Genomic DNA, 55,572 nt, shown 5'->3' on the forward strand with positions numbered 1-55,572 from the left:
TCACCCTGCGCGATATTACGCCGGGCCAGCCGGTTACGCTGATGATGGTCAGGCAGCCGTGGCGGGTGAAAGCCGGACAAAACGTCGTTGTTACCGCCAGCGGAGAGGGCTTTAATATTTCCAGCGAGGGGCGCGCCATGAATAACGCGACCGCCACGCAGCCCGTGCGGGTAAGAATGAACTCAGGGCAGATTGTCAGCGGAAAAGTCGCCCCGGATGGGAATATTCTTATATCGCTATAACCGCCTAAAGATGACCCTGTTTCTGCCGATAGTCTAGGTAACTGATACATTACACTTAGCCCATCAGGTTAATTAAGAATCTGAGCAGACAGGAGCGAAACATGAGCATCGACAGAACTCAACCGACTAAACCAGCCAGCACCGTGCAACAGCGTGAAGTTAACGAAACGGCGGCACCAAAGGTTCGTCAGGTCGAGCAGAAGCGTACCGAGTCAGGCACGCAGGTCGTATTAAGCGGCGCACAGGCGCAGTTAACCAAATCAAGCGCGCAGGACATTAATACCGCGCGCGTTGAACAATTGAAAACCGCTATTCGTAACGGCGAACTGAAGATGGACACAGGCAAAATTGCCGATGCCCTGATTCAACAGGCAAAAGATTCTTTAGAAGGTAATTAATCCCATGGAAAAGCTGCTGACCGCGCTGAACAAAATGCTTGAAGTTCTTACCAGCCTGGCCGACGTAATGACGGCAGAGCAACAACAGCTCTCAGGCGGTCACATCAACAGCAGCTTATTGCAACGGATTACGGAAGATAAAAGCTCGCTGCTCGCCACGCTCAACTTTATTGAGCAGATGCGTCGCGATGCAGAAAAAGAGTCCGGCCTGTTTGCGCCTTACAGTCGCCAGCCGGATATGGCGCGCCGTTGGGCCGCGATTCAGGAGCAGACCGTTAAGCTGCGCGATACCAACCTGCACAACGGCCTGTTGCTTAATCATCAAATTGGCTTTACCGAACAGGCGCTTGCGGTGTTGAAACCTCATCAGACGCAAAAGTTCTATGGCCCGGATGGACAGGCCCGCTCAAGCAGCTTTATCAGCCGTAAAATTTAACCACGCCCCGGCCCTGTGCCGGGGTCGTTGTTTCATTTCAGACCACGGTGCGGCGCGCGTAGTCCCGCAGACGGAATCCGAGCAGCGCCAGCACCGCAAAATAGACGGCACCGCCGGCGGCGCAAACCCCTGCCAGGCGTAGCAGGCGCCAGGCCATATTGCCCGTGGCCCAGTCTGGCATTACCATCATCAGCCCTGCCAGCGTCGCAGCCATCGCCAGCACTGCCAGCAACAGACGGAAAAGAAAACTGTACCAGCCCGGCTGCGGCTGAAAAATTTTCTGCTTGCGCAACTGCCAGTAGAGCAATCCGGCATTGAGACAGGCCGCCAGACCGATCGACAGCGCCAGTCCGGCGTGTTTTAACGGCCCGATAAACGCCAGATTCATTAACTGCGTCATAATCAGACTGACGATAGCGATTTTTACCGGCGTTTTGATGTTCTGCCGCGAGTAGAATCCCGGCGCCAGCACCTTAACCACAATCAAGCCCATCAGGCCGACCGAATAGGCGACCAGCGCGCGCTGGGTCATCGCGGCGTCAAACGCGGTAAATTTCCCGTACTGAAACAGCGCCACGGTGAGCGGTTTAGCCAGAATGCCCAGCGCTACCGCGCTCGGCAACGCCAGCAGGAAACAGAGCCGCAGCCCCCAATCCATCAGTCGTGAATACTCATCGTGATTGCCACTGGAAAAGCTTTTTGCCAGCGACGGCAGAAGGATAGTGCCCAGCGCCACGCCCAGCACGCCGGAGGGAAACTCCATCAGGCGGTCCGCGTAGTACATCCACGACACGGAACCGGACACCAGGAACGACGCAAAAATCGTGTTGATAATCAGCGAGATCTGGCTGACGGAAACGCCGAGGATCGCCGGCCCCATCTGTCGCATCACCCGCCAGACGCCAGCGTCTTTCAGGTTCAGGCGCGGCAGCACCAGCATGCCGAGCTTCTTCAGATGCGGCAGCTGATAGCCTAATTGCAACACGCCGCCCGCCACCACGGCCCAGGCAAGCGCCAGCACCGGTGGATGAAAGTACGGCGCGGCAAACAGCGCGAAACCGATCATGCTGATATTCAGCAGGGTGGGCGCAAAGGCCGGGACGGAAAAACGGTTCCAGGTATTCAGAATGGCACCCGCCAGCGACGCCAGCGAGATCAGCAGAATATAGGGAAAGGTGATGCGCAGCAGCGAGGAAGTCAGGTTAAATTTATCAGCCGCGTCGGCAAAACCGGGCGCGGTGAGCATGATCACCCACGGCGCGGCCAGCATGCCCAACACGGTCACCACGGCCAGCACCAGCGTCAGCAGACCGGAAACGTAAGCAATGAAGATGCGTGTCGCCTCCTCGCCCTGCTGATTTTTATACTCCGCCAGAATCGGTACAAAGGCCTGTGAGAAAGCGCCTTCAGCAAAAATACGGCGCAGCAAATTCGGCAGTTTAAACGCGACAAAAAAAGCATCCGTCGCCATACCTGCGCCAAAAATGCGCGCCACAATAGCGTCACGAGCAAAACCGAGCACGCGCGAAAACAGCGTCATGGAGCTGACCGCTGCTAACGATTTTAACAGGTTCATGTTTTTCCTGAGTTATTGGACAGAGGCCGCGCGGCACGCAATGGCGGCGCGGTCAGAAAACGGCATAGTCTACTGATGCTGCGGCAAATAACCACAGACGTTTAGTGTTGCAGATTATTCACGGTCGGCGTCCCGCCAGAGTTTCTCCACAATGCGCTGCGCCAGCAGCGCCTGTTCTCCGCTGGTCTGCGGCATAGTCTGATTTTGCACGCAGGCGATAAAATGCTGCGCCGCACCGGCAAATCCGCGCTGTTCAAGCATGGTTTGCCAGCCGGGTACCGCCTCCACAATCAGTTGGTTGGCCTTTTCCTGCCGGAATTCGCGCATCTCATCCACATGTAACACGTTCCCGTCGGCGACAGCCATCACCGATTCGCGCTGCGTACCCGCCCGGCGGTGCATGCTGGTGGTGATCAGCGCGTCGTCCACGCGGAAATGGTGCTCAGCGTAGAGCATCTCTCCCGCCTCGGTGGTAGTCAGCGTGCCGCTTTGCAACACGCCGCGTCCGCCGCCCAGCCACAGCGCCGTATCAATAACATGCAGGTAATCATCCAGCAGCGTAAAGAAAAGATCGTGCGGGCCGACACTGTTGCTGCGGTGCTTATCCATCCGCAGCGATGCCAGGCCCGCAAGCTGCGCCTTTAACTGCACATAGCGCGGCGCGAAGCGACGATTAAAAGCCACCATCAGTTTGCGGCCACGCCGGTGCGCCAGTTCAACCAGCTGTTCTGCTTCGTGGAGCGTGGCGGCCAGCGGCTTATCGACGCAGACATCCACATCCCTTTGCAGCAGTTGCCTGACCACCTCAAAATGCGTTGCGGTCGAGGTATGAACGAAAACCGCATCGCTGGCGGCGGCCAGAGCGTCAAGGCTGCTGTGGAGCGGAAGACGGTAGCTGTCGCAAACAATTTTTGCTTTTTGCTGGTCAGGCGAAAATGCGCCAGCCAGCACCCAGTCAGCGCTTCGGGTTATTACGGGCAGCCAGGCCTTTTGCGCAATACCTCCCAGCCCGACCAGTCCAATACGAGGTTTCTTCATCCGCGTCGCTCCGGTGTCCACTCTCTGGCCGTCAGCGCGGTCAGCACATGATCCTGCCACTGACCGTCAATCAGCAGATAATCTTTAGCATAGCCCTCTTTTTCAAAACCCAGGCGCGCCAGAAGATTACCGCTGCGCTGATTGTGCGGCATATAATTCGCCATAATACGATGAATGCGCTGCTGGCGCTGCATGTAGCGGATCGCCGGCTGGAGCGCTTCAAACATCATTCCCTGCCCCTGCCACTTCTCGCCCAGCGAATAGCCAAGGTAGCAGGCGTGAAACGATCCGCGTACCACATTGCTGAAGTTTGCCACGCCGCGAATCTCGTTCTCTTCCGGGTCCATCGCCGCAAAGTAGTAAGCATTGCCCTGTTTGTGCATCTCCACGATCATGCCAAGCCGCGCCTGCCAGCCTGAAGCATAACAGTGGCTCTCATCGCGTACCGGCTCCCAGGGCTTGAGGAAGGCACGATTTTCAGCGTAGTAATCAGCCAGCCGCCAGGCATCGCGCTCGTGTACAAGCCGCACTACCAGCCGGTCAGTCGTCAGGCGCACTTTAGGCGCGGCGGAACGATAGCCAAACATTTTTTCTCCTGATCCGACGAACGAAGACGGTCGCAGATTTCGCACATCGCGCTGTTTCGGGTAACCATTTTACTATAACCGTCTGAACGCCAACGGGTAAAACGGTGAAACAAAAAAAGGGCGTTTAGCCGAGAAATAGTGTCTGTCGGCGTGGTTTTGAACGGCCGCAGACCATCCCCGCTTCGCTTTGCCCTCTTGCCAAATCTCTTCCATACTCACTTAACGTCTTAAAAAAACTGGAAGTTTATTGCTATGAGGAGGTGCTTTTGAAACTTTTTATCTATGATCACTGCCCGTTCTGCGTCAAAGCCCGCATGATTTTTGGCATGAAGAACGTGCCGATTGAACTGGTCGTTATGCTCAATGATGATGAAGAGACGCCGAAGAAACTGATTGGACAGAAAATCGCGCCGATCCTGATGAGGGAAGACGGCAGTTGCATGGCCGAGAGTCTGGATATCGTGAAATATATCGATAATAAAGACGGCGAACCGCTGCTGACCGGAAAAACAAACCCGGCAATCAGCGACTGGCTACGCCACATTAACGGTTATGTGAACAAGCTTTTGCTACCGCGTATCGCCACCGCCTCCTTTGCCGAATTCGCCACGCCGGAAGCGCGAACGTACTTTAAAGAGAAAAAAGAAGCGAATGCAGGCAGCTTCGATGAACTTCGTCAGCACGCTGACGGTTTTATCAAAAACGTTAACGACGATCTGCGCAAACTCGACAAGCTGATTGTTAAACCGAATGCGGTGAACGGCGAGCCGTCGCTGGACGATATCAATCTCTTCCCTGTCCTGCGCTCGTTGAGCCTGATAAGCGGTATTGATTATCCGACGCGCGTCGCCGAATACCGCGACAATCTTGCCAAACAAACGCAGGTCAACCTGCTTTCCTCTATTGCTTCCTGATTGTTTCAGGGCCGTTTTTGTGCGGCCCTGCTTCTATTTTCCCCGACGATCTTCTTTCTCCTGGTGACTCGCACGTCAATGTCGGGCAAGCTTATGCCGTGCGCCAGAAGGGTTGCTGGCGATTTTTACACCATGAGGATAACAATGAAAAAAGGTTTTCTGACGCCGTGCGTCATCGTGCTGACATTTTTACTGAGCGCCTGTAATCAGCTTACGCAGTACACCATCAGCGAACAGGAAGTGAACCAGGCGCTGCAAAAACATAATAATTATGAAAAGCAGCTCAGCGTCGCCGGTCTGGCGGATGCCAAGATCACCCTGACAGAACTCACCAGCCAGATTGGCCGTCAGGAGCCGGGCGTGGTCACGCTTTCCGGCAAGGCAAACGTTAATATCAGCTCGCTGTTTGGCCCGCAGCAGGCTGAGATGTTTCTGACCATGAAGGCGCAGCCGTTTTTTGATAAGCAGCAGGGCGCGGTTTTTCTGCAAGATATGACGTTGGTTGACGCCCGGGTGCAGCCGGAGAAAATGCAGGGCGTGCTGAAAACGCTGACGCCCTGGCTGAATCAGTCGCTGAAAGAGTATTTCAATCAGAAACCCGCTTATGTGCTGAGCACCGATCGCAGCAAAGCCGAGTCGCTGGCTAAGCGTTTTGCCAAAGGTCTGGAAGTGAAGCCCGGCGAGCTGGTGATCCCTTTTACGGCGGGTTAACGGCAGAACCAAAGCCATTTTTTTACGCCTCGCGGATAAAGCGGGTGCAATTAAATGGCTTTGTCCCTATGCTTGATACCCGGCCAAATCCCCTTTCACCTCAGCCGGAGCATCACGATGACAGCACAATCTCAGCAACTGACTATTCGCCGCCCTGACGACTGGCATATCCATCTGCGCGATGATGATATGCTCAGGACGGTGCTGCCATTTACCAGCGAGGTTTGCGGACGGGCTATTGTGATGCCGAATCTGGTGCCGCCGGTCACCAGCGTTGCCGCAGCGATAGCCTACCGGGATCGCATTCTCGCCGCGCTCCCGCCGGAGCACCGCTTTACGCCGCTGATGACCTGTTACCTGACCGACTCGCTGAACGCCGATGAGGTGGAAAAAGGCTTCAGTGAAGGCGTCTTTACCGCCGCCAAACTCTATCCGGCGCACGCCACCACCAACTCCAGCCACGGCGTCACCAATATTGCCGCCATTGCCGGCGTGCTTGAACGCATGCAGAAAATCGGCATGCCGCTGCTGGTTCACGGCGAGGTGACCGACGCGCATATCGATATTTTTGACCGGGAAGCGCGCTTCATTGAAACGGTGATGACCCCGCTACGCAGGCAGTTTCCTGAACTGAAAATTGTTTGCGAGCATATCACCACGCGCGAAGCCACAGAGTGGGTGCTGGCAGCAGACTCTCATGTTGCGGCGACCATTACCCCCCAGCATCTGATGTTCAATCGCAACCACATGCTGGTTGGCGGCGTACGCCCGCACCTCTACTGCCTGCCGATATTGAAACGCAACGTGCATCAGCAGGCGCTGCGGGAGGTGATCGCCAGCGGCAATCCACGCTTCTTTTCAGGAACGGACACCGCGCCGCATCTGCGTCATCGTAAAGAGGCCAGCTGCGGCTGCGCAGGCGTATTTAACGCACCGTCCGCGTTGCCTGCTTACGCAACGGTCTTTGAAGAGATGAATGCGTTACAGCATCTTGAAGCGTTCTGCTCTGAAAATGGCCCGCGCTTTTATGGCCTGCCGCTGAATGACGGGACCATTACGCTGGAGCGCAAGCCGTGGACGGTGCCGGAGCGTGTCATGCTCGGCGATGATGAGCTGGTGCCGTTCCTGGCGGGCGAAATGCTGAACTGGTCCGTATCAGCAAACTGAAACTTCTCAGCCATATCAGCAAAAAAGATTGCCTCTGGCCAATATACTGTATATATTCACAGTAAATTAACCGGAGGTTTTTATGCGTGTTGAAGTCACGGTAGCCAAAACAACGTCTTTACCTGCCGGCGCTATTGATGCGTTAACAGGTGAACTCAGCAAACGTATTAATAAACACTTTCCCGAATCAATGAACAGCGTATCCGTTCGCTATGCTGGCGCAAATAATCTGACGGTGATGGGTGGTGGCAAAGAGGCCAAAGACCGCATTACCGAGATCCTACAGGAAACCTGGGAGAGCGCAGACGACTGGTTCATCACCGGGTAACGCATTGTTGTCCTTGCCGGATTTCGCCGTCCGGCTTTTTTCCATCGCACTTTTCCTCGCCGAATTTATCCTGCCGTTGTAGACTGACTCAGTCAGACCCTTCCCTGCTTTACAATGAGGTGTTGCGATGGTGAATGAGAACCCCGAAGAGACAATGACCTTTGGTGAACTGCTAACGTTGATTGCCGATCAGCAACGCCGCCTGACTGCCCTGGAGAGCGCTTTTTCGGCCCTCTCATTCTGCCTTGATGAAAAAGCGAGCGGCTTATTGATTCAGAGTTTACGGCTTGAAGCGCAGAATCAGGATCGTGACGAAAATATGCAGCAGCATTTTGCTCGTCTTGCGGAACATTTAGAACAGCGTCTCGCTGTGGTGAATATTTCGCCTTCTCAGTAGCGTTAATACTTAACTTTTCCCGTTTCGTGTCGATATATATAAATAGTTCAGCGGGACTTTTCATAGCAGAGAGTTGAGAAAGCGCACTTAACTCTGTTAAAAATTTCGTTCTGCGCGAATGATGAAGCCTGTTATAATTAGCGTGTTCTAAAGAAAATAAGACCGCATTGAACCTCGATAAATCACTTCGTTGGCATTTTAACACGAGTTATAAAGGGGGTTATAATGGACAGAAATAAAGATGTTATCCAGACACATCCCCTGATTGGGTGGGATATCAGCACCGTCGACAGCTACGACGCCATGATGATCCGTCTACATTCGCCATCAGCTGATGAGCAGCAAACCGATGAGGCCGAAGTGGGCCAGACTTACTGGCTGACCACTGACGTAGCCAGACAATTTATCTCTATTCTTGAAGCCGGCATTGCAAAGATTGAAGCAACTGATTATCTGGATCGGGATTTCAAAAAGCATTGATTTTTATTTAGTTTATCTTAAAGGCACCTTTCGGGGTGCCTTTTTCATTGGCGCTGGATTTTGCTATCCTCAGCTGATTAATACAAAAACGGAGCCGGTGAGAGATGGTGTACGATCTGATTGTAGTGGGCAGCGGTTCAGTGGGCGCTGCCGCAGGGCTTTATGCCACGCGGGCTGGCTTAAAGGTGCTGATGATTGACCGTGGTCACCCCCCGCATCAGGACGGCAGCCACCACGGTGAAACCCGCATTATTCGCCACGCCTACGGCGAAGGGCCGCATTACGTCGCGATGTTACTTCGCGCCCAGCAGCTCTGGGACGAATTAGAAAAAGAGTGCGGCGAACAGCTGATGCACCGCTGCGGCGTGATTAACCTTGCCCCCGCCGCTTCAGCGTTTATCCGTAACGTACGCCAGAGCGCCAGCCAGTTTGCACTTGAAGCCGAAACGCTTAGCGGCGAAGACGTTACGCGTCGCTGGCCGGAAATCAGCGTGCCTTCAGGCTACACGGGCATTTTCGAACCCCGCTCGGGCTACCTGAAATCAGAGATCGCCATTCGCCAGATGATACGCCTGAGTAAAGAGGCAGGCTGTGCGCAACTGTTTAACTGCGGTGTTGATTCTCTCACCGAAGAGAGCGGATTGCAGGTTGTGAATACCGCTGATGGCGCTTATCGAAGCCGTAAACTGCTGCTCAGCGCTGGCACCTGGGTTAAAACGCTGATGCCTGAACTGCCGGTAACGCCGGTCAGAAAAGTGTTCGCCTGGCATCAGGCCGATGGCCGATACAGTGAAAATAACAGATTTCCCGCTTTCACCGTCGAAACCCCGGACGGATCGCACTTTTATGGATTTCCGGCAGATAATAACGCGCTTAAAATTGGCAGACATGATGGCGGCCAGCCAATAAATGCACCTGAAGAACGCAAGCCTTTTGGCGCAGTTGCCGCCGACGGCAGCGAACTTTTCTCATTTTTACGTCAATTTTTGCCCGGCGTGGGCGTTTGCCTGCGCGGCGCGGCTTGTACCTATGATAATACCGCGGACGAAGACTTTATTATTGATACGTTCGGCTCGCCGAACCGGCTTATTATTAGCGGACTGAGTGGTCACGGATTTAAATTCGCCACGGTTTTGGGTGAAATTGCCGCCGCGTTTGCGCAAGATAAAGAAAGCCCGTTTGACCTCTCGCCCTTTATGCTTTCCCGTTTACAATAATTGATCCGGCCTTGCTCCAGGCCGATCTTTTTCATGTTGAGAAGCGGCCTCAATATAATAAGCAGGCTAATAGCGTCATTTCTGCCGCTTTTTAATTGCGACGAGCGGATAATAGTTTTACGCGCGCTAAATTAATCTGCGCTGATTCACCGCCCGTCCGAATACATGCATATCTTTTATGCTTTACCGTAAACGTAAAATGACAGTGTGCTGACAAATCTTTTAACTACAATCAAAAAAATCGATAAAAATACGTCTTTTTTTGTAGTCACATTCCCTTTAAATGCATCAACATAGCCAATAAACGCAATTAACAAGCAAATTATGAGAAGTAAATTTGCATGCTCAATCAATTAATTTGAACATAAATAACTTTTATTGCACAACGTAATTTAGTTGTTGATTTTAAGTATCCGCTTGTCCATTCTTTTCAAAAAGACCACAGGGTTTTCAACATGCTGCTAAAAAACACAACCCGCCGCTACGGCCACATCAGCGTGCTGCTGCATTGGGGAATGGCGCTGTTTATCTATGGTATGTTTGCGCTCGGGCTGTGGATGGTCACGCTGGGTTATTACGATAGCTGGTATCATCCTGCGCCGGAACTGCATAAAAGCATCGGCATTACGCTGTTCGCCATTATGATTTTCAGAACCGTCTGGCGTTTTCTCTCACCGCCACCGAAACCCCTCAGCAGCTATTCCGCCCTGACGCGTGTCAGCGCGGTTACCGTACATATTTTGCTGTATGGCATCCTGTTTGCCCTGTTTATCAGTGGCTATCTGATTTCTACCGCCGACGGCCAGCCTGTTGAGGTCTTCGGCCTGTTTAGCGTTCCTGCCACCTTTCAGGGGCTGGCCGAGCAGGCGGACGTGGCGGGCGAGGTTCATTTGTGGCTGGCGTGGAGCGTGGTGATCCTCTCCGTATTGCACGGTCTGGCCGCACTAAAGCACCACTTTATCGATCGTGACGTAACATTAAAACGGATGCTGGGTAGCCGCATCGATTAATCTCTAAGGGAGAAGACCATGTTTAAAAAAAGCCTGTTAAGCATTACCGCCGCCGCGATGTTGATGAGCGCCGGTGCCGCCTCCGCAGCGGATTATAAAATCGATAAACAGGGACAGCATGCCTTTGTGCAGTTCCGCATTCAGCACCTCGGCTATAGCTGGATTTACGGCTCGTTTAAAGACTTCGACGGTAATTTTACCTTTGACGAGGCCGATCCCGCCAAAGATAAAGTTAACGTCACCATTAATACCAACAGTATTGATACCAACCATGCCGAACGCGATAAGCACCTGCGCAGCGCCGAATTCCTGAACGTTGCTAAATTTCCGAAAGCCACCTTTGTTTCAACAGGCGTGAAAAAGGACGGCGACGAACTGGATATCACCGGTAACCTGACGCTGAATGGCGTGACCAAAGCGGTGACGCTGGAAGCGAAAAAACTGGGGGAAGGTAAAGATCCGTGGGGCGGCTACCGTGCAGGCTTTGAGGCAGAAGGAAAATTTGCCCTGAAGGACTTCAATATCACCACCGATCTCGGGCCGGCCTCGCAGAGCGTGGAGCTGATTATTTCACTTGAAGGCGTCCGCCAGTAAGCTACAACAAGGCCGATATCATCGGCCTTGTTTACTTTACCTGTCCGGCTCAGGAATTTTGAGGGTCATATTCAGCAGGCCGCGCGACTTGTTGAATACTTTATTGCCGTTTTCTCGTCCGGCGCGGCGGGCACGCTGCTCTTCCGGCGAAAGCGCCAGCTCCTCCATGCACAGCGGACTGCAACAGTGCTGATATTTCTCTGCACAGTCAGGACACTGTATGAACAGCAGATGGCAACCGTCGTTTTTACAATTCACATGGGTATCGCAGACCGCGCCACACTGATGGCAATGGGCAATCACGTCGTCGGAGATGCGCTCGCCCATCCGCTCGTCAAAGACAAAGTTTTTGCCCTTGAAACGCACCGGCAATCCCTGCTCCCGGGCGCGTCGCGCGTACTCAATAATGCCGCCCTCAACGTGATAAACATTGCTAAAACCGTTATGTCGCATCCAGGCGCTGGCCTTTTCACAGCGAATACCGCCGGTGCAGTACATTACGATTTTTTTGTCCCGTTTTTCCTGCAACATCTCAACGGCCATCGGCAGCTGATCGCGGAAGGTATCAGCCGGGATCTCCATCGCGTTTTCAAAATGGCCTACTTCGTACTCGTAGTGATTACGCATATCCACAAACACCGCATCGGGATCGTCGAGCATCGCATTGACGTCGCCTGCTTTCAGGTAAGCGCCCACGTCGCTGGCATCGAAACGCTCGTCGGTAATGCCATCGGCCACGATGCGATCGCGGACTTTTAAACGCAGCACCCAGAAGGATTTACCATCGTCATCCAGCGCGATATTCATTCGCAGCGCGTTGAGCGCCGGATGAAAACCATACAGCATCGACTTCATTGCCTCATACTGGCTGGCCGGCACGCTGATCTGCGCATTGATGCCTTCGCTGGCAATATAGATGCGGCCAAAGACTTTCAGGGCCGTCATCGCCACATAGAGCGCATCGCGAAAGGCTTTGGGATCGTCAATGGTGAAATATTTATAAAAAGAGACCGTCGTGCGCGGCTCGGTTTCGGCCAGCATGCGCGCTTTCAGCTCTTCATTGGAAACAAGGTTATGTAACACTGGCATGGTGTTTTTTCCTGCGTTTTTGAGAAGAATTTTGCGGCGGCTATGATACCCGATCCCATGAAAAATCAAACCGTCCTGATAAAAAGAATCTTTTCCGTCGAATTGAAAGCATAACCGGATCATCACGCCGGCAATTAGCGCCTATAGTTTCCCTGTTAATGAAATAAACGATCGCTACGGAGAACGCTGTATGAGTCACCTTTTCAACCCGATTACGCTGGGCAAGTTACACCTCGAGAACCGCATTGTCATCGCACCCATGTGTCAGTACTCCGCCGAGCAGGGCCGGGCGACCGCATGGCATCGCATTCATCTGGGTCATCTGGCGCTTTCCGGAGCAGGTCTGCTGATTATTGAAGCCGCCGCTGTTGAAGCGCAGGGACGGATCACGCCGCAGGATTTGGGCATCTGGAATGACGACACCGAACAGGCGCTGGCCGACGTGCTGAAAGACGTGCGCAGCTATTCCGCAATGCCGATTGGCATTCAGCTTGCGCACGCCGGGCGTAAAGCGTCCACCGACGTACCGTGGCGCGGCGGTGGTTTTCTGCAACCCGAACAGGGCGGCTGGCAGACCTCCGCACCTTCTGCCCTGCCCTTCAATGAGTCTGACGGCACGCCGCAGGCCCTGACGCTTGCGCGTATTGAGGAGATCAAACAAGCCTTCATTGACGCCGCGATCCGTGCCGACAGGCTGGGGCTGGATCTGATTGAGGTGCACGCGGCGCATGGCTATCTGCTGCATCAGTTCCTCTCACCGCTCGCAAATAAGCGCGATGACCAGTATGGCGGTTCGCTGGAGAACCGCATGCGCCTGACGCTGGAGGTGTTCCGTGAAGTACGCCGCGTGACGCCAGCCGACAAGCCGGTGGGCGTGCGCATTTCCGCCACGGACTGGGTTGAAGGCGGGTGGGATATTGCACAATCCATTGCGCTCAGCCAGGCGCTGGGTAAAGAAGGATGCAGCTATATCCACGTCTCAAGCGGCGGCCTCTCTCCTGCGCAGCAGATCGCCGTTGGCCCGAATTATCAGGTGCCCTTCGCCGCTGCGATCAAAGACGCCGTGGACATTCCGGTTATCGCCGTTGGCCTGATCACCGACGCGGAACAGGCGGAAACGCTGCTGGCGAACCAGCAAGCCGATATGGTGGCGTTGGCGCGCGGCATGCTCTACGATCCGCGCTGGCCGTGGCACGCCGCCGCCAAACTTGGCGAGAAAGTGCGCGCGCCGGAACAATACTGGCGCAGCGAACCGCACGAAGTAAAAGGTCTTTTTAAATCATAAGATGTCACCGTCCCGTCTGCCGGGGCGGTAAAATATGCTATCGATTCGGCAGCATGTTTCAGTTCATCCCCAAAAAATGGCACAATAAGCGATAATTCATACTTAGCGGGCAGCATAATGGTGCCCCTTTTTTTCGATCTGGAAACTCATGACTCAGCTTCCTCAATTCACCCGTGCGTTGCTGCATCCACGTTATTGGTTTACCTGGTTGGGCATCGGCGCGCTCTATCTGCTGGTGCTGCTGCCCTATCCCGTGCTTTATCACCTTGGCTGCGGACTTGGTCGTCTTTCAATGCGTTTTTTGCGACGCCGGCTGGAGGTGACGCAACGGAACCTCGAACTCTGCTTTCCCGATATGCCCGCCGCAGAGCGGGAAGCAATGGTCATGCGAAATTTTGAGTCCGTGGGAATGGGGCTGATTGAAACAGGCATGGCCTGGTTCTGGCCGGACTGGCGCATCAAAAAATGGTTTCACGTGAGCGGTCTGGAGCACATTGAGAAAGCGCGCACCGACAGCAAAGGCGTATTGCTGATTGGCATGCACTTTCTGACGCTCGAACTGGGCGCGCGTATTTTCGGCATCCACAATCCGGGAATTGGCGTTTACCGGCCAAACGATAACGCGCTGCTGGACTGGCTGCAAACGTGGGGCCGTATGCGCTCCAATAAGAGCATGCTCGATCGCAAAGACCTGAAAGGCATGATCCGCGCCCTGAAAAACGGCGACATCATCTGGTACGCGCCCGACCATGATTATGGCCCGAAAAGCAGCGTCTTCGTGCCTTTTTTCGCGGTGGACAAGGCGGCGTCAACCAAAGGTAGCTACCTGCTGATCCGCAGCGGCCAGCCAGCGGTGATCCCATTTGTCCCGCGCCGTCTGCCCCACGGTAAAGGCTATGAAATGGTTATTCTGCCGGAAGAGCAGGCGATGCCCGTTGACGATGAATCCGCCACCGCCGCGCGTATGAATAAAGTGGTTGAAAACGGAGTGCTGATGGCCCCTGAACAGTACATGTGGCTCCACCGCCGCTTCAAAACCCGCCCGCCCGGCGAACCCCCTCTCTATTAGTTGTATCAGCGGCAGCGCGTCTGCCGTATGCTCCTCCTCCTTTATACAAACAGCGCTGATTTCAGGTACTTAATTGGTTGATAAACAGGCTAAAAACCAGCAGATATTTTTTAGCCTTCGTGCTTTCTACCCGGATATCTTCGACTATCCTTTCTAAAAACCTGCAAAAACTTTTATGGAGAACGCGATGAGCATGTTTGCAACGCTGGAAGAGGCTATCGACGCCGCACGTGAAGAGTATCTGGCGGCTAATCCGGAGCTGAATGAAGAGGACGCATCGATCAGCCAGTTCAATCTGCAAAAGTACGTCATGCAGGATGGCGACATCATGTGGCAGGCTGAATTCTTTACCGATGAAGGCGACGAGGGCGAGTGCCTGTCGCTGCGCAGCGGTGAGGCGGCACAGGCGATTTTTGACGGCGACTTTGATGAAATCGAGCTTCGTCAGGAGTGGCAGCCGGAAAATACGCTGCATGAGTGGGACGAAGGCGAATTCCAGCTTGAACCGCCCGCAGACAGCGAAGAGGGCGCGGCGGCGGCGGAAGAGTGGGAAGATGACAATACCGATTCCGATCGCTGGGCGTAATTGCTAATCCCGATATCTGACCAAACGCACGCTTCTTCGGGTGCGTTATTCATAAGGGCCGTGATGCGCATCTACCGGCAGCAGTAGCGTATCCACCACCATCGACAGCGGTAGATCGATAATCGTCAGGAAACGCCACGGCGTATCGCGAATATCCCACTGTACGCCCGGATAGAACTGATTTCCGTGCCCCTGCCCTGGAACCGTGCGGCTGATAATACTACCGCAGCCAGTCAGCACCACCAGCGACGCCGACAGCGCTAATCCACATAGTATCCTCATTATCATTACGACTCCGTTACTGAGAAAAATGTCATCTTAGCGCATCGCTGTGCAGGCAATCGGACGAAAAGAGGTTATCCCGTGCCCGCCGCGTCAAACGAATACGACACACAAAAAAATGCCGGTCAGAATAACTGACCGGCATTGTATGACGGCATCAAACGCTTACTTCGCTGGCGGAAGCGCCAGTGGATTCAGCGTCAGCGTTTTGTAGTAATCAAACCAGTCGTGATACTTATCCGCATGCTGCCACAAGCGATAGTGCATTCGCGACAGCGTCACCGGATCGCTCATCAGCACCAGCCGCAGATCGCGATCGACCTTAACCGGTGAACGGCTCAGCGCCTGCTCAACGTGGCGATCGCGGGCAAATTCCAGGATGTCACTTTTCAGGTGACGGGAGGTCGCCATCGCGCTTGCCAGCGCATTAAAGGACGGATTAAGTACCGCGTGCATAAAGCCATCTTTTAACACGCGCTCACGATTCAGTTCCAGATAGCGGTCAGTATCCAGCAGCTCTTTCGGCGGATCGAACTCTTCCGGGATCAGGAACAATTTCGCACGCTTCGAGGCGTTACCGGTGGTTGATCGGCTGGAGAAGACCGAAACAAACGGCGAGAGGATCAGCGAGAAGACGATCGGCGCCAGCCACCACAGAAAGTTCAGATCCAGCCAGCCCATGCCGATAGCCCATACCAGGCCCAGCGCCATCTGCGAACCATGACGTTTAAAGGCCTCGCTCCACGGCGTGGCATCATCGTCACGCTGCGGCGAGTTCCAGACCACTTCCCAGCCGAGAAAAGCGCTGACCACGAAGACCGTATGGAACAGCATGCGCACCGGCGCCAGCAGCACCGAGAAGAGCATCTCCAGGAACAGCGAGGCGAATACCCGCAATGCGCCGCCGTAGGGTTTTGCGCCTTTACACCAGATCAGTATCACGCTCAGCAGCTTCGGCAGGAACAGCAGCACCAGCGTGGTGGAGAAGAGCGCAATGGCCAGTTCAGGACGCCACTGCGGCCAGACCGGGAAGAGCTGCCGCGGCTGAAGGAAGTACTGCGGTTCCATCAGCGTGTGCACCACCTGCAACGCCGTCGACAGCGCCAGAAACAGGAACCACAGCGGCGCGGAAAGGTAGGACATCACGCCGGTCAGGAACACCGCGCGGTGAACCGGATGCATGCCTTTCACCAGGAACAGGCGGAAGTTCATCAGGTTGCCGTGACACCAGCGGCGGTCGCGCTTCAGCTCGTCCAGCAGGTTTGGCGGCAGTTCTTCATAAGAACCGGGTAGATCATAAGCGATCCACACGCCCCATCCCGCACGACGCATCAGCGCCGCTTCCACAAAGTCATGTGAAAGAATGGAGCCGGCAAACGAGCCTTCACCCGGCAGCGGCGCCAGCGCACAGTGTTCAATAAACGGCTGCACGCGAATGATGGCGTTGTGCCCCCAGTAGTGCGACTCGCCCAGTTGCCAGAAGTGCAGACCAGCGGTGAACAGCGGCCCGTAAACGCGGGTAGCGAACTGCTGACAGCGCGCATAGAGCGTATCCATGCCTGACGCCTTCGGCGATGACTGGATAATACCCGCGTTCGGGTTGGCTTCCATCATGCGCACCAGGCCGGTCAGACACTCGCCGCTCATCACGCTGTCTGCGTCCAGCACCACCATATAGCTGTACTGGCTGCCCCAGCGGCGGCAGAAATCATCAATGTTACCGCTTTTACGTTTCACGCGGCGGCGACGGCGGCGATAGAAAATTCGCCCTTCCCCGCCGACATCACGCACCAGTTCCATCCAGGCTTTTTGTTCAGCTACGGCGATGTCCGGGTTGTAACTATCGCTAAGGATATACACATCAAAGTGCTGCTGCTCGCCGGTTCTGACCACCGATTCCCAGGTAGCGCGCAGCCCGGCGAAGACGCGCTCAACGTCTTCGTTGCAGATCGGCATGATCAGCGCCGTTCTGTGCGCCGGATCGATAGCCTCGTTACCGGATGTGCTGTAGGAAATACTGTATTTGTCTTTGCCTATCAGCAGTTGCAGGAAGCCCATCAGCGCCGTCCAGAACCCGGCGGAGACCCAACAGAACAGCACCGCGAACAGGAACAGTATTCCGGTTTGCAGGACATAAGGCAGGATCTGCAAAGCAGACTGTTGCCAGTTCTGATGGATCATATCCATGGGATCGATCAGCGCCCAGCCCTGATAAGGCAGGATGGTTTTCATATACCAGGTGGCGACGATGGTCTGCGCGATAGTCAGAATCAACAGAATATAGCGGCGAATCGATCCCACATGACGCCACTTCTCCTCCGCCCGACGCTCTTCCGCGCTGCTGTAGCGCGGAAGGCTTTTGCGGCCACGTACCGAGTCCCACGCACGCGCAACCGGGTTGGTGCGCCACGCTTCAGGGTACATGGAGGAGCGCTTATGCGGCGGCATCGCCTTCAGCGTGGTGCGATCGAGATGATCTTTATCGAACTGTTCGCCCTGCTCGCCGAGCGAGTCAGGCCAGCTCATCTCAATACGCGTTTTAACCGACTCAAGCGGCGCGTCGTCAGGCCGACACTCAATCGGCCCGCCGTCAGCCAGCGACTGATGCAGCTGGCTGAAAACCTCATCCGATTCGGCAGGTATCGAGGCCTGTAATCCACGCTTTCGATCGGGCGAAAGCGGGAGCACATCGATATAATCACTGGGTGTTGCAGTAGTCTTATTCATTGGCAGGCAACTGATAGCTCCAGGTTTCAGTCAGCGTTTTGTCGCCGTTGACCAGCGCAGCACGCATTTCCGTTGGCTGTTTCGCATCTTTGATACGCATACGCATCACCAGACGCCAGCCCTTGGTTACCGGGTTATAACGAACGCTGTTTTCCACCAGCTCACCGTTATCACCGATGCTTACCTGCGGCGTAACCGGGGTGTTTTCCGGTAACTGACTCATCTCCTGACCGGTAAAGTCAACGATAAAGGCCAGCGTGCCGTCCGGCTGGCGAACGAGGTTGGACTGCTTCACATCACCCGTTGAACGCAGCGTATTGCTGACCCAGGCCGTTTCCGGCGAATGCAGCTGGCTTTCATCGCGCGTAAAGTGCAGGCGATATTTGAAATTCATCTCTTTGCCGGGTTCCGGCAGGCTTTCCGGCGTCCAGAAAGCAACGATGTTGTCGTTGGTTTCATCGGCGGTAGGAATTTCGACCAGTTCAATGCGGCCTTTACCCCAGTCGCCCTGCGGTTCAATCCAGCCGCTTGGGCGCAGATCGTAGCGGTCATCAAGATCCTGGTACTGATTGAAATCACGACTGCGCTGAAGCAGACCAAAGCCTTTCGGATTCTCAACGGTAAAAGTGCTCACCGCCAGATGTTTTGGATTATTCAGCGGACGCCAGATCCACTCACCGTTGCCGGCATGAATAGAAAGACCGTTGGAGTCATGCAGCTGCGGACGGAAATTGGTTGTCGGGGATGGCTGATTCGGCCCAAACAGGAACATGCTGGTCAACGGCGCAACGCCCAGCTTGCCGACTTTATCACGCAGATAGACTTTGGACTGTACGTCTACGGTGGTCTCACTTCCCGGTTTAATCAGGAAGCGATAAGCGCCGGTTGCGCGCGGGGAGTCCAGCAGCGCATAAATGACAAGCTGCTTATCCGACGGTTTTGGCCGCTGCACCCAGAAGGTTTTAAAGCGCGGGAACTCTTCGCCGGAGGGTAAAGCAGTATCAATCGCCAGGCCACGTGCGGAAAGACCATACACCTGGCCGCCGCCGATAACACGGAAATAGCTGGCGCCGAGGAAACTGCTGATTTCATCGTCTTTTTTATTTTTGTTATTCAGCGGATAGAGCACTTTAAACCCGGCAAAGCCCAGGTTTTTGACCGTTTCCGGGTCATGCTTAACGTTGCCAAAATTAAAATAGTCGGGTGAATATTTAATCTGTCGAACCGTCGATGCAGAAACTTCATTAATTTGCACCGGCGTGTCGAAGTACATTCCCTGATGGTAAAACTCAAGTTTGAATGGGGACTTCAACTTACTCCACCAGGCCTTGTCGCGATTGAACTGAATCTGCTGATAGTCAGCATATTTCATTTCACGCAGTTGGGAAGGCAAATTGCTTTTCGGCGCCTCATACCCTTTCCCGGCCAAATCCTTCGCCTGTTTTGCAACGTCATCAATGCTGAATGCCCAACCTGCGCTGGCATACAGTGAAAGCAAAACCGTTATGCCGATCTGGCTCATCAGTTTTGGCGTGTTTTTCATTTTAATCAGCACATCCCCCCCTTTCGTGTGCTTAAATCAATCGCATCCATATTAATGGATAATTCAGCTTTCCGACAGCGTAACGCTCACTTTGTTCATGTTTATCACGCGGGTAACTGACATCCACCGTATACAGATTCCCCTGATAGTATATCTGTGTTTGATCACATAAAGTAAGCGTTACGCTTTAGCCTGGTTCAGGGTGAACTGTTTTAGCAACTTATTGAATTGCGGATAGATATGATAAAAAAGACCCAGCAAAGAGAATATTTCCTTGATTCTGTCAGGGCCTGGTTAATGCTGTTAGGTATTCCTTTTCACGTTTCCCTGATTTATTCCACGCAGATTTGGTCAGTAAACAGCCTTGCGCCCTCGGTGTGGTTGACCATTTTTAATGATTTCATTCATGCATTTCGTATGCAGGTGTTTTTTGTTATTTCCGGTTATTTTTCCTACATGCTTTTTTTACGCTACAGCCCGCAAGAATGGCTGAAGGTGAGGCTGGAGCGCGTCAGCATCCCAATGTTGGCGGCCGTGCCGCTGATTACCGTGCCACAGTTTTTTATGATCAAAGCCTGGACCACTAAAATTGGCGACTGGCACGGGCTGACGCTGTATCAAAAACTTAATGCGCTCTCCTGGGATCTCATCTCCCATCTCTGGTTCCTGCTGGTTCTTTCGGTGCTGACTCTTGCTGGCGTCTGGATGTTCAAACGGCTGCGCGACAGCGTGGCAAAAACAGACTATTCCGACCTGACGTGGGGCAAACTCAGCCTGATTATTCTACTGTGCAGCCTCGCCTGGGGAACGCTGCGTCGCATGCTGTTTATTTTCGAGCCGCAGCTATTAAGCGATGGCCTGTTTAATTATGCGGTAATGCAGTCGCTGTTTTTCCTGCCATTTTTCATCCTCGGCGCGATGTCGTGGAAATATCCGGCAATCAAAGCGCTGTTTATCAGGCCGGTTCCCTGGATATTTATCGGCGCGCTGGTGGCGTTTATCGGCTACGTCGCCAACCAGACGTGGAGCAAAGGCGAAGGCTGGCTGTACGAAATTGACGGGGTCATGTCGATGATGATGGGTTTATGGATGGTCAATGTGGTGTTTTCACTTGGACATCGGCTGCTCAACAGCCATTCGCCGCGGGTGACTTACCTGGTTAACGCATCGCTTTTCGTTTATCTGGTTCACCATCCGCTAACCATTCTTTACGGCATCTTTATCGTGCCGACCATCAGCAGCAACACGCTTGGCTTTTTCGTCGGGCTGGCGTTTGTGTTCGGCATCGCCTTTCTGCTCTATGAGATCCACCTGCGTATTCCGCTGCTGCGTTTTCTCTTTTCCGGCAAGCCGCAGCGCCCTGCGGCGGCCGCTACCGGAAAATCACTACAGCAGCCACTCGATCGGTAAACGCCATACCAGCCGTACCAGCAGCCGCTGTATAAAGCGGGTACGCGGCTCATGCTTGTGTACCCGCTCTTTATCACCCTCGCCGGGGAATTCCACCCAGTTGACGCGGCCCCATTTATCCAGCCGCAGTGTCCAGGCGCGATCGCGCATGCTGTTGATAAAACGCTGGTGAATATTATCCGCCAGCGCTTCGCTCTCGATCACAAATCCCATTTCTGTATTCAGCATCGCCGAGCGCGGATCAAAGTTAAACGAGCCGATAAAAACTTTTTTCCTGTCCACGCTGAACGTTTTGGCATGAAGGCTTGAGCCTGAGTTTCCGGTCAGGCCGCGATCGTGTGAAGGCTCGCGCGCGTGGTGAGGCTTGAGTTCATACAGCGTGATGCCGTGACGCAGCAGTTTTTTCCGCCACCTGGCGTAACCGGCATGCACCACCGAGACGTCATTCGCCGCCAGCGAGTTGGTCAGGATGGCGATTTTCACACCGTTTCTTACCAGCGACAGCAACTGCGCCACGCCCGCCCGGGTTGGCACAAAGTAGGCGGAGATGATATCAAACTGCGTCTGCGGCTTGCCGATCACCTCCATCATGCGCTGCGGCAGCATGGTTTTTGCGCGCGCGCGTCCCAGCCCTTTACGCGGATCGTCGCTGAGCAGGCGCGTCACCGCCCAGGTTAGCGACAGATCGCCGCTCTCCAGTTCCTGAACAAAAGCCGAGGCGTTAATTTTTTCCAGATAGCGCAGCACCTGCGGATCGTTGCGCCATGCCGTCGGCAGCGTGACCGCATCGCGCCCGTTTGCTTTATCCACCTCAACCACGCTGTTAAGCGGCTGCACCGCGCGGCTTTGCCAGTAGCCTTCAAAATCGCGCGTGACCTCCCCGACCACCGGCCCGACCGCCAGCACGTCAAGATCGGAAAAGAGCGGTTCATCGCCCGCGCCGAAATATTCATCGCCGACGTTGCGGCCGCCGACAATGGTCGCCTCGCCATCGACGGTGAAGCTTTTATTGTGCATACGGCGATTCAGCCGTGCGAAGTCGCTGAGGTAACCCAGCGCGCGCAGCGTGCGGAAGGAAAAGGGATTGAACAGCCGCACCTCAATATTTTCGTGACGGCACAGCTCGCTCAGCGTTTCGTCCAGCCCGAGCGTATTGTTGTCGTCCAGCAGCAGGCGCACCCTGACGCCACGATCGGCCGCCTCAAGCAGCGCGCTGAACAGCAACCGTCCGGACATATCGTTCTGCCAGATGTAGTACTGAATATCGAGCGTGAACTCAGCCATTGAGAGCAGCAGATAGCGGGCCGCGAACGCATCCAGCCCCTCTTCAAGCGGGTGAATACCGCTCAGGCCGGGGTGCTTTTTCACCCTTGGCGCAATGGCGCGCGTCAGTCGCGTCTGAGCGCCCACCTCTTCATCCGGTAGCAGAGCTTCTGCCATAGTTTGTCCTTAAATTTTATGACGGATAAACCAATATAGCCTGTGTCCAACAGCCTCAGGCGTTATTTATCGCTTCGCTGTCAAATTCAGCAGGTTGCCTGCTGCCTGCAACGGCCTTTAGTCTAGACTTAGCCGATAGATCCGCGTCAGTACGTGTAATGAGGAATCGCTATGATCGCACCAACGCAGGCTGTAAAAACGACGCCGCATCGCCCAACGCTGTTTAAAAGCTTTTTTCAGGGCAGTTTTGCCTGCTCAACCGCCTGCCGTGATGAGGGGCGCCGCGTTGACCTGGTCATTAACAGCGGCCACGATATGCTGTTGGACAAGGACTACGCCCGTCTGGCGGAAGCGCAGTTGCTGACCGCGCGCGACGGTGCGCGCTGGTATCTGATTGAGGAGAAACCTGGCGAATATGACTGGTCGACCTTCCTGCCGATGCTGCACGCGGCGGAGAACCAGGGGCTGGAAATCATCTGGGAGCTGGCGCACTTCGGCTGGCCGTCGCATCTTGATATCTGGCAACCCGCGTTTGTCGACAGCTTTGCCGCTTTTGCGCGCGCCATGGCGACCCTGATGCGCAACGAAGGCTATACGGCCCCTTTCTTCACGCCGGTGAATCAGATCTCCTTCTGGTCATGGGCCGGGGCGGATGTTGCCTGGTTCAATCCTGGCGTAAGCGGACGCGGGCACACGCTGAAGCAGCAACTGGTCAGAGCCTCCATTGCCGCCATGCAGGCGATCCGGGAAGAGCTGCCCGCCGCCCGCTTCGTATTAACCGATCCGCTGGTCTACGTCGCGCCCGTTAATGATTCCGCCGCCGCCAGTGAGGAGGCGAAACGTCAGCACAACGCGCAGTTCACCGCCTGGGATATGCTGGCCGGTCGCTGCGAACCAGAACTGGGCGGCGAGGCGTCTCTGCTGGATATCATCGGGCTGAACTACTATCCGGATAATCAGTGGTTCAGCAACGGCGATCCGCTGGATATCGATAACACCGCGAGGCGCAGTCTCGCCAGCCTGCTGGAGGACGTGTGGCAGCGCTATCAGCGTCCTCTGCTCCTGGCGGAAACGGGCGCAGAGGGCAACGCGCGCGTGGCCTGGCTGAACGGCGTGGTGGAACAGGTGACTCAGGCGATGGATCTCGGCGTGCAGGTGGAAGGCATATCCCTTTTTCCGGCGGTTGACTACCCGACATGGGCCGACGCGCGACGCTCGCCCGGCGGGCTGTTTGGCCTGCCCGATGCCAACGGCAATCGCACCCTGTATGAGCCCTATGCGCTGACCATTCGCAGCCAGCAAATCAGATTCAAAAACGGAGGACGTGGCGCTCAGGAAACATGAGTGTCCACTTTTATGCATTTTTCGGGGAGGGTTGCTTCTTCGGAAGTCAGGCGCATATCTGAGATCCATGTGAGGGTAAACATCACAATAATGGTGATCAGGCAGGCGGTCAGCAGTCCTACCAGCGCCAGCAGTTTATCGTCTTTCGCATCCATTCTTGTCTTGCTCCTTAAATGTGGCCTCTCTTCGGCAGTTCGTCAGCCGCATGCAAAGTATAAGAGCAAAACCTGTTACTGCAAACTGTACTAAAGGTCATGATAAAGCGTAGCGCGCGGGCAATAAAAAGGGCCGCATCTGCGGCCCGACAGCTTAAAAATCATAGGAGAGCGAGAGCTTCAGCTCGCGCGGGTCGCCCTGATAGATATAGGTGCCGTAGTTTTCAACGCCTGACCAGTACTTCTCGTTGGTTACGTTCTCCACCGCCAGGCGCCAGGTTAAATCGTTTTCCTTAACGCGCATCCGGTAGCGCATACCCAAATCCAGCGTGGTGTAACTGTCCAGCTTTTTGGTGTTGGCCTGATCCGCATATTGTGAGCCGGAGTGCGTAAGACGAGCCAGCGCGGTCAGCCCTTCAACTGGCTTGATATCATACTCCGCGCTCAGTACGGTGTAGAAATTCGCCACGCCCACGGCATCATTGCCATCGTACTGCCCGTCCTGGGTTTTGCTCATTTTCGGATCGAGCCAGGTGGCGCTGCCGTTGAGGCGCACGCCATAAACCGGCTCGCCAAAGACGTTCAGCTCCACGCCGCGGTTGCGCTGTTCGCCATACAGGCCAAAAATATTGGTTTGCGGATCAATAATCCCGGTCGGTTTTTTGATTTCAAACAGCGCCAGCGATCCGCCGACGCGGCCATAGTCGAGTTTCACGCCCACTTCATTCTGTTTGGAGAGCGAAATTCCCGTCACCTGACCGACGTTTACCGCGCCGCTTGACGCGCTTTCGCCCGGCTGGAGCGCCTCAATGTGGTTTGCATAAAGCGAGACGGACTCCCAGGGTTTGACCACCAGCCCATAGCCCGGCGTCCAGCGCGATTTAGTAAAGCGGGCATCGCTGTCTTCAATCTGCGTTCCGTACGCATAGTTGCGCACCACCACTTTCTGATGACGCGCGCCGACGGTCAGCAGGATTTTGTCGTCAACAAAGCCCAGCGTATCGGCCAGCAACACGCCCTGGGTTCTGATGCGGCTGGTAGCTCGCGGATCGTCCAGATCGCCGCCAAAGAAGGTGTTCGCCGGTTTCTCAACCGCGTCGGGCTGATAAATATTGGTGGCAACCGGCGACAGCGCCATGCCATAGGCGGTTTTTTCACGCTTCGTCTGCGCAGAGTAGCCGACGTTCACGCTGTGGCTGACCATGCCGGTGTCGAATTTCCCGCGCACGCCGGTCATGCCGCTGAAGGCATCGACAATTTTATTGGTATTCATGTTGCCGATAGTGGCGGCGCCCGTTTCATCAGTGACTTTTGGCGAGGCATAGGCGCCGGTTTCATGCGAATGCTGCCCACCCACGGCGCCGTAGAGCGTCCAGTCCGGCAGCAGATCGTACTCCACGCGCGCCATGCCGAATTCGCTTTCCAGATCGCTGTAGACCCAGTCCTGGCTGTAGTTGCTGGTGCCGCGCGGCACCTCAGGAATGAAGTCCACACCGCTGATGTTTACGCCAAGCCGCCCGCCGTGAAACGCCTGTTTCTGATAACCCATATCCAGCGACGTACGCAGTTTGTCGCCGCGGTAATCCAGCCCGAGCGACGCCAGCGTGGTGCGACGTTTCTCGTTATCCACCGCCGTTTCGCCTTCGCGATGCAGCAGATTGACGCGCGCGCCCCACTCGTTGTTGTCACCAAAACGACGTGCGCTGTCCAGCGAGGTGCCAACCTCAGACGCCGAGGTGTAATCCACGCCGAGGCGCGTTAACGGCGTGTCTTCCGCATGTTTTGGTTCGAGGTTGATCATACCGCCGACGCCGGAAACGGCCGCGCCGTTGATCAGCGCATTTGAACCCTTGAATACCTCAACGCGATCGATCATCTGGGTGGACACCACCTGGCGCGGCATAACGCCGGGCAGGCCGCCCAGGGTGATATCGTCACCGTCAAGCGTAAAGCCGCGAATGCGGTAAGTTTCCGCAAAGTTGCCATAACCCTGAACATTCTGTACGGACGCATCGTTAGCCACCACTTCTTTCAGCGTGTTGGCCTGCTGATCCTGGATCATTTTCGAGGTGTAGCCGACGACGTTGAAAGGTACGTTATGCGCATTCTGCTCGCCGAGCATGCCAAGACGGCCACCGTTAGCAATCTGCCCGTCCAGATAAGCAGGAACCAGCTCATCGCCGCCGGGCCTGAAATTTTCCGGCGTAGCTTCCACGGTCATGGTGTTGTCTGAAGTAGTCGCCGCCGGGGCGGCAAACGCAGGCGAGATCGCTGCGCCAATCAGCACCGACAGCAGCGTAAGGCTGAAGCCGGTGCAGGAGGTCGTGAGGTGTGCCATTTTGTTACCCTGATAATAATGCAATTGATAATAGTTTTTATTCGAATTGCGATTATCGTCAGAGTGTTTTTAATTGCAAGCAAAAATGACAACGAGTCATTTTGCTCGACCTCTCAGTCACGCCAGCGGCGGAAAATCAGTGAGGTATTGATACCGCCAAAGGCAAAATTGTTCGACTGAATGTAGTCGGTTTGCAGTACCCGCGGCTGATGCATGATGTAGTCGAGATCGCCGCAGTCGTCGGCCGGCTGGGTGAGGTTCAGGGTGGGCGCAAACCACCCTTCGCGCATCATTTCAATGCTCATCCACGCCTCCAGCGCACCGCAGGCGCCGAGCGTATGGCCGAAGTAGCTTTTCAGGGAGGAAATGGGCGTGCGGTTGCCAAACAACGCCGCCGTGGCAAGGCTTTCCGCCACGTCGCCGCGATCGGTCGCGGTGCCGTGCGCGCTGATATAGCCAATGTCCTGCGACGTCAGTCCGGCCATGCGTAACGCGCCTTCAATGCAAATCTGCATCGTCTCGCGCTGAGGCTGGGTGATGTGCGCAGCGTCGCAGTTGGTATAAAAGCCCACCACCTCTGCACAGATCGTTGCGCCGCGCGCGCGGGCATGCTCAAGCTCTTCCAGAATCAATGTGCCGGCCCCCTCGCCGATCACCAGACCGTCGCGGTTTTTGTCAAACGGCGAAGGCGTGCTCTCTGGCGCATCGTTACGCTGGCTGGTGGCAAACAGCGTGTCGAAAACGGCGGCTTCGGAGGGGCACAGCTCTTCCGCGCCGCCCGCCACCATCACGGTCTGATAACCATGGCGGATCGCTTCCCAGGCATAACCAATCGCCTGGCTGCCGGAGGTACAGGCGCTGGAGGTGGGGATCACCCGACCGCGCAGGCCAAAAAACAGCCCGGCGTTCACCGCTGCGGTGTGCGGCATCATCTGCACGTAGGTGGTGCCGGTAATATTATTGGTGTGCTTTTCGGTCAGCATGGTGGCGAATTCGCTGACCGGCCCGGTGCTGCCGGTTGACGATCCATAGGCGATGCCGGTTTCTCCGCCGGTAAGGACAGGATGCTCCAGCAGGCCTGCCTGGGCCAGCGCCAGTTCGGTGGCCCGCGTCGCCAGCAGCGAGACGCGGCCCATGGAACGGATGCGCTTGCGCGTATAGTGCTCAGGCAGAGTGAAATTCTCTACCGGCGCGCCAAGCAGCGTATTCAGTCCGTCGTAAACCTGCCATTCCGGCATTTTACGCACCGCGTTGCGTCCGGCGCGCAGCTTTTCGCTCACCTGTCCCCAGTCGTTGCCAAACGCGGTAACGCCCCCCATCCCGGTGACCACCACGCGCCGCATCACAGCATGCCTCCGTTGATGGAAATAACCTGTCGCGTGACGTAGCCCGCGATGTCCGACATCAGATAGCCTGCCAGTCCGGCCACTTCCTCCGCTTCGCCCATGCGCTTCATTGGGATCATGCGCATGGCCTCTTCCGCTGCGGCCGCCTCCATGTTGAGCATGCCGGTATCGATCAGTCCCGGCGCGATGCAGTTCACCGTGATCCTGCGCTTCGCCAGCTCAATCGCCAGCGCTTTCGTGGCGCCGATGATGCCTGCCTTGGCGGCGCTGTAGTTCACCTGCCCGCGATTGCCCATCAGGCCGGAAACGGAAGAGAGCGTGATGATCCTCCCGCCTTTGCGCAGGCCGATCATCGGCATGATGCAGGGCTGGATGACGTTGTAAAAGCCGTCGAGGTTGGTGCTGATGACGCTGTCCCAGTCCTCTTCGCTCAGCGCGGGAAACGCGCCGTCGCGGGCGATCCCGGCGTTGCTGACCACACCGTACCACGCGCCGTATTGCGCAATATGCGCCTCAAGACCTTCCCGGCAGGCTGCGCGATCGGCAATATCAAAACCGATACAGCGCGCCGTACCGCCCGCCTGTTCGATCAGCCCGCGCGTCTCTTCCGCGCCGGCCTCATCGCGATGATAATGCACGGTTATCTTAAAGCCGTCCGCCGCCAGCCGCAGCGCGATAGCCCGCCCGATGCCTTTACTACCGCCCGTCACCAAAACAGAACGCGTCATCCTTTTTTACCCTGTTGCAGAAGTTGTTGTAATTCGTTTTCGTCGGGCTGCCAGGTATTGAGCCTGCCGCTGGCCAGATGCTGCCCCTCAGCGTCGATCTCGCCCTCAAAGCTGCCGATTTTTTCATCGCGCATCAGCAAATGTACCGACACGGTGAGCATGGCGCCCGCCGGGAAAACAGCGCTGTCGCAGCGAAAGGCCCGCGCGCCAAGCAGCATACCCAGCGCGGGTTTGCCGCCGCCGTGCTGGCGATGGTGCCAGCCGGACCACACGCCAATGGTCTGGGCGATCATCTCCACGCCAAACCAGGCGGGAAGCGCGCCGTCCGCATCCAGGAACGGTGCCAGAACGCCATCTGGCGACACCGAAACCTGACAGGTTGCGCCTTCGTCGCTCACCGCCAGCACCCGCTCAAGCAGCACCATCGGCGTTTCATGCGGCAGATACTCCGCCGCCTTGTTAAATTCAGCCATCATGTTTCCCCAAAATCAAACAGGTGTTGTTACCGCCGAAGGCAAAGGAGTTGCTGAGAATGAACGGTCGCTGAAGCGGCTGCGGCGCAACCAGCAGGCCAAACGGCGCCAGCGTGTCGTCCGGATCGCGCACGCTGAAATCCTGCGGCGGCAGCGGCAGATCCTGCGTCAGCAGCAACCAGCACAGCGCAGCCTCGCAAATGCCCGCCGCGCCAAGCGTGTGCCCGGTCAGATGCTTGGTTGAGCTACAGGGCACGGCTTCACCAAAAATGGCGCGCACCACGTCGGCCTCAATGCGATCGTTGAGCGGCGTGGCGGTGCCATGCAGGTTAATGTAACCCAGCGCCTCCGGCGGTAAACGGGCCTGGCGAAGCGCCATATTGATGGCCTTAACAGCGCCTTCTCCCTGCGGATGCGGCGCCGACATGTGCCAGGCGTCCGACGATTCGCCCACGCCCAGCACCGCAATCTCCTGCGGCGTGCGCGTCAGCAGCATCAGCGCCGCGCCTTCGCCAATGGTGATGCCGTCTCGCCCTTTGCTGAACGGCGCACAGCGCAGCGGCGAGAGCGACTCCAGACTGTCAAAGCCGTTTATCGGCATGCGGCTCAGTGTATCCGCACCGCCGACGATAGCGACGTCCGCCAGCCCGGCCTCAATCAAACGTGCGCCGCTGATCAGCGCACGGGCGCTTGAGGAACAGGCGGTGGAGAGCGTATAGCAGGGGCCGTTCAGTCCAAGGTAATCGGCGACAAAGCGCGAGGGATCGCCCAGCTCCTGTTGAGCGTAGCGCCAGGTCGCGCGTGCTTCTGAGATATAGCAGTCCGCCTCATCCAGCCCGGAGGTGCTGGTGCCAAGCACCACCGCCACGCGATCTTCGCCATAAGCGGCTATCGCCTCGTCGATCTGCGGACGGATTTGCGCCAGCGCCGCCAGCAGCAGCTGATTGTTGCGGCTGTTGCTGGCGGCCAGCGCAGCGGGAACGGTCGGCAGATCCGCCGCTACCCGCCCGGTCCAGCACGGTTTCCCAGCCAGCAGCCAGCCGCTGTCGGCGCGCATGCCCGGCGCATTGCCGTGGCTGAGATTTTGCGCTATTTGCGCCATGTCGTTACCCAGCGCGTTAAGCATGGCGACGGCTGAAATGTAGATCATGGCGAATCCAGATCCTGAATAGTGATGTGATAGCCAAAGACAAACTGCTGAACAGAAACGGGCTCACGCGTTGCGCCGCGCTGCATGTAACGAATTTCCGTTACCGTTTTGCCGTTTTCATCGCGTAACAGGCGACGGTCGCCCTCATCAACCAGCGTCCAGCCTCCAGGCAATTGTGAACGCCAGGCGTCGATCGGCCAGTGGCTGAGCATGATATCAGCCAGCACCTGGCTGGCTGGCGGCAGCTCCGGCAGCACAACCGACTGTTCGCTCTGCACGCCGTGCCGATCGTAGCTGACCCTGAACAGACGAATGCCCAGCGCAGAGAGCCCTGCCAGCGTCAGACGCTGTCCGTCAGCGCTCAGCAGCACCATCAGCGACTGCTGTTTGCCTTTGAAGGTGCCGGTCAGCAACTGTTGACGACTGAATGGCGGGTCGATATCCGGCGCGGGCAGCGTTACGCGCACGCCCGGCTTCAGCCAGGCCTGCGGACGGGTACTTTCCTGCTTTCCGGCGCAACCGGCCAGCAGCAGCATGGCCAGTGCGGCCAGGGCAACGATCCTCATCTCTTTTTCCTTGTCGTCGGCATCGCCAGCGGCGCAAGCAGGAAGGCGGTAAAAATGCCGCTACAAAGCACAATACCAAAACTGGCGATGGCCTGGGTGCTGCTGAATACCAGCATGCCAAGCGTCAGCAGCGCGACGGTCATCGCCAGCGTCACCGCCAGTAAGGTGGTTATCGGCGTGCCGCGTGGATTACTGAAGAACAGCGTGTAATTAATACCGATGCCCAGCACCAGCACCAGCGCAAGCAGCGAAAACAGGTTCAGCGCATGGCCGCTCAGCGCCAGCGCCGCCAGGCCGCCGCCCAGCGACAGCAGCGAAGGCAGAAACGCCCGCACGCCCTGACGCAGGCCGAGCCGTATGATAAAGCTTAACGCAATCGCCAGCAGCGCCGCGCCCAGCAGCCAGCTCATCAGCCCCCGGTAAAAGGCAAACAGTTGGTCAAAAGTCGCTTTACGATCGATCCAACTGACGCCGGGGAGCGATGCCGCCAGTGATTTCATCGCCTGAGGATTTTTTACCTCTTCAACCGGCACCAGCACCGCGCTGCGGCCATCGCTGAGCGACATCCACAGCAGCCGCCAGCCTTCGCTGTTGGGGCTGGCGAGCCATGCCTCCGGCGTCAGCGTCATTGAAGAGAGATCCGCATCGCTTACCGTGACGCCCGCGTCACGCAGGCGACTCATCACCGTGGGCGCCGCCTGCTTCAGCAGCCGCAGGTCATTGGCCTGCTGCGCCTGCGATAAGAGCGGCAGCAGGCGATAATGCGCCACCCAGCCCTTTTCGCGCGCGGCGGCAAGCTGCGGCGCCAGCGCCTCAACACGTTCCAGCGTTTGCTGCGCGCTGTCGCCCCACACCGCCAGCCAGGTTTGATCTGCGCGCTGCCCGGTCAGTGCCGCGATCTGCTTCTCCTGCGCCAGCAGCGCGGGCGGGGGCGCTTGCAGTTGCGCAATATCATCATCAATGCGTAGCTGCATCAGGCCGGCGGCGGAGATGGCTGCCACCAGCAGCGGCAGCCCGACACGCAGCCATCGACGGCGACGCCAGCCGCTTAACCAGCGCCCCATCACCGCCAGCAGAGGCACCGGCCTGACCGGCAGCCCTTTTACCAGCAGCGGATACCAGCAGATAACCGTCAGGCACGAGGCCGAAAGCCCCGCCGCCGCAAACACGGCCAGCTGGCGAATGCCGGGAAACGGCGCCAGCATCATAATCAGATACGCAATGGCCGCCGTAGCCAGCGCCATCAATAAGGCGCGGATCACTTTGCGCAGGCTTTGCAACGGCGTGGCGTCAGCGCCGTGGATCATCCGCTCGGTCAGGTAATAGAGCGTGTAGTCCGCCGAAATGCCGACGATGCTCATGCTCATCACCAGCGTCATCAGGTGAAGCTCGCCAAAGCAGAGCAGCGTGACCACGGTGCCCGCCAGCGCGCCGATACTGACCGAAACGGCGCACAGCACCAGCGGTCGCGGCGAGCGGAACACGGCGAAGATCAGCAGCAGCACGCCGCAAACGGTCGCCGCGCCCAGCGTGGAAATATCGTGTTTCGCCTGCTGGCTGGCGTAATCGCTGAAAAAAACCGTACCGCGCGACAACAGCTGTGCGTCAGGGTAGCGCGCGATCAGCGCCGTTTTCAACGCCGCCATCTGTTCAACCAGCGCGTGGCTCTGCTGCATATCAAACGAATTGCCGTTAAGCTCGCCGTGCAGGAAATACCAGACGCGGCCCTGCGCATCGGTAGTGGTCAGCCAGCCGTCGCTGAGGCCAAGGCGGCCGCCGTTTTGCTGCATCGCCAGCTGCGCGCCGCGCACCAGCAGCAGCGGATCGTGATTCAGCTCCTGCGCGCCGACGCCCGCGAAAGCGGAATAGAGCTGCGCCAGCACCCAGTCGGCCTGCGCTGTACCGTCGTGTTGCAGCCTGGCGCGCGTCGCCGCATCCAGCATGGCATTGCGGTGCTGCCAGGCGAATTTTCCCCATGTCTGCTGCTGCTCCGCCGTCATCGGCCCCTTGATCCCTGTTAATGCGGGCAGCGCCATCAGCCGCTGCTGCCACCACTGCGCCACGCTCGCATCCGCCTGCCTGCCGGGACTGACCAGCCACACCATCTGGCGATCCAGACGCTGCATAAAGCCCTGTTGCAGCGCGGCGGGCATCTCACCCATCGCCTGCTGCGGCAGCAGAGCCAGCACGCTACTGTTTACTGCGGCGCGCGGCAGCATCACCGCCAGCGCCGCCGCCATCAGCAGACAGAGCGTCAGCCAGCCGAGCGCAAGGCGCTTGTGCGGTTCAGAAAACAAAGCGTTGCCGCTCTTCATCGGTGAGCGTTTCCGGCGTCGCGCGCTGGTTGCTGAGCAGGATCAGCGTGTTATCGCCCTGCCGATCCCGCAGTTGAATCGTCTCAAGCCAGGTCGCGCCGGTCAGCGTCAGCGAGGTAAACAGCTTGTCCAGCGGCGAAGTTTTCGGCGTCAGCGCCAGCCGCCACTTCTCCTGCCCTTCATCCTGAAAATCGAGCCGGAAGTTCTGCTCCAGCACCTCTCTGTCGGCCTGAAACAGCGCGCGCAGCAGATGATTAAACTGGAACATCTGCGGATTGCTCTCTTTAGTGACGATCTGCGGCGTCTGGCCGTTCATGACCTGTACCATGCGCGTGTCGTCGAGCACCAGCGTCATCGGGAAAGGCTTCGCCTGATGCCACCACAGGCCGTTGTCGCGCGCGATAAGCAGCTCACCGCTGGATTTCAGCGGCTGCGTCATGCCGTTGATCTCGCGGATCTGGCTGAAGTTTGCCCGCACCACCGGCTGGCCGGCGAAACGTTGCTGAAGTGCCTCCAGCGTCACCGCTGGCGCAGCGGCGCTGAACAGCAGCAGCGCGGCAAAAACAACTCTGAACATCATGCCACTCCCAGTCGTTCAAACAGGATGGGCGGAGAGACAAAGCTCAGCGCCTGGCTGTTTTCCTCTACCGCCACCTGGATGGTATAGCCGCTGGTGGTGCGCTGTCCGCTCGCCGCGTCAAAGATCTGATAACCAATACGAAGTCGGTTTTCATACTCTTCCAGCGTCGCCCGTACCCGAATGGCCTGCTCGAAGGTCAACGGCGCACGGTATTTCACCCGCGTATCCACCACGGGCCACAGGTAGCCGGAAGCTTTCATTTCCCGATAGCCGTAGTTAAAGCTTGCCAGCAGCGCCTCGCGGGCAATCTCAAAATAGCGAAAATAGTTGCCATGCCAGACAACGCCCATCGCATCCACATCGTGAAACGGAATGCTCAGTTCAACGTCAACGGTAAAACGCGCATCGTTTAACACTGTTACTCCTTATTTTCCGTGCGGGATTGGTCCGGCAACTGCCAGAAATCGAAAAAGTTAAACCAGTCGAGCGGCGCAAGGTAAGCATGCGCGGCCAGCCGGGACGCATAGCGATCCACCGTCTCCTGCAACGCCTGCTCGCGGCTGGCGCGGGGCAGCAGGAGCGGATCGGCAAAGTGTTCGCAGTGCAGCCGCAGTTTGCCCTGCTGGCGGATGGCGAACATCAGCAGCACCGGGCAGCGCAGCGCCGCCGCCAGCACAAACGGCCCCTGCGGGAAAGGCGCAGGCCGCCCTAAAAAATTGCTCCAGCAAACCCGCCGCACGCCGCCGCGCTGGCGATTCACCGCGGTGCGATCGCCGACGATGGCCACCCACTCCCCGGCGTCGAGCTTCTGCTTCAGCAGGATGGCGGTGTCCGGCCCGATCGACGACACCGGGATTACATGCTCGCTGGCCTCGGGAGCGATTTCGTCCATCACCTGACGGAAACGCTGCGCGTTATCGGTAAAGACCAGCGCATTGATAACCAGCCCGCTGACCTGCTGCGCCAGCGCCCGACAGGCTTCAATATCACCCAGGTGCGAGGCGAGGATCAGCCGACCGCCGGGCGCTTGCAGCAGCGCTTCAGCGCCCGGCGCGAAATCGATCTCTTTTCCCCAGCGCAGATCGCCGCGCCAGCTGGCAATCTTTTCAATCATCGCATCGCCAAAACGCAGGAAGTGGCGAAAACTGTTGAGGCGGCCGGGCAGCGCAATCTGCTGCGCCGCCGCATGCTGCTGTATGGTTTTCAGCCACTGCCGCGACGCCTGCCGCTGCTCGCCGCCGCTCAGCCAGTAAAAACCGGTGACCGGCCAGAGGAACAGCGTAAAGACGCGGCGTCCTGCCAGGCGGTAAATCCACAGCATAAACTTCATGCCAGCCAGCCCGCGACGCTCTTCAACGCCCGCCCAGTGCGTGCCGCGCCGCTTTTTAAGCAGCGCGGGAATGCGCGGCAGCATGCCGAAAAACAGCCGCGTGTGCATCCACGAAATACGCAGGTTATCGCGGAGCGCATCGAAATGCGAAAGGCCGTTCTGCGGATAGATGACGCGGGTAGCGATAAAGCGGCTGGGGGTGCCCGCCCAGTAAAGACGCACCATCACCTCGGTATCGAAGTCCATCCGCTGCCCCAGCGGATGCCGCGTCGCCAGCGCCAGCGTGGCGGGCAATGGATAGACGCGAAAACCGCACATGCTGTCTTTAATCGACAGCGACAGCGTCTCTATCCATACCCAAAAGTGGGTGACGTAGCGCCCGTACAGCCTGGATTTGGGAACTGAATCGTCATACAACGGCTGACCGGAAATCAGGCAGTCCGGATGCGCTTTGGCCTCCGCCAGCAGGCGCGGGCAGTCTTCGATCTGATGCTGGCCATCCGCATCCACCTGAAGCGCGTGGGTAAAGCCCGCCGCCGCCGCCGACTGCAATCCGCGCATCACCGCCGCGCCTTTTCCCTGGTTGCGCGGCAGGCGGATCAGCGTGACACGTTCATCACGCAGACTGTCCAATCGCGCGCGCGCAGGCGCGTCGCTGCCATCATCAATGATAAACACCGACAGCCCGAACGGCGAAAGCCTCTCCAGCACCTCCGCGATCGTTTCGCCATGGTTATAACAGGGGATCACCACGCAGGGGTTAAATTCAGTTAGCGACACAGGAGAATTTTCCCGCTGCTGGCGCGCTGCGGCGCGTCTGCGCCGGTTACCGCATACTCAAACAGCAACCGGTTGGTTTCAACCTGCCAGCGCAGCGTCAGGACAAGCGTCGCGCCAGGCAGCACCGGCTGCTGAAACTTGACGTTTTCTATGGCGCTGAAGCGGTACGCCGGCGCCAGCAGCGCCGTGCCGTAGTGCATCACCCAGTCGATCTGAGCCACGCCGGGCAGGATCGGCTGAGTGGGAAAATGGCCGCGAAACCAGAAGAGACAGGGATCGGCGCGCAGCGTGAGCTCGGCGGAATTCTCTTCCCGCTGGCGGGAGAGTTCAACGGGCAGCATAAAATAACTCCTGTATTTGCGGCCAGGCACGTTTGCTCTGACTGTTTTGTGGAATTGATTCCACCACCCGCCAGTAGCGCGGCATGGCAACCGGTTCCAGCCAGCGGTGCAGCGCCTGCCGCCACTGCTGGCGAAGGCTGAGTAACTGCCGCGCGGTGACCTCGCTGTCCAGCACCAGCACCACGCCGACGCCGCAGCGTTCAGGCCGCGTGATCACCAGCGCGGCGGCGTCCACCACGCCCGGCAGCGCCAGCAGGCGGCGTTCGATTTCGCTCAGCGACACGCGCTTGTCCTCAATTTTAACAATTCTGTCGTGACGACCGCAAAGCCGGAAGCCATCGGTGCTGAACCGGAGTTTATCATTCAGCAGCAGCCCGCCGGACTGCGGGATCAGCGGCGAACGTACCCGCCAGTTTTGGCGTGCGTCCTGCGAGAAGGCGACGCCGTCGAACGGCTGCCAGGGTTGCCCTTCATGGACAAAGCGCCGCGTCGCCAGCACGCCGGTTTCCGTGCTGCCGTATATTTCATCCACGGGCTGACCGAACCACTGCCCCGCCGCCTGCGCATGCTCCCAGGCCAGCGTGCCGCCTGCCGAGACGATGAGCTGACACGCGGGCGGGCGCAGCGAACGATCCAGACGACGCAAAAAGGCCGGGCTGCTGATAAAGACGTAGCGCTGATGAGCGTCCTGCGCGGCGAGCTGTTCGCTGTAAAGCACTTGGCGGCTGTCGAAGGGAATGCCGCAGGCCAGCGGCAGAATAATGCGAAAGGTCAGCCCGTAAAGATGCTGATGGCTGACCGAGGCGATCACGGTGGCGTCCTGCAACTGCGGCGACCAGCGTCTGGCCAGCCAGTCGGCCTCCCTGTCGAGGCAGTGCAGCGGTTTGATCACCTGCTCCGGCCTGCCGGTGGAACCGGAGGTGAAGAGGATCACCGCCGCATCGGGCGCGATGGCGGGCAGCGGCGGCAGCGGCCCGTTTTCCGCCAGCGGAAGCGCCACCACCGGGCAGTCGAGCGCGAAATCAAGATCGGTCAGCACGCCGTCAAAATCATCGCGCTGCTCCTGTAGCAGCGCTTCGCGGCAGTGGCCGGGTATCACCGGGGTTTTTCCCGCGTGCAACGCGGCGAGCAGCGCCACGCTGAAGAGATAGCTGTCGTCGAAGCACAACGCCCAGCGCCGCTGCGGCTCCGCCATCAGCCGGTGGCCGAGGGTGACGATATGCCGCTGCCATTCCGCGCGCAGCAGGGTCTGGCCTCCCCGGCGGGCGACGATGCCTGCGTGCTGCCGGGTCAGCCAGGCGTTGATCGGCTGCGTCAGCATTTTATGCCCGCGCCCTGTGACGCTGGCGCAGCAGCCATTCTCCGGCCATCAGCGATCCCATCAGCAAATAACTGAACAGCCCGTTCCACCATGTCCACCAGCGAAGATCGTCTGCCAGGCAGGTCATCAACGCGACACCGCCGTTAACGATAAAAAACAGACACCATACCTGCGTCACGCGCCGCGTCCAGCGGATCGCCGCTGTCGGCAGCGCAGGCTCTTTCAGTCTGGCGATGCGCTCCACCAGCGGCATGTCGCTGAGCAATGACGCGGCGAAAAGCAGCAGCATCAGAGCGTTAACCACCACCGGATACCACATCAGCAGCTGGCCTTTATTCAGCAACAGGCTGACAAGGCTCAGACCGGCGCCCGTAGCGGCAAGCCAGCGTCCCACCCGCGCCCTTTCTCCGGCGCGCCCGCGCAGCGCCAGCAGGCGCAAAAGAAAGAGCACGATCGCCAGCGGCAACAGCCAGCGCCATGCGGGATGAGTGAGCGTGAACCAGACCAGCAGCGGCCAGGCGGCCATCAGCAGCGCATTCAGCAACGGCATCACAGGGTGCGCCACAGCGATCAGCCTTCGTGGATCAGCTGTTCGACGGCGTCGACCACGTCCTGCACGGTACGCACCGACTTAAAGATTTCAGGCCTGATTTTACGCCCGATGCGCTTTTGCAGATGAACCACCATATCAACGGCGTCGATGCTGTCCAGCTCGAGATCTTCATAAAGGCGGGACGTCGGCTTGATGTCACCGGCATCCAGCTCAAACAGTTTCACCAGCAGATCGGTGATTTCCTGGTAAATTTCATTCTTATCCATAACTTACTCGCGATAGTGTGGTTCAGGCGCCCGACGCCGGGCGCTGGGTCTGAATAAACGCCGCCAGCGACGCAACGGAGTAAAAATGCAGGCGCATCTCTTCGCTTTCGGCGGACAGTATCACACCGTAGCGATTTTTCACCGCCAGCCCCAGCTCCAGCGCATCAATTGAATCGAGCCCCAACCCGTCGCCGAACAGCGGGGCGCTGCTGTCGATATCGTCCACCGACAGCTCTTCCAGATTGAGCGTGTCGATAATCATCTGTTTTATTTCAAGCGATAACTCTTCCATACCTGTTCCGATTCTTTATTGATGCTCTGGCGTAAGCGCATGCTGCAAAAAGTGGGTCAGACGACGCGCGGCCAGCGGCAGCGCCTCCTCGTTTCCCACGGTAAAAGGCACGCTGTCGATACGATCGCGGACGCTGACCGTGAACAGCGGTTTTGCCGCCGGCACCTGATACCAGCGGCTCTGTTTATCAAGAAATTTTTGCGTACAGCGAATATGCACAATACGCAAATCGCAGCGACTACGCACGGCGATATTGGCCGCGCCGCGCTGAAGCTTCAGCGCCTCGCCGTAGCGGGTGCGGGTGCCTTCGGGAAAAATCAAAATGGCATCGCCGTTATCCAGCCGTCTGCGACAGTCCGGCAGCAGCGTCTCCGCCTGGCTGTTCACCAGGTAATCGGCGGCGCGGATCACCCCGCAGACAAACGGATTGCGTTGCAGCTCCGCCTTGACCAGACAGTCCACGTCCGGCATGACCGAAGCCAGCAGCACGTAATCAATCAGCGTAGGGTGGTTTGCGACCACCAGACATCGCCGGTCGGTTTTAAGTTGTTCAGCGCCGTCAATACGATAATCCAGCACGCCCAGCGCGCGCGTGGTGCGTAAAAAACAGCGGAAGCTGAAGGAGATGCCGCGCCGCGCCAGACGTCGGCGGCGATGCGGATCGCGCTGAACCAGCAACAGCACGTTAAAGCAGAGCGATAACAGCAGCCCGCCCAGCCCGAACAGCGTAAAGCAGACCAGGGTCATCAGCAGCCGCCAGCAGGCGTTGAGCCGTGCGGCAGATGCGCCTCTTTCATTCATAGCGACACGCCCACCGCCATATCAGCCGCTCGCCGTTAATCGTAAAAGCGGCAACGCGGGCCAGCCATGCATGCAGGAAGAGCAGACTTTGCGGCATAACGTCAGGCGCATTTACCGACGTCGCGCTCTGACAGCAGAGGTTATCGCCCTGCCCCAGCAGCAGCGCAACCGCATAAGGGCTGCGCATGGCGCCTGCGGGTAAATGCGGCTGATAGAATTCAGGGATGGCACCTTCAGAATCGACCAGAAGCACCTGTTGATATCCCGCCGAATGCAGTGCGGTGACCTCAACCAGCGCCTGCTGAAAGGTATCGGCGCCCGCCGAGAGCGACGTGCTCATTACCGGCGCGGCGGCGGCGATGGTCAGGCTGCCGACGGCGGAATTGTGCACCGACATGGCGAAATCCGTTGGCGAGAGGCTCTCCTGTCGTTGCAGCGCGGTCAGGATGCGCAGGTTTCGCTCAAGCTCTCCGTGACGGCTGCTGAACACCACGGCGTCGACGCGCTGGCGCTGCATGATCGCCAGGCCGCTGTCGACGGCAGCGCGACTGCCGCCGGTCAGGCGACGCGCCGTCATCATTGGCAGATAGCGCGCCTTCCCCATCGGCAGCGATGCATCCATCTGCAATGGTCGCGACGCCCACTGCTGCCAGTCGGTTGTTTCGCTGAGCCCTGGCGCGCTGGCCTGCCAGTCGAGAAGTGTAAAAGCTAATTTCATACGTCGATCTTCTTCAGAGAGCAAGCCGGGTTGGCTGCGTTCAGCGCTTCCCGTTTGACTCTGCTCCGGCGGCTGATAATACCGCCGCGATCAACGGTTCTCGCAGAGAGACAGCGTAAATACGTTGTCGGCGGGCCGACCCATATCTTTATATGCTGCCGCTCATTTTTATTCTTTATGGCGTTCGATCGTTTAATTCACGCCCTGCGATGCTAACCGCAGTTGAATATCCTGATCGAGATTGGCGATCCAGCGATTGTAGTTACGATGGATTTGGCCGTTTTCAGCCAGCAAATTCTGACTGCTGACATAGTCAATCGCGTACTGCCCGGTGCCATAGGTGACGCGAATATCGGCACGGTGACCGCGCTGCATCAGGTGGCCGTTAATCACGCCCGGCCCTGCGGGCTGCATCACCCACTGACGCGCCAGGCCAGCTTCTGTAACGGCTTTCTTAATCTGCTCGCCGCTGTACTTTGCAGAAACGGTTTCTTTCACGTTTTTAACCGGCTCGGTGCGCGCGCAGCCCGCCAGCGCCATTATTGCTACGGCGCAACATAATAAGCGTTTCATCAAATTTTCCCTGTATTCGGGCTGACGCCCAGGAAATGCGGCGCCCGATTTTGTTCATCGTGAAGGCGCGCATAATAGCACTCGATGCTAAAAAGACGAAAGAATAAAGCGCAGGCAAAAGGAAACAACTTAAGGATTTTTCCAGCCGCCGCCCAGCGCGCGATAGAGATCGATTTGTGCCTGAAGCAGGTTGTTTTTGAGCTGTACCAGGTTTAACTGCGTACTGAACAGCGTTCGCTGCGCGTCCAGCTCGTCCAGGTAGGAGGCATAACCGTTTTGATAACGATTGCGCGCAATGCGCAGCGCTTCGCTCACCACCTCTTCCTGTTTTTGCAGCTCAACCAGCTGCTCCTGATAGCGCGAAATCGCATCCAGATCGTTGTTCACCTCGCTGAAGGCGTTGCGCACGGTTTTTTCATAGCCATAAAGCGCCTGATTGCGCGACGCCATCGCCACGTCAACCTGCGCCGTCAGCGCCTCGCGGTTGAGTAAGGGCGCCAGCACGCTGCCGCCGATGCTCCACAGGCGGAACGGATTATCCAGTAGCTGATGCAGGCTGGAACTTTGCAGCGTGCCGCTGGCGGTAAGGTTAAGCGACGGCAACAGCTTCGCGCGCGACGAAATCAGCGAGGCGTCGGCCGCCACCAGCGTTCTTTCGGCCTGAGCGATATCAGGACGGCGACGCAGCAGTTCCGACGGCAACAGTGAAGGCAGCGTCTGCGGCGCAACGCGGTCGAAACGGCGTGAACGGGCGATTTCACGTGGGTTCATGCCCGCCAGAATGCTGAGCGCGTTCTCCTGCTGAGCGATTTGATGTTTCAGCGCCGGGATCTGTCCTTTGGCGGTTTGATATTCTGATTCAGACTGCACCCATTCGAGCTTTGAGGTGTAGCCGGTTTCAAACTGGCGCTGCGCCAGACGCAGCGAGTCGGCACGCGTGGCCAGCGTGGCTTCGGTCACGCGTAGCTGCTCATCCAGCGCCACCAGCGTCATGTAGCCGGACGCGACCGAACTGGCGACCGTCAGCTCCGCCGCCGCCGCTGCGGCCTGCTGAGCGGCCAGCGAGCTTTCTGCGGCAGTAATGCTGCTGCGTCTTGAGCCCCAGAGATCGACATCGTAATTGCTCTGTAACAGCCCCTGGAACACGGCGGTTTCGTAAGGCTGGCCCGTCGCTGATGATAGCGAGCGCGAATGGGCGACGTTGACGCCCGCGTCGAGCGTGGGGAAATTATCGCCCTGCGCCGCGCGCAGTTCGGCACGGTACTGATCGACCCGTGAGCGGGCAGTGAGAATGTCCAGATTGTTACGCAGCGCCTGATCCACCAGTCGGTTTAAATCGGCATCGCCAAACGCCCGCCACCAGCCCATTTCTACCGGTGCCGACGGCCCGACCTGGCCGCGCCACTGTGCCGGGATCGGCAGCGCCTGCGGCGCTTTCTCAACGTGGGTCGCGCAGCCGACCAGCGTCGCGGTGCAGAGCGCGCTTAATAAAAAATTGCGATAGCGCATTACTTTTTCTCCCGGTTTTGCGGCTCTGCCGCCGTATCAATATTCACCTCCACCGACATGCCGGGACGCAGGCGCGCCGCATGGTCGCTGGTGATGTTGATACGCACCGGAATGCGCTGGGCGATTTTGACGAAGTTGCCGGTGGCGTTGTCCGGCGATATGGCGCTGAACTCTGAACCCGCCGCAGGCGAAATGTATTCGACGACGCCCTGATACTGTTCGCCATCCAGCGCATCGACCGTAAAGGTGACAGGCAGGCCGGGCCGGATACGCGCCATCTGCGTCTCTTTCATGTTAGCGACCACCCACAGCTGATCCGGCACCAGCGAGGTGAGACGTGTGCCCGCCGTCACATAAGCGCCCTGCCGCACGGCGATCTGCCCCAGTTGACCGTCGCGCGGCGCGATGATTTTGGTATTGTTGAGATCGATTTGCGCCAGCTCCAGCGAGGCCTGCTCGTTCGCGACGTCCGCCTCAAGCGAAGCCTGATTGACCACCGAGGTTTGCAGATCCTGACGTGAAACTTCCAGCGTGGCTTTCGCCTGCTGCACGTCGGCGTCGGTCTGGCTGTGGCTGGCGCGAGACGCGTCGCGCTCGCGGATCGACAGCGAACCGTCTGAGACAAGATTTTCCACGCGTTTCAGATCCAGGCCGCTTTTCACCGCCTGCGCTTTAGCATTATCAAGCGCGGCCTTGTTGCGCTCAATCACCGCCGCCGCGCTGCGTCGCTGCTGAATGTTGTTCGCCAGCGCGGCCTTTTTCATCGCCACCTGCGCCTGCGCCTGGTGAACGCGCTGCTTATAAATGCGATCGTCAATGGTCATCAGCACGTCGCCTTTGTGCACCGGCTGATAGTCCAGCGCATTGACCGCCGTTACATAGCCGCTAACCTGCGGGCTGATAAAGGTCACCTGACCGCGCACGTAGGCGTTTTCAGTAGATTGCGTCTGGCTGGTGAACGGCGGCAGCTGCCATGCGTACAAAATGACCAGTACGCCGACAACGGCGATCCCTGCACCGAACGCGATCGATAAAATGCGCAGTTTGTTGGTTCGTTCGCGTTCTGAAATCTGGCTTTGCTCCTGCTGGCTCATTGTTTCTCCATACTGAGTGAAGTAGTCGTTTGTTGCATTGCACGCCGTTCCGCTTCCGCCTCGCGTTTTGCCTGCTGCCAGTTAAGGTAGCGCAGCCGCGAAAGACGCCACAAAACCCAAATCAGGGTCACAAAGGCCATGCCGGCGGTAAGCATGTAGGTATCGTTCCATGCCAGCACGTTGGCCTGTAAGGTTGCCGCCGACTGAAGCTGTGCCGAGCCCTGGGCGCTGCGCAGCGTGCCGTCATCAAGAAAAGTAGCGTATAAGTTGGTGTACTGCGTCAGCCGCTCGGTGACAAACGGATTGAGGTATGAAAGCTGGTCGCCAAGCAGGCTGGAGTGATATTTTTCGCGCCAGATCTGAAAGGTGCCCAGCAGCGCCGAGCCCATCAGACCGCCCAGGTTCTGGCTCATGCCGAACAGCACCACCAGACTCACCAGGTTTTTTGGCTGCGTCACCACGCTGCCGATGTTCAGCAGCAGGGCGGGCGCAATAAAGAAGGTGCTGCTGAAACCGAGCAGAAACTGGCTGAAGTACATGTTGTTGGCGCGCGTCAGCGGGCTGGACTGCGAATCCATCAGCGACGCAATCATAATCAGCACCAGCGACACCACGATGGGCCAGCTGAGATGCTTAACGTTGATGGTCAGCGCGCTTACCACGATGCCGGTCGCCACGCCCGCCAGGATTGCCAGCGCCAGCCCCTGCATCTGATCGTTAAGCAGGCCGATTTGTTGCAGATAGCCAATCGCGCCGGTGTTCTGCTCCGCCAGGGTGACGCGCAGCATGATCATCACGATGCCAAAACGAAAAATCGCCCCGGTACGCAGCCAGCGCGTGTTGATCAGCGGATTGCTGCGGTTGTGTTCAAGCACCACCGCAGCCACGATCAGTACCAGCCCCAGCGCCAGGCAGACGCCCAGCCACGGCGTACTCGTCCACCATTCGATACGCCCCAGCGACAGCACGCCGCAGAGCAAGGCCATGCCCGGCGCCATCAGGAAAAAGGTCAGAAAGTCTTTTTTCTCAAAGACTTTAATGCGGTCGCCCGGCGGCAGCTTCAACACCAGCACTGCGCCAAGGCAGATCATCGCTAAACCGAGCTCAAACAGATAGAGCCCGCGCCACTGCTCAAGCTGAAGCAGCTCGGAGGAAAACAGACGCGCCAGCGGAATGGCCAGCTGTGACGAGCACATGCCGATGGTCAGCGCCTTTAAACGATGCTTCGCCGGCCACGCCTGAATCTGATAGTAGATGCCGAGCGAGCTGAGCGCCGCTCCCACCATGCCATGCGCGGCACGCACCGCAATCGCTGAACTGAGATCGTTCACCAACAGGTGAAAGAACGACACCAGCACGTAGAGCACCAGAAAAGCTTCGGTGAATACGCGCAGGCCAAACTGCTGGCGAAACTTCACCAGCAGCAGGTTAATTGAGATGTTGCCCATTACGTAAACCGCGGGCAGCCAGGCGATTTCGTTGCTGTATGCGCCGAAAACGCCCTGAAGATTGGTCAGATTAGCGGTCACCAGCGCGTTGCTCAGCGCGCCGGTGATGGCGATCAGCAGGCCGATAATGCCAAAAGCGATGCGCCTGGGCGTCGGATGCAGCGGCGTCGAGGGCGAACCGGGCAACATGGGCTTCTCACCCGGCGCCCATTCGCGCGGTGCAAAGGGATCGGGCCTGTCTGCACGCATGCTATTTCGCCTCGGTCGCAGTCAACAGACGTTGCAGCACGCGCTGGGTGATCGCCAGTTCCTGGGGATGAATATCTGCCAGCAGCTCGCGTCGCAGACTGTCCGCTTCAATTTTTAACGTGTCGTAGAGCGCGTTGCCCTGCGGGGTGACGTGCAGCAGCCGCTTACGACGGTCATCGCCCGGCTGAACCCGCACCACCAGTTCCTGCCTGACCAGACGATCGATAAGCGGTACCACGCTGGCATCCTCAAGCCCCAGCGCCTGCGCCAGCTCTTTCTGCGTTAAGGGGGTTTCCTGAACGGCAAGCGTGGCGACGGCCATCCAGCTACTCATGCTGAGGCCGTTGTCCTTAACACGACGATCGATCGCCTGACGCCAGGCATGCGCGGTAAGGTGCAGCAGCCGGGAAAAGTTGAGTTCGGAAGCATTCAAAATGTAGAGACCTGATAATTAGAACTCTAACGAAGTAGAGCCGCTGATTATAATCAATGTTAAGGGTAATTGTGAAGGTGGCCTCAGGCTCGTCGCGACAGCGCAGTCGCGCCTCCATTCCCGATTAAATCTAGCAGAACATCCACGGATTGCAGGGGTAAAGGCGCTTCATGGGTTGCTCATCACGGCGATTCCGGATTACCTTACGGGTTTAGCCCTGATGCGAGAACAGCACGTATGGATCAGCCCACCTGGCTGGAGCTTTCCAGAGATGCAGATATGCCAATTGAAGCCATCCGGGCGCACTTTACCGGACACGCTTACGATCCGCACTGGCACGACAGCTATCTGATTGGCGTCACCGAACAGGGCGTGCAGCAGTTCCACTCACGCCGCAAACAGCACCGCAGCCGCCCCGGCACCGTGTTTATGCTGGAGCCGGGCGAGCTGCATGACGGCGACGCGGTCGACGAGCAGGGCTTTACCTATCGTATGCTCTATCTGGATCCCGCTTTCGTTCGCCAGCAGCTTCTCGATCAGTTCACTGACGCGCCGCAAAGCGTTGAGCTGCTGTTTGCCCGCACGCTTTCCGGCGATGTCGGGCTTGCCCGCGCCACGTTCGACGCGTTTCAAATGCTCCACGACGGTGAAGGAAAAATGGTCAGAGAGGCCGCGCTGGAGCAACTTTTTTCCGCGCTGACGCGCCATTCGTACTGGCGGAAACCGCAACGGATTTATCATGACAACCCTCTGGCGCATCAGGCTCGGGCCTTTATGCAGGATCGCCTTGCCGACAATATCGGGCTGAGCGATATGGCGGTCGCGTTGGGGGTCGATCGCTTTCGACTTTCGCGCGAATTTCAGGCCGCGTTTGGTCTGCCGCCTCACGCATGGCTTACCCAACTGCGGTTAACCCACGCGCGTCGCCTGTTGGCTGCGGGCATTGCGCCCGCCGACGTGGCCGCACGGTCAGGTTTCGCCGATCAAAGTCATCTGGGACGCTGGTTTCGTCGCGCTTATCAATTGACGCCCGCCCGCTATCAACGCTGCACAAATCTTCCAGACTGAAGCGACATACAACGCTACCCTGCACTTTTCACCTGCATGGAGAAGAGTCAGATGAGCGATTTACGCTGTGTTGTCATCCTTAATTCAGATTTGCCCGCCGGTAAGGCCGCCAATGCGGCAGCGGTGATTTCATTGACGTTGGGCCAGCGTCATCCGCATTTTGTTGGCCCGGAACTGGTCGATGGCAATGGTTCTGTCTGGCCGGGACTGATCCCGGTCGGCATTCCGGTGTTAACTGCCAGCAATGACCAGCTACGATCGCTGGTTGAGGCGTGCCGCGAACAACAGTTTGACGTGATTTTGTTTCCTGTTGAAGGACAGATGACCGTCGACTATGCGGCGTTCAGTCAGGCGGTCAGTGAGATCCCCGAGGCGCAACTGCATCATCTGGGCATTGGTATTACCGGTGAAAAAAAAGCGCTGCGCAAGCTGACGGCGAAGCTGAAGTTATTCGGTTAATTCCGGTTATCTGCACTGGCCGGTAACGCTGTCGATCCCGTTCGGGCAGACGTCGCTGGACGGAATAAACGCCCCCATTCCGGAGCAGCCGGAGACAATCAGGCAGGCCAGTAAAACCATTAGCGTCTTCATATTTACCTCCCACGATGACTGAGTGAGGTGAAAGATAGACGTTAATGTCTTTTAAAACCACTCTTAACAACAAACTTGCCAAAGTAAAACGATCGGTTTACTTTTTAAGGATGAATAAAAAACATGACATCATCCGGGCCGCCGAGCGGCTGTTTTATACCAACGGCTTCCACGCCACCAGCACCGACAGGATTTGCAGCGAAGCGAAGGTCTCCACCCGCACGCTCTATCGCTACTTCCCCTCGCGGGAAGCGCTGACCGAAGCGGTAATGGACGAGCGCAAAGCCCGTTTCTTTGCGGCGCTGCACGCGCCCGACCACCCGAAGGCTATCCCTCATCTCTTTACCACCTTCGACCAGTGGATGCAGGAGCACGGTGCGCTGGGGTGCTTCTTTCTGAAAGTGTGGGGCGAATATGCGCAGCAGGATCTGCGGCTGTCGGCGCTGGCGCTCGATTATCGCTACGCGATGCGTGACTACATCGCGGCCTGCGTCTCTCATGCCTGCGGCGAACCAAACGGCGCCCTTGCCGATGCCGTATGGATTCTGTTTGAAGGCGCGATTACCTCGGCGTTACTTATTGGCGCAGAGGCAGCCAGCCGCGCCGGTGAAGCCGCGACCCTGCTTATTGCAGCAAATAAGAGGTGCCCGTGAAAGCGTCCGCCGCGCTCGGGGTAACCGGTTTCTCACTGATTGCCGTCACCTATGGCATGGCCAGATTTTCATGGGGGTTGATGCTGCCAGAGGTTGCCCACGATATTCCTTTCAGTTCCCGGCTGGCTGGCGTGCTAACCGCCTGTAGTTTTGCAGCCTATTGTGTTTCCATTATTGCGGCATCGCTGCTGGCGCAGCGCATCGGCCCGCGATTGCCTGCCGTCGTCGCCGCGCTTTGTGCCGCGGTTGGTCTGCTGCTGCTGGCCTTGTCCTCTTCCCCATTGATGCTGGCGAACGGACTGTTTATCGCAGGTCTGAGTGCCGGACTTGCCTCGCCCGCGCTGGCCGATGCGGTAAGCCTGATGATCGATATAAAACGGCAGCCGCAGGTGAACACCATTATCAACGCCGGTACCAGCGCCGGGATTATTTTCTCGGTGCCGATACTTCTGTTTATGCCCGGCGGCTGGCGCGCAGCCTGCCTTCTCTTCGCTGTTATCGCACTGATCTGTGTTATCCCCACGCTGCGCTATCTGCCCGCCGGGCGCCCGGCACGCGGCACGCGGCACTGAGAAAGTGAGCTGGCGGGCAACGCTGCTGCAAAAATCCATTGCGCGGCTGGGGACAACGGCCTTTATCAGCGGCATGGCCAGTGCGGCCTGGTGGAGCTTCGGCCCGGATGTGCTGCGCCAGCATATCAACGTTAACGATACGCTCACCAGCGCGCTATGGCTGGTAAGCGGCGGCGCGGGCATTGTCGGCGCGCTAACCGGGCCCGTCGCGTCGCGTACTGGCCTGATACAGATTTACCGGCTTTCTCAACTGTGTATGGCAGCGCCACTGTTACTCCTTGCGCTGAGCCATCACTTCTCCTGGTGGCTGTTTCCTGCCGTTGCGTTATGCGGGGCCGGTTATGTCACCCTGTCAGGCGTCCTGTTGGTTTGCGGCGCGTCCGCCACCGCAAATGCGCCCGCGGCTGGCGTCGCTACCGCTTTCTTTATGCTGGCAGCGGGACAAATCGCGGGTTCGGTGATTTTTGGCGTGATCTATGACGCCGCAGGCGCAGGTGCGGCGTTGATGATGTTTTCGGCGCTTCCGCTGCTGATGACGTTTTTCCCGCCGGGCATCGGCGGGCATTCGCGCTGACAGCCATTTCTGCCTCAGGAGATTATTAAAGGCGAAAACCGACAGGATGATTTACTTCACAAATTTTTTAGTCTGTGGTGAATGTAAAAGCAGCAAATTGCGAGCCCGCTCGCAACGGGTTATTTCTGCGAGGTTTTAACCGGAAAACCTCGCAAAAACGCTATTGCACACCGCGATGTGTTGAGGTATGAATTGTCAGAGAGCCGGAGGGCTCCTGGAACAAAATAGGGATATACGATGAAAAGATTATCGCGTTTCAGCGCGCTCACCACTCTCTTTGGCAACGGCTCTCGCTATATAGTGCAATACGTCTGGCGGAGGGTAAAAGAGTTGATTCATTCACTTTTCCACAGTGAACATCCCCAGCATAAAAAACATCGCAACTTTATTACAGTCATGCTGAGCTTATACACATTCCAGCAAATAGTGGCTGTAAGTAGTGTTAAAACATCGAATTTGATTTGTTACCCTACTGATTTTATTATTCTTTTCTTCATGTTGATTGGCATTTTATCGTTCTACCGCGGGGTGTTTCGCTTTATTGACTGGTATAACGGTAACTGATATCCAAAAGGGTCAACCCGCAGGCCCTTTTACCCACAAGCACTTATTATAGCCAGTCCGGCTCATCTTCTCTGCGCATGCAACCTGACGCTTTTGCCAGTCGGACACCCATTACGTGCTTAATCGTGGCTGAGCGCTTCTCAGGCATATCTATTACGCTATATCACTGTATGCTGGGTGTTCTCATCTCTGATGAGCTGAGATTTTGGATTACCCTTGTAAATTATTTCCCGTGTAACGCGGGATTTTTTAGAGATGAATTGAATTCCGAACATGTCAGATGCTCCTACCATCTGGCAAGTGAGAAGAAGCCCGCCCTGGTGGTGGGCTTTTTTTCGTCTGTGGCAGGTATAATTGCAAAAAAACCTGAAAATACGCGGGCAGAATCGGCTTACCGCCCGTTTTTTTTCGGCGGAAAGGCAAATTCAGACTACGTCGTTTCAAATTTTTCACTCTTACATAATTCTTACACTCTGATTTTGCATGGCCGACTACACTACTTCTCCTACGCGCACTGATGAATGCGCGTGAGTGTAGTGTTAAGCACAATAATTTTGCCGGCCGTACCGGCCGGTTTTTTTGTGCATCGAACTCAAGTATTTAATTTTGCAGGCCGATAACATCATTACCTGAGGTCGTATTTTCAGGATAATACTAAGAATACACACAGCACTTTTTCTGCTCAGCCCGCACATTGCGGGCTTTTTTTTGCCTTAAGGCGCCTGATAAGCGGATGAGCGCGGCACGCGGCCAGGGCGAAATCACCCTCGAGCCTGTTGCAGGTGGTCAGAAAAAGAACGGATAATATTAGGAAAGGGTATTAGGAAAGGCAGGTTTCAGACGCAAAAAAACCACCTTACGGCGGTATCAACATTGCTCATATTGCTTTGTTTTTATTGAGTATTCGGCGTGGTGCCCGGGGCGGGACTTGAACCCGCACAGCCATAAAGCCGAGGGATTTTAAATCCCTTGTGTCTACCGATTTCACCACCCGGGCAGGGTATAAAGTGGAGGCGCGTCCCGGAGTCGAACCGAGGTTGACGGATTTGCAATCCGCTGCATGGCCACTCTGCCAACGCGCCGTAACTGCTTCGCTGCCAGGCAACGCCTGAGAGCCAAATCTGGAGCGGGAAACGAGACTCGAACTCGCGACCCCGACCTTGGCAAGGTCGTGCTCTACCAACTGAGCTATTCCCGCCTTTATCAACGAACCTGAATGAACAGAAGCTGCTGATTTACTTTATCTTCTGGCAAACTCACTGCCTTTCGATGCGTTGCATTCTACTGACCTGGTCGAACGAGTCAATAAAATAATCCTCACTTTCTGTCCGTTTGCTGCTTTTTACGGCGTCATCCTTCAAACAGGTCGCCGCGTGCTGCATTGAGATACTGGAACATTGACCAGAAGGTGAGCACCGCGGCGATATAGAACGCCACCACGCCAATACCGATTACCATCGTGTCATAGCGCCAGAGCAGCGCCACCAGCGACAGCATCTGCGCGGTGGTTTTCACTTTACCAATCCAGGAAACCGCCACGCTGCTGCGCTTGCCTATTTCCGCCATCCACTCCCGCAATGCAGAAATGATAATCTCGCGGGCAATCATCGTTGCCGCCGGCAGCGTGATCCACCAGGAATGAAAATACTCCGCCACCAGCACCAGCGCGATCGCCACCATCACCTTGTCAGCTACCGGGTCGAGGAAAGCGCCAAAGCGCGTCGTTTGCTTCAGGCGGCGCGCCAGATAGCCATCGAACCAGTCGGTAATAGCTGCGACAATAAAAATGAGCGCGCACGCCAGGGGAGCCCACTGAAAAGGCAGATAAAACGCCAGAACAAAGAAGGGGATCAGCACGACACGAAACAGTGTAAGCAACGTCGGAATATTAAGATGCATAGATACGCTAACTGTCTGGGCAGGGTAGAATTTGTCCTTATGTTCCTACATTGCCCGAAGGGTTGCAATGCTTAGTGTTTCAGCGAATGGAAGATTTTCTCTGCCAGCGCATGGGATATTCCCGGAACGCTGGCAATTTCATCCACCGAGGCGTTCATCAACGGTTGCAGGCCGCCCATGTATTTTAGCAGCTGCTGGCGCCTTTTTGGCCCGATCCCCTCAATTGATTCCAGCGCGCTGGTGTTCTTCGCTTTCGCGCGTTTATTGCGATGCCCGGTAATTGCATGATTGTGAGAGTCGTCACGAATATGCTGAATGACATGCAGCGCTGGCGAATCAGGCGGCAGGGAGAAACCCTCACCTTCCGGTTCAAAGAACAGCGTCTCCAGTCCGGCTTTACGGTCGGTGCCTTTAGCAATGCCGAGTAAAATGGGATGTGACTTATCCCACTCGACATTCAGTTCGGCAAATACTTTTTTCGCCTGACCGAGCTGCCCTTTTCCGCCATCAATCAGGATCACATCCGGAATTTTGCTCTCTTCCAGCGCTTTACCATAGCGGCGACGCAGCACCTGATTCATCGCCGCATAGTCATCACCCGGCGTAATACCGGTGATGTTATAGCGGCGATACTCCGCGCGCAGCGGGCCATTACTGTCAAACACCACGCAGGAAGCAACGGTCTGCTCCCCCATCGTATGGCTGATATCAAAGCACTCCATGCGTTTGATGTTGGGCAGCTTCAGTACGCCAGCCAGCGCAGTAAGCCGCTGATGAATAGTTGATTGCTGAGAAAGCCTGCTGGTGAGCGCCGTGCTGGCGTTAGTGCGCGCGAGTTTCAGGTAGCGCGCGCGGTCGCCGCGTGGATTGCTTTGAATGGAGACGCGACGTCCGGCGAGTTCGGTCAACGAATCCGCCAGCAGCGTTTTTTCCGGCAGCGCAAAGTCCAGCAGTATATCGGATGGCAGCGTGCGAGCCTGGCTTCCCTGGAGATAAAACTGGCCGACAAAGGTTTGCACCACCTCCGACAATTCGGTATCTCCCGGCACTTTTGGGAAATAGCTGCGGCTGCCCAGCACCTTGCCCTGGCGAATAAAAAGCACATGCAGGCAGGCCATGCCCGCGTCATAGGCAACGCCAATCACGTCCAGATCGTCGCCATTGTTCGATACAAACTGCTTTTCCGTGACGCGGCGCACCGCCTGAATCTGATCGCGCAACCGCGCCGCTTCTTCAAAACGCATCTCACGACTGGCCGCTTCCATCATTCCAACCAGTTGATTCAACACCTGATCGTCTTTGCCGGAAAGAAACAGGCGTACCCACGCCACCTGCTGCGCATACTCTTCCTCCGAGACCAGCCCGGCGACGCACGGCCCAAGGCAGCGTCCGATCTGGTATTGCAGACACGGACGCGAACGGTTGCGGTAGACGCTGTTTTCACACTGGCGGATCGGAAAAATTTTCTGCAACAGCGACAGGGTTTCACGCACGGCGTAACCGTTGGGAAACGGGCCAAAATACTCGCCCTTGGCATGTTTTGCACCACGATGGCTGGCCAGCCGTGGATGGGTGTCGCCGCTGAGAAATATATAAGGATAGGATTTGTCGTCGCGCAGCAGTACGTTGTAGCGCGGCTGATAAAGCTTGATGTAGTTGTGTTCAAGCAGCAGAGCTTCCGTTTCGGTATGCGTCACGGTGACATCAATCTGCCGGATACTCGCGACCAGCGCTTCGGTTTTTCGGCTGCCCGGATTGACCCGGAAATAGCTGGAAAGCCGCTTTTTGAGATCTTTTGCTTTGCCCACATAGATAACCGTGCCGCCCGCATCGTACATACGGTAGACGCCCGGCTGGCTGGTTACAGATTTCAGGAAGGATGGCGCATCAAATACATCATTCACTACTGATTAACGACTCCGGATTGAACAGGCCGTGGCGGATGGCAAGGTGCGTTAATTCAACGTCACCGCTGATATTAAGCTTGCTGAACATACGATAGCGGTAGCTGTTGACGGTTTTTGGGCTCAGGTTGAGGTGTTCGGAAATTTCCGCCACTTTCTGGCCCCGGGTGATCATCAGCATAATCTGTAATTCACGTTCCGACAAACTCCCGAAAGGCGAATCGGTTTTCTGCGGTTCTATCTGGCTGAGCGCCATCTGCTGAGCAATATCAGAAGCGATATAGCGCTGACCGGCGTTAACGGATCGAATGGCGCTGACTACCTCCTGCGGCGCGGCGCCTTTACTGAGGTAGCCGGCAGCGCCGGCCTGCATGACGCGCGCAGGCAGGGGATTTTCGGTATGAATGGTGAGCATGATGATTTTGATGTCGGGGCGGTAGCGCACAATTTTTCGCGTTGCTTCGAGTCCGCCGATCCCCGGCATATTCATATCCATCAGCACCACATCGACGCTGTTTGAGCGACACCACTTTACCGCATCTTCACCGCAGCTTGCCTCTCCCGCAACGTGAAAGCCTTTAATGTCTTCCAGTATACGGCGGATCCCGGCGCGAACGAGTTCATGGTCATCAACAAGAAGAACGCTAATCAAACCGGTGTCTCCAGATGAGTAATGCCATACACATTTGGGCATTTTTCAGGTCAGAGATCTTACCTCTTTTTGCGGGTGGGTTGAACATAAAATTAGTTTGCGCGGCGGCATCGCGTCATTATCATACAGGTTACCGATTTATGTGATGATTATGTGATATACTTGTTATTAATCAACGTTATCAGCCGCATTTTGCGCTGGTGAAATGATAGTGACTGATAAGGAGTAACTATGAGCAATACTGACTTTTCAACCAGTGAAGAGACAAAAACCCTGGCCGAAGAGATGGCATGTATGAAGGCGCTGGTCACATTTATGCTGAAAGGAATGGGCCAGGCCGATGCAGGTAAGGTGATAATTAATATGGAAAAATATATTAATCAGCTCACCGATCGCCGTCAGGCCGACGTATTTACTGATACGATCGGGCAGATTAAAGAAGCCTATCGCAAATAGTTTTCCGTGTCCGATGAGGCCCGTGGATCGCGCCTCAACGAGCCAGAGTGATAACTTTTCAGACCGGCCGTGACAACAGGTTTACCCCTTAAGGCGCTACCCGGGTGGCGGCCGCCTGAGTATTGATTTTTACAGGCCAGACGGCGCGCCTAACGCGTTTTATTCCAGTTAGCAGAGACGCCCAGCGAAGGTAGCACTTCCGCCGGACTGAAACGCCGTGCACCGTGGAATTTAGCAGCCAGGTGAGGCTGCTCAACCGGAATGCTGATGGCAAACAGATTATCCTCCGACTGGATAACACCGGCAGACAACGGCGCATAAACCACGTTGTTTTCTGCAAACATCTGTTCCAGCATGGGCGTGGCGGCGCTGTACAGATATTTTACGCCGGACTGTTCTGCCAACTGCACGCTGTGCCATAAAATACTCAAAGGTAGCGTGGCATCGATATCAAGCCTGGCGGAGAAACGTGACATCTCCCAGATCGGTAACGCATGCGGAAGCGCCGGTTTTTCTCCCGCCTCCTCCAGCACCTCTCCCTCCGGCCTGTGCCACTCAATCAAACGCGCGCAGCCACAGATGCCATGCTGGGCATTCCATGCGATTATCCAGGTTACATCCGAGCGATCAAAGCGATCGTATTCCTGGCCCGGCGTACTGAGCCGCGAAGGTATCGACCATCCCTCTTCCCGCGCATACACGCTGTAACGATAGCTGCCCAGTTCAGCCAGTAAAGAGGAAGGCATATCCTTCAGCTTTGTTTGAATGATTTTCATTATAATTCCTCTCCCGCATTCCTTCGTGAATGCCGCTCCTGACGGCTTGAGCAGGGGCTGCAACCCCGGCGCAGGGTAGACAACCAATTAGCAATACGAAACTACTAAATTTAGTAGTTGCTGCGCTGTTCAGAGTAGTCCGATTGCCGCAGCATAGGTGGCTACCTGGGTTCTGTTTGTCGCATTAAATCGCTTTTGCATATTTTTTTGGTGAAAATTAACGGTATGTTCAGAGATGGAGAGGATCAACGATATTTCCACAGAGGTTTTACCTTCTGCCGTCCATTTAAGTATTTCCAGCTCACGCTGACTTAATTCCATGTCCAGAACCGCTACCGATATATCATTCACCCGCTGTAATGCTTCAAGCATCGCCACCATCAGGTGCTGTATCTTTAGCTGCTTTTCTTCTGTCAACCCACTGTTATCAAATGTTTTTTCCGAAGCGACCGATAAAATACACAGGACACGATTTTTAGTCATGGATGAGCAGGAAAAACCCGAATGAATTCCATGTTTTTTTGCTGCTTCAAACACACCCTGCCCTTCACTAACAAGGTCATCATTCCATAACAATATTTTCCCGGGCATCAGACAATGCCGGATTACGGGATCTTTTTCCGCAAACTTTTCT

General features: G+C 56.8%; 61 protein-coding genes and 3 tRNA genes (1 of these 64 only partly in view). 24 read left to right on the forward strand and 40 right to left on the reverse strand.

What is annotated here, in order from left to right:
* The 3 genes from flgA to flgN all read left to right on the forward strand — a co-directional run.
* The coding region (gene flgA, locus GS12_RS09600) for a flagellar basal body P-ring formation chaperone FlgA (RefSeq protein ID WP_034946337.1) at positions 1-242 on the forward strand (242 nt) is incomplete at its 5' end.
* A gap of 101 nt (positions 243-343) precedes the next feature.
* Positions 344-640: a flagellar biosynthesis anti-sigma factor FlgM gene (gene flgM / locus GS12_RS09605; protein WP_034946340.1), complete on the forward strand. Its 297-nt coding sequence runs from the start codon at positions 344-346 to the stop codon at positions 638-640.
* Between the two features lie 4 nt (positions 641-644).
* Positions 645-1,076 (forward strand): flagellar export chaperone FlgN, encoded by a 432-nt coding sequence (flgN, locus tag GS12_RS09610; protein ID WP_034914051.1) that lies wholly within the window; start codon positions 645-647, stop codon positions 1,074-1,076.
* Between the two features lie 37 nt (positions 1,077-1,113).
* Here flgN and murJ read toward each other — a convergent pair whose 3' ends face one another.
* The 3 genes from murJ to rimJ all read right to left on the reverse strand — a co-directional run bounded on the left by murJ (position 1,114) and on the right by rimJ (position 4,277).
* On the reverse strand, positions 1,114-2,652 hold the full coding sequence (murJ, locus tag GS12_RS09615; protein ID WP_034946342.1) for a murein biosynthesis integral membrane protein MurJ: 1,539 nt from the start codon (positions 2,650-2,652) through the stop codon (positions 1,114-1,116).
* Between the two features lie 114 nt (positions 2,653-2,766).
* Positions 2,767-3,690, reverse strand: a complete 924-nt coding sequence (locus tag GS12_RS09620) for a Gfo/Idh/MocA family protein (protein WP_034946344.1) — start codon at positions 3,688-3,690, stop codon at positions 2,767-2,769.
* On the reverse strand, positions 3,687-4,277 hold the full coding sequence (gene rimJ / locus GS12_RS09625) for a ribosomal protein S5-alanine N-acetyltransferase (protein ID WP_034914043.1): 591 nt from the start codon (positions 4,275-4,277) through the stop codon (positions 3,687-3,689). Before rimJ ends, GS12_RS09620 begins: the two co-directional genes overlap by 4 nt.
* A 266-nt stretch (positions 4,278-4,543) precedes the next feature.
* Here rimJ and grxB point away from each other — a divergent pair, with 266 nt between their 5' ends.
* The 9 genes from grxB to GS12_RS09670 all read left to right on the forward strand — a co-directional run bounded on the left by grxB (position 4,544) and on the right by GS12_RS09670 (position 11,095).
* Positions 4,544-5,191 carry a glutaredoxin 2 gene (gene grxB, locus GS12_RS09630; protein ID WP_034946347.1) on the forward strand — a complete coding sequence of 216 codons (648 nt, stop codon included), beginning with the start codon at positions 4,544-4,546 and terminating at the stop codon, positions 5,189-5,191.
* Positions 5,192-5,335: 144 nt separating this feature from the next.
* Positions 5,336-5,902 carry a lipoprotein gene (locus tag GS12_RS09635; protein WP_034946349.1) on the forward strand — a complete coding sequence of 189 codons (567 nt, stop codon included), beginning with the start codon at positions 5,336-5,338 and terminating at the stop codon, positions 5,900-5,902.
* Positions 5,903-6,019: 117 nt separating this feature from the next.
* Positions 6,020-7,069 (forward strand): dihydroorotase, encoded by a 1,050-nt coding sequence (gene pyrC, locus GS12_RS09640; protein WP_034946351.1) that lies wholly within the window; start codon positions 6,020-6,022, stop codon positions 7,067-7,069.
* Positions 7,070-7,151: 82 nt separating this feature from the next.
* Entirely contained in the window at positions 7,152-7,397 is a 246-nt protein-coding gene (gene dinI, locus GS12_RS09645) for a DNA damage-inducible protein I (RefSeq protein ID WP_034946352.1), read from the forward strand.
* 127 nt (positions 7,398-7,524) lie between these two features.
* Entirely contained in the window at positions 7,525-7,794 is a 270-nt protein-coding gene (locus GS12_RS09650) for a hypothetical protein (RefSeq protein WP_034914030.1), read from the forward strand.
* Between the two features lie 225 nt (positions 7,795-8,019).
* On the forward strand, positions 8,020-8,274 hold the full coding sequence (gene bssS, locus GS12_RS09655) for a biofilm formation regulator BssS (RefSeq protein ID WP_034914027.1): 255 nt from the start codon (positions 8,020-8,022) through the stop codon (positions 8,272-8,274).
* A 104-nt stretch (positions 8,275-8,378) separates the two neighbouring features.
* Positions 8,379-9,491, forward strand: coding sequence for an N-methyl-L-tryptophan oxidase (solA, locus tag GS12_RS09660; protein WP_034946354.1), 1,113 nt, complete (start codon positions 8,379-8,381; stop codon positions 9,489-9,491).
* A 455-nt stretch (positions 9,492-9,946) separates the two neighbouring features.
* Positions 9,947-10,501, forward strand: coding sequence for a cytochrome b (locus tag GS12_RS09665; protein WP_034914022.1), 555 nt, complete (start codon positions 9,947-9,949; stop codon positions 10,499-10,501).
* Between the two features lie 18 nt (positions 10,502-10,519).
* Entirely contained in the window at positions 10,520-11,095 is a 576-nt protein-coding gene (locus GS12_RS09670; protein WP_034946356.1) for a YceI family protein, read from the forward strand.
* A gap of 36 nt (positions 11,096-11,131) precedes the next feature.
* Here the strand turns inward: GS12_RS09670 and trhO are convergent, their stop codons facing one another.
* Positions 11,132-12,184: an oxygen-dependent tRNA uridine(34) hydroxylase TrhO gene (trhO, locus tag GS12_RS09675; protein WP_034946472.1), complete on the reverse strand. Its 1,053-nt coding sequence runs from the start codon at positions 12,182-12,184 to the stop codon at positions 11,132-11,134.
* A 190-nt stretch (positions 12,185-12,374) separates the two neighbouring features.
* Here trhO and GS12_RS09680 point away from each other — a divergent pair, with 190 nt between their 5' ends.
* The 3 genes from GS12_RS09680 to GS12_RS09690 all read left to right on the forward strand — a co-directional run bounded on the left by GS12_RS09680 (position 12,375) and on the right by GS12_RS09690 (position 15,124).
* Positions 12,375-13,469 (forward strand): NADH:flavin oxidoreductase/NADH oxidase, encoded by a 1,095-nt coding sequence (locus GS12_RS09680; protein WP_034946357.1) that lies wholly within the window; start codon positions 12,375-12,377, stop codon positions 13,467-13,469.
* A gap of 148 nt (positions 13,470-13,617) precedes the next feature.
* Positions 13,618-14,538, forward strand: coding sequence for a Kdo(2)-lipid IV(A) acyltransferase (locus GS12_RS09685; RefSeq protein WP_034946360.1), 921 nt, complete (start codon positions 13,618-13,620; stop codon positions 14,536-14,538).
* Between the two features lie 187 nt (positions 14,539-14,725).
* Positions 14,726-15,124: a MysB family protein gene (locus GS12_RS09690; RefSeq protein ID WP_034946363.1), complete on the forward strand. Its 399-nt coding sequence runs from the start codon at positions 14,726-14,728 to the stop codon at positions 15,122-15,124.
* Between the two features lie 45 nt (positions 15,125-15,169).
* Here GS12_RS09690 and GS12_RS09695 read toward each other — a convergent pair whose 3' ends face one another.
* The 3 genes from GS12_RS09695 to GS12_RS09705 all read right to left on the reverse strand — a co-directional run bounded on the left by GS12_RS09695 (position 15,170) and on the right by GS12_RS09705 (position 19,676).
* Positions 15,170-15,406, reverse strand: coding sequence for a YceK/YidQ family lipoprotein (locus GS12_RS09695; protein ID WP_407637857.1), 237 nt, complete (start codon positions 15,404-15,406; stop codon positions 15,170-15,172).
* Positions 15,407-15,571: 165 nt separating this feature from the next.
* On the reverse strand, positions 15,572-18,133 hold the full coding sequence (mdoH, locus tag GS12_RS09700; protein WP_034946369.1) for a glucans biosynthesis glucosyltransferase MdoH: 2,562 nt from the start codon (positions 18,131-18,133) through the stop codon (positions 15,572-15,574).
* Positions 18,126-19,676, reverse strand: a complete 1,551-nt coding sequence (locus tag GS12_RS09705; protein ID WP_034919064.1) for a glucan biosynthesis protein G — start codon at positions 19,674-19,676, stop codon at positions 18,126-18,128. The genes mdoH and GS12_RS09705 overlap by 8 nt, the downstream gene beginning before the upstream one ends.
* A 240-nt stretch (positions 19,677-19,916) precedes the next feature.
* Between GS12_RS09705 and mdoC the strand changes: the two genes are divergently transcribed.
* Positions 19,917-21,086 (forward strand): glucans biosynthesis protein MdoC, encoded by a 1,170-nt coding sequence (mdoC, locus tag GS12_RS09710; protein ID WP_052118414.1) that lies wholly within the window; start codon positions 19,917-19,919, stop codon positions 21,084-21,086.
* On the opposite strand, the gene GS12_RS09715 is transcribed toward mdoC, so the two are convergent.
* Positions 21,063-22,526, reverse strand: a complete 1,464-nt coding sequence (locus GS12_RS09715) for a phospholipase D family protein (protein ID WP_034946371.1) — start codon at positions 22,524-22,526, stop codon at positions 21,063-21,065. The genes mdoC and GS12_RS09715 overlap by 24 nt on opposite strands.
* A 171-nt stretch (positions 22,527-22,697) precedes the next feature.
* Between GS12_RS09715 and GS12_RS09720 the strand changes: the two genes are divergently transcribed.
* On the forward strand, positions 22,698-23,870 hold the full coding sequence (locus GS12_RS09720) for a beta-glucosidase (RefSeq protein WP_052118415.1): 1,173 nt from the start codon (positions 22,698-22,700) through the stop codon (positions 23,868-23,870).
* On the opposite strand, the gene GS12_RS24755 is transcribed toward GS12_RS09720, so the two are convergent.
* The 23 genes from GS12_RS24755 to GS12_RS09830 form a co-directional block, all read right to left on the reverse strand.
* Positions 23,858-24,025, reverse strand: coding sequence for a hypothetical protein (locus tag GS12_RS24755; RefSeq protein ID WP_162834959.1), 168 nt, complete (start codon positions 24,023-24,025; stop codon positions 23,858-23,860). The two genes, GS12_RS09720 and GS12_RS24755, sit on opposite strands and share 13 nt — an antisense overlap.
* A gap of 154 nt (positions 24,026-24,179) precedes the next feature.
* Entirely contained in the window at positions 24,180-26,363 is a 2,184-nt protein-coding gene (locus tag GS12_RS09725; protein WP_034946373.1) for a TonB-dependent receptor, read from the reverse strand.
* Positions 26,364-26,476: 113 nt separating this feature from the next.
* Positions 26,477-27,706 (reverse strand): beta-ketoacyl-ACP synthase, encoded by a 1,230-nt coding sequence (locus GS12_RS09730; protein ID WP_034946375.1) that lies wholly within the window; start codon positions 27,704-27,706, stop codon positions 26,477-26,479.
* Entirely contained in the window at positions 27,706-28,437 is a 732-nt protein-coding gene (locus tag GS12_RS09735; RefSeq protein WP_034946379.1) for a 3-ketoacyl-ACP reductase FabG2, read from the reverse strand. Before GS12_RS09735 ends, GS12_RS09730 begins: the two co-directional genes overlap by 1 nt.
* On the reverse strand, positions 28,434-28,910 hold the full coding sequence (locus GS12_RS09740; protein ID WP_034946382.1) for an ApeP family dehydratase: 477 nt from the start codon (positions 28,908-28,910) through the stop codon (positions 28,434-28,436). The genes GS12_RS09735 and GS12_RS09740 overlap by 4 nt, the downstream gene beginning before the upstream one ends.
* Complete coding sequence (locus GS12_RS09745; protein ID WP_034946385.1) at positions 28,903-30,060, reverse strand: beta-ketoacyl-[acyl-carrier-protein] synthase family protein; 1,158 nt, start codon at positions 30,058-30,060, stop codon at positions 28,903-28,905. Before GS12_RS09745 ends, GS12_RS09740 begins: the two co-directional genes overlap by 8 nt.
* Complete coding sequence (locus GS12_RS09750) at positions 30,057-30,626, reverse strand: DUF3261 domain-containing protein (RefSeq protein WP_034946388.1); 570 nt, start codon at positions 30,624-30,626, stop codon at positions 30,057-30,059. Before GS12_RS09750 ends, GS12_RS09745 begins: the two co-directional genes overlap by 4 nt.
* Entirely contained in the window at positions 30,623-32,941 is a 2,319-nt protein-coding gene (locus GS12_RS09755) for an MMPL family transporter (protein WP_034946390.1), read from the reverse strand. The genes GS12_RS09750 and GS12_RS09755 overlap by 4 nt, the downstream gene beginning before the upstream one ends.
* Entirely contained in the window at positions 32,913-33,518 is a 606-nt protein-coding gene (locus GS12_RS09760; protein ID WP_034946479.1) for a LolA family protein, read from the reverse strand. The genes GS12_RS09755 and GS12_RS09760 overlap by 29 nt, the downstream gene beginning before the upstream one ends.
* Positions 33,518-33,937, reverse strand: coding sequence for an acyl-CoA thioesterase (locus tag GS12_RS09765; protein ID WP_034946393.1), 420 nt, complete (start codon positions 33,935-33,937; stop codon positions 33,518-33,520). Before GS12_RS09765 ends, GS12_RS09760 begins: the two co-directional genes overlap by 1 nt.
* A 2-nt stretch (positions 33,938-33,939) precedes the next feature.
* Complete coding sequence (locus GS12_RS09770) at positions 33,940-35,631, reverse strand: glycosyltransferase family 2 protein (RefSeq protein WP_034946395.1); 1,692 nt, start codon at positions 35,629-35,631, stop codon at positions 33,940-33,942.
* Positions 35,622-35,972: a 3-hydroxyacyl-ACP dehydratase FabZ family protein gene (locus GS12_RS09775; RefSeq protein WP_034946398.1), complete on the reverse strand. Its 351-nt coding sequence runs from the start codon at positions 35,970-35,972 to the stop codon at positions 35,622-35,624. The genes GS12_RS09770 and GS12_RS09775 overlap by 10 nt, the downstream gene beginning before the upstream one ends.
* The gene (locus tag GS12_RS09780; protein ID WP_052118416.1) at positions 35,959-37,293 is read right to left on the reverse strand and encodes an AMP-binding protein; all 1,335 of its coding nucleotides are present in this window, start codon (positions 37,291-37,293) and stop codon (positions 35,959-35,961) included. The genes GS12_RS09775 and GS12_RS09780 overlap by 14 nt, the downstream gene beginning before the upstream one ends.
* A 1-nt stretch (position 37,294) precedes the next feature.
* Complete coding sequence (locus GS12_RS09785) at positions 37,295-37,843, reverse strand: COG4648 family protein (protein WP_034946485.1); 549 nt, start codon at positions 37,841-37,843, stop codon at positions 37,295-37,297.
* Between the two features lie 20 nt (positions 37,844-37,863).
* Entirely contained in the window at positions 37,864-38,112 is a 249-nt protein-coding gene (locus GS12_RS09790; protein WP_034913981.1) for an acyl carrier protein, read from the reverse strand.
* A 22-nt stretch (positions 38,113-38,134) separates the two neighbouring features.
* Entirely contained in the window at positions 38,135-38,404 is a 270-nt protein-coding gene (locus tag GS12_RS09795; protein WP_034946401.1) for a phosphopantetheine-binding protein, read from the reverse strand.
* Between the two features lie 15 nt (positions 38,405-38,419).
* Complete coding sequence (locus tag GS12_RS09800; RefSeq protein WP_034913975.1) at positions 38,420-39,205, reverse strand: lysophospholipid acyltransferase family protein; 786 nt, start codon at positions 39,203-39,205, stop codon at positions 38,420-38,422.
* A complete protein-coding gene (locus GS12_RS09805; RefSeq protein WP_034913973.1) occupies positions 39,198-39,923 on the reverse strand; it encodes a beta-ketoacyl synthase chain length factor in 726 nt (241 codons plus the stop codon). Before GS12_RS09805 ends, GS12_RS09800 begins: the two co-directional genes overlap by 8 nt.
* Positions 39,924-40,115: 192 nt before the next feature.
* The gene (locus tag GS12_RS09810; protein ID WP_034913971.1) at positions 40,116-40,496 is read right to left on the reverse strand and encodes a lipoprotein; all 381 of its coding nucleotides are present in this window, start codon (positions 40,494-40,496) and stop codon (positions 40,116-40,118) included.
* 129 nt (positions 40,497-40,625) lie between these two features.
* Entirely contained in the window at positions 40,626-42,005 is a 1,380-nt protein-coding gene (locus tag GS12_RS09815) for an efflux transporter outer membrane subunit (protein WP_034946404.1), read from the reverse strand.
* The gene (locus tag GS12_RS09820; protein WP_034946406.1) at positions 42,005-43,099 is read right to left on the reverse strand and encodes an HlyD family secretion protein; all 1,095 of its coding nucleotides are present in this window, start codon (positions 43,097-43,099) and stop codon (positions 42,005-42,007) included. The genes GS12_RS09815 and GS12_RS09820 overlap by 1 nt, the downstream gene beginning before the upstream one ends.
* Positions 43,096-44,796 (reverse strand): MFS transporter, encoded by a 1,701-nt coding sequence (locus GS12_RS09825; protein ID WP_034946409.1) that lies wholly within the window; start codon positions 44,794-44,796, stop codon positions 43,096-43,098. Before GS12_RS09825 ends, GS12_RS09820 begins: the two co-directional genes overlap by 4 nt.
* Before the next feature lies 1 nt (position 44,797).
* A complete protein-coding gene (locus GS12_RS09830) occupies positions 44,798-45,229 on the reverse strand; it encodes a MarR family winged helix-turn-helix transcriptional regulator (protein WP_034946412.1) in 432 nt (143 codons plus the stop codon).
* 237 nt (positions 45,230-45,466) lie between these two features.
* Between GS12_RS09830 and GS12_RS09835 the strand changes: the two genes are divergently transcribed.
* Together GS12_RS09835 and GS12_RS09840 are read left to right on the forward strand one after the other, a co-directional pair.
* On the forward strand, positions 45,467-46,297 hold the full coding sequence (locus GS12_RS09835; protein ID WP_034946415.1) for an AraC family transcriptional regulator: 831 nt from the start codon (positions 45,467-45,469) through the stop codon (positions 46,295-46,297).
* Between the two features lie 51 nt (positions 46,298-46,348).
* Entirely contained in the window at positions 46,349-46,756 is a 408-nt protein-coding gene (locus tag GS12_RS09840) for a DUF2000 domain-containing protein (protein WP_034946419.1), read from the forward strand.
* Between the two features lie 6 nt (positions 46,757-46,762).
* Here GS12_RS09840 and GS12_RS25130 read toward each other — a convergent pair whose 3' ends face one another.
* Complete coding sequence (locus GS12_RS25130; protein ID WP_255350081.1) at positions 46,763-46,888, reverse strand: hypothetical protein; 126 nt, start codon at positions 46,886-46,888, stop codon at positions 46,763-46,765.
* Between the two features lie 110 nt (positions 46,889-46,998).
* Here GS12_RS25130 and GS12_RS09845 point away from each other — a divergent pair, with 110 nt between their 5' ends.
* From GS12_RS09845 to GS12_RS09855, 4 genes are all read left to right on the forward strand, one after another.
* Positions 46,999-47,541 carry a TetR/AcrR family transcriptional regulator gene (locus GS12_RS09845; protein WP_034946488.1) on the forward strand — a complete coding sequence of 181 codons (543 nt, stop codon included), beginning with the start codon at positions 46,999-47,001 and terminating at the stop codon, positions 47,539-47,541.
* Positions 47,538-48,113: an MFS transporter gene (locus tag GS12_RS24945; RefSeq protein WP_235421125.1), complete on the forward strand. Its 576-nt coding sequence runs from the start codon at positions 47,538-47,540 to the stop codon at positions 48,111-48,113. The genes GS12_RS09845 and GS12_RS24945 overlap by 4 nt, the downstream gene beginning before the upstream one ends.
* 4 nt (positions 48,114-48,117) lie before the next feature.
* Positions 48,118-48,687: a hypothetical protein gene (locus tag GS12_RS24950; protein WP_235421126.1), complete on the forward strand. Its 570-nt coding sequence runs from the start codon at positions 48,118-48,120 to the stop codon at positions 48,685-48,687.
* A 237-nt stretch (positions 48,688-48,924) separates the two neighbouring features.
* Positions 48,925-49,251: a hypothetical protein gene (locus GS12_RS09855; protein WP_034946422.1), complete on the forward strand. Its 327-nt coding sequence runs from the start codon at positions 48,925-48,927 to the stop codon at positions 49,249-49,251.
* Between the two features lie 910 nt (positions 49,252-50,161).
* Here GS12_RS09855 and GS12_RS09860 read toward each other — a convergent pair.
* From GS12_RS09860 to uvrY, 6 genes are all read right to left on the reverse strand, one after another.
* Positions 50,162-50,248: transfer RNA gene (locus GS12_RS09860), tRNA-Leu, on the reverse strand.
* Between the two features lie 11 nt (positions 50,249-50,259).
* Positions 50,260-50,333, reverse strand: a tRNA-Cys gene (locus GS12_RS09865).
* Positions 50,334-50,373: 40 nt separating this feature from the next.
* Positions 50,374-50,449: transfer RNA gene (locus GS12_RS09870), tRNA-Gly, on the reverse strand.
* A gap of 152 nt (positions 50,450-50,601) precedes the next feature.
* Entirely contained in the window at positions 50,602-51,150 is a 549-nt protein-coding gene (gene pgsA / locus GS12_RS09875; protein ID WP_034913951.1) for a CDP-diacylglycerol--glycerol-3-phosphate 3-phosphatidyltransferase, read from the reverse strand.
* A gap of 71 nt (positions 51,151-51,221) precedes the next feature.
* Positions 51,222-53,054: an excinuclease ABC subunit UvrC gene (uvrC, locus tag GS12_RS09880; protein ID WP_034946425.1), complete on the reverse strand. Its 1,833-nt coding sequence runs from the start codon at positions 53,052-53,054 to the stop codon at positions 51,222-51,224.
* A complete protein-coding gene (uvrY, locus tag GS12_RS09885) occupies positions 53,047-53,706 on the reverse strand; it encodes a UvrY/SirA/GacA family response regulator transcription factor (RefSeq protein ID WP_034913946.1) in 660 nt (219 codons plus the stop codon). Before uvrY ends, uvrC begins: the two co-directional genes overlap by 8 nt.
* A gap of 231 nt (positions 53,707-53,937) precedes the next feature.
* On the opposite strand from uvrY, the gene GS12_RS09890 reads away from it, so the two are divergent.
* On the forward strand, positions 53,938-54,162 hold the full coding sequence (locus tag GS12_RS09890; protein ID WP_034913944.1) for a DUF2594 family protein: 225 nt from the start codon (positions 53,938-53,940) through the stop codon (positions 54,160-54,162).
* Between the two features lie 149 nt (positions 54,163-54,311).
* On the opposite strand, the gene GS12_RS09895 is transcribed toward GS12_RS09890, so the two are convergent.
* Positions 54,312-54,938: an acyl-homoserine-lactone synthase gene (locus GS12_RS09895; protein WP_034913942.1), complete on the reverse strand. Its 627-nt coding sequence runs from the start codon at positions 54,936-54,938 to the stop codon at positions 54,312-54,314.
* A 129-nt stretch (positions 54,939-55,067) separates the two neighbouring features.
* Positions 55,068-55,572 carry the 3' portion of a transcriptional regulator SdiA gene (gene sdiA / locus GS12_RS09900; RefSeq protein WP_034946428.1) on the reverse strand. It continues 218 nt past the right edge of the window, so only the last 505 of its 723 coding nucleotides appear in the window; its start codon lies off the right edge, out of view; the stop codon is at positions 55,068-55,070.

Origin of the sequence: Erwinia oleae (assembly GCF_000770305.1) — a bacterium.
GTDB lineage: Bacteria > Pseudomonadota > Gammaproteobacteria > Enterobacterales > Enterobacteriaceae > Erwinia > Erwinia oleae.

Excerpts from the sequence above, each read along its gene's own strand:
- flgM (WP_034946340.1), top strand. The coding sequence starts at position 344 with ATGAGCATCGACAGAACTCAACCGACTAAACCAGCCAGCACCGTGCAA.
- flgN (WP_034914051.1), top strand. The coding sequence starts at position 645 with ATGGAAAAGCTGCTGACCGCGCTGAACAAAATGCTTGAAGTTCTTACC.
- murJ (WP_034946342.1), bottom strand. The coding sequence starts at position 2,652 with ATGAACCTGTTAAAATCGTTAGCAGCGGTCAGCTCCATGACGCTGTTT.
- GS12_RS09620 (WP_034946344.1), bottom strand. The coding sequence starts at position 3,690 with ATGAAGAAACCTCGTATTGGACTGGTCGGGCTGGGAGGTATTGCGCAA.
- rimJ (WP_034914043.1), bottom strand. The coding sequence starts at position 4,277 with ATGTTTGGCTATCGTTCCGCCGCGCCTAAAGTGCGCCTGACGACTGAC.
- GS12_RS09635 (WP_034946349.1), top strand. The coding sequence starts at position 5,336 with ATGAAAAAAGGTTTTCTGACGCCGTGCGTCATCGTGCTGACATTTTTA.
- pyrC (WP_034946351.1), top strand. The coding sequence starts at position 6,020 with ATGACAGCACAATCTCAGCAACTGACTATTCGCCGCCCTGACGACTGG.
- dinI (WP_034946352.1), top strand. The coding sequence starts at position 7,152 with ATGCGTGTTGAAGTCACGGTAGCCAAAACAACGTCTTTACCTGCCGGC.
- GS12_RS09650 (WP_034914030.1), top strand. The coding sequence starts at position 7,525 with ATGGTGAATGAGAACCCCGAAGAGACAATGACCTTTGGTGAACTGCTA.
- bssS (WP_034914027.1), top strand. The coding sequence starts at position 8,020 with ATGGACAGAAATAAAGATGTTATCCAGACACATCCCCTGATTGGGTGG.
- solA (WP_034946354.1), top strand. The coding sequence starts at position 8,379 with ATGGTGTACGATCTGATTGTAGTGGGCAGCGGTTCAGTGGGCGCTGCC.
- GS12_RS09665 (WP_034914022.1), top strand. The coding sequence starts at position 9,947 with ATGCTGCTAAAAAACACAACCCGCCGCTACGGCCACATCAGCGTGCTG.
- GS12_RS09670 (WP_034946356.1), top strand. The coding sequence starts at position 10,520 with ATGTTTAAAAAAAGCCTGTTAAGCATTACCGCCGCCGCGATGTTGATG.
- trhO (WP_034946472.1), bottom strand. The coding sequence starts at position 12,184 with ATGCCAGTGTTACATAACCTTGTTTCCAATGAAGAGCTGAAAGCGCGC.
- GS12_RS09680 (WP_034946357.1), top strand. The coding sequence starts at position 12,375 with ATGAGTCACCTTTTCAACCCGATTACGCTGGGCAAGTTACACCTCGAG.
- GS12_RS09685 (WP_034946360.1), top strand. The coding sequence starts at position 13,618 with ATGACTCAGCTTCCTCAATTCACCCGTGCGTTGCTGCATCCACGTTAT.
- GS12_RS09690 (WP_034946363.1), top strand. The coding sequence starts at position 14,726 with ATGAGCATGTTTGCAACGCTGGAAGAGGCTATCGACGCCGCACGTGAA.
- GS12_RS09695 (WP_407637857.1), bottom strand. The coding sequence starts at position 15,406 with ATGAGGATACTATGTGGATTAGCGCTGTCGGCGTCGCTGGTGGTGCTG.
- mdoH (WP_034946369.1), bottom strand. The coding sequence starts at position 18,133 with ATGAATAAGACTACTGCAACACCCAGTGATTATATCGATGTGCTCCCG.
- GS12_RS09705 (WP_034919064.1), bottom strand. The coding sequence starts at position 19,676 with ATGAAAAACACGCCAAAACTGATGAGCCAGATCGGCATAACGGTTTTG.
- mdoC (WP_052118414.1), top strand. The coding sequence starts at position 19,917 with ATGATAAAAAAGACCCAGCAAAGAGAATATTTCCTTGATTCTGTCAGG.
- GS12_RS09715 (WP_034946371.1), bottom strand. The coding sequence starts at position 22,526 with ATGGCAGAAGCTCTGCTACCGGATGAAGAGGTGGGCGCTCAGACGCGA.
- GS12_RS09720 (WP_052118415.1), top strand. The coding sequence starts at position 22,698 with ATGATCGCACCAACGCAGGCTGTAAAAACGACGCCGCATCGCCCAACG.
- GS12_RS24755 (WP_162834959.1), bottom strand. The coding sequence starts at position 24,025 with ATGGATGCGAAAGACGATAAACTGCTGGCGCTGGTAGGACTGCTGACC.
- GS12_RS09725 (WP_034946373.1), bottom strand. The coding sequence starts at position 26,363 with ATGGCACACCTCACGACCTCCTGCACCGGCTTCAGCCTTACGCTGCTG.
- GS12_RS09730 (WP_034946375.1), bottom strand. The coding sequence starts at position 27,706 with ATGCGGCGCGTGGTGGTCACCGGGATGGGGGGCGTTACCGCGTTTGGC.
- GS12_RS09735 (WP_034946379.1), bottom strand. The coding sequence starts at position 28,437 with ATGACGCGTTCTGTTTTGGTGACGGGCGGTAGTAAAGGCATCGGGCGG.
- GS12_RS09740 (WP_034946382.1), bottom strand. The coding sequence starts at position 28,910 with ATGGCTGAATTTAACAAGGCGGCGGAGTATCTGCCGCATGAAACGCCG.
- GS12_RS09745 (WP_034946385.1), bottom strand. The coding sequence starts at position 30,060 with ATGATCTACATTTCAGCCGTCGCCATGCTTAACGCGCTGGGTAACGAC.
- GS12_RS09750 (WP_034946388.1), bottom strand. The coding sequence starts at position 30,626 with ATGAGGATCGTTGCCCTGGCCGCACTGGCCATGCTGCTGCTGGCCGGT.
- GS12_RS09755 (WP_034946390.1), bottom strand. The coding sequence starts at position 32,941 with ATGAAGAGCGGCAACGCTTTGTTTTCTGAACCGCACAAGCGCCTTGCG.
- GS12_RS09760 (WP_034946479.1), bottom strand. The coding sequence starts at position 33,518 with ATGTTCAGAGTTGTTTTTGCCGCGCTGCTGCTGTTCAGCGCCGCTGCG.
- GS12_RS09775 (WP_034946398.1), bottom strand. The coding sequence starts at position 35,972 with ATGCTGCCCGTTGAACTCTCCCGCCAGCGGGAAGAGAATTCCGCCGAG.
- GS12_RS09780 (WP_052118416.1), bottom strand. The coding sequence starts at position 37,293 with ATGCTGACGCAGCCGATCAACGCCTGGCTGACCCGGCAGCACGCAGGC.
- GS12_RS09785 (WP_034946485.1), bottom strand. The coding sequence starts at position 37,843 with ATGCCGTTGCTGAATGCGCTGCTGATGGCCGCCTGGCCGCTGCTGGTC.
- GS12_RS09790 (WP_034913981.1), bottom strand. The coding sequence starts at position 38,112 with ATGGATAAGAATGAAATTTACCAGGAAATCACCGATCTGCTGGTGAAA.
- GS12_RS09795 (WP_034946401.1), bottom strand. The coding sequence starts at position 38,404 with ATGGAAGAGTTATCGCTTGAAATAAAACAGATGATTATCGACACGCTC.
- GS12_RS09800 (WP_034913975.1), bottom strand. The coding sequence starts at position 39,205 with ATGAATGAAAGAGGCGCATCTGCCGCACGGCTCAACGCCTGCTGGCGG.
- GS12_RS09805 (WP_034913973.1), bottom strand. The coding sequence starts at position 39,923 with ATGAAATTAGCTTTTACACTTCTCGACTGGCAGGCCAGCGCGCCAGGG.
- GS12_RS09810 (WP_034913971.1), bottom strand. The coding sequence starts at position 40,496 with ATGAAACGCTTATTATGTTGCGCCGTAGCAATAATGGCGCTGGCGGGC.
- GS12_RS09815 (WP_034946404.1), bottom strand. The coding sequence starts at position 42,005 with ATGCGCTATCGCAATTTTTTATTAAGCGCGCTCTGCACCGCGACGCTG.
- GS12_RS09820 (WP_034946406.1), bottom strand. The coding sequence starts at position 43,099 with ATGAGCCAGCAGGAGCAAAGCCAGATTTCAGAACGCGAACGAACCAAC.
- GS12_RS09825 (WP_034946409.1), bottom strand. The coding sequence starts at position 44,796 with ATGCGTGCAGACAGGCCCGATCCCTTTGCACCGCGCGAATGGGCGCCG.
- GS12_RS09835 (WP_034946415.1), top strand. The coding sequence starts at position 45,467 with ATGGATCAGCCCACCTGGCTGGAGCTTTCCAGAGATGCAGATATGCCA.
- GS12_RS09840 (WP_034946419.1), top strand. The coding sequence starts at position 46,349 with ATGAGCGATTTACGCTGTGTTGTCATCCTTAATTCAGATTTGCCCGCC.
- GS12_RS25130 (WP_255350081.1), bottom strand. The coding sequence starts at position 46,888 with ATGAAGACGCTAATGGTTTTACTGGCCTGCCTGATTGTCTCCGGCTGC.
- GS12_RS09845 (WP_034946488.1), top strand. The coding sequence starts at position 46,999 with ATGAATAAAAAACATGACATCATCCGGGCCGCCGAGCGGCTGTTTTAT.
- GS12_RS09855 (WP_034946422.1), top strand. The coding sequence starts at position 48,925 with ATGAAAAGATTATCGCGTTTCAGCGCGCTCACCACTCTCTTTGGCAAC.
- pgsA (WP_034913951.1), bottom strand. The coding sequence starts at position 51,150 with ATGCATCTTAATATTCCGACGTTGCTTACACTGTTTCGTGTCGTGCTG.
- GS12_RS09890 (WP_034913944.1), top strand. The coding sequence starts at position 53,938 with ATGAGCAATACTGACTTTTCAACCAGTGAAGAGACAAAAACCCTGGCC.
- GS12_RS09895 (WP_034913942.1), bottom strand. The coding sequence starts at position 54,938 with ATGAAAATCATTCAAACAAAGCTGAAGGATATGCCTTCCTCTTTACTG.